A 55950-nucleotide genomic window follows, 5' to 3' on the forward strand; every position below is an offset into this window, starting at 1 on the left:
GGCGTCGAACCGGGCCGCCTCCGCATCGGTCGGATTGGCCTCCAGCGAAATCTCGATCGGTCCTGACGGCGGGAACAGGTCGCGGGCCTGGTCGATGATCCGCGCCACGGCCTCCGGCGCCATCAGCGACGGCGTCCCCCCGCCGAAGAAGACCGAGGCCAGCCGGCGCGGCCCGGTCAGGGCGCGCTGGGCCCGCATGTCGGCCAGGATCGCCTCGACCAGCCGCCCCTGTTCCTCGACCCGCCCCCGGTCGCGCACCACGTTGAAGTCACAATAGGGGCAGATGCGCGCACAATAGGGCCAGTGGACATAGAGTCCGAGGTCCGTTCCGGGATCGACCCAGGTCTGGGCGGGATCAGTCAATCAGGGCGGCTCTCAGCTTGGCGAAGGCGCGGGTGCGGTGGCTGATCGTCTCCTTGGCCTCAGGTTCCATCTCCCCGAAGGTCAGGCCGCTCGCCTCATCCGGAATGAAAATCGGATCATAGCCGAAGCCCCGGTCGCCGCGCGGCGGAAAGCTCAGCCGACCCCGCACCACCCCCTCGACCACCACGCTGGGCCCGTCCGGCCAGGCCACCGCCAGGGCCGAGGTGAACCAGGCGCTCATGTCCGCAGCCTCGATCTCCTCCAGCCGCGCCTCCACCTTCTTCATGGCCACGGCGAAATCCTTGCCCGGACCGGCCCAGCGGGCGGAATAGATGCCCGGCGCCCCGTCCAGGGCCGCGACCGACAGGCCCGAATCGTCGGCCAAGGCGACCTCGCCCGACCGATCGGCCGCATGGCGCGCCTTCAGCAGGGCGTTGCCGGCGAAGGTGGTCTCGGTCTCCTCGGGTTCAGGCAGATTCAGCTGCCCCGCCGTGAGGATCTCGTAATCTTCGCCCAGCAGAGCGGCGATCTCGGGAACCTTGCCTGGATTGTGGGTGGCGAGGACGATACGCATCCCCTTGAAAAGCTTGAGACTCATTGCCGATCACGGTCCTGAAACAGTCTATTGCCAAAGTTTAATATCGTTAAACGATATGTAACGTGATTTTCCGCAGGACACGGCCTATCTATTGATCGTCAGGAACGGGGCCGCAACGTTCAAGACGCCGGGCATAACCGGAAGGATCATGCGGAAAAAACTTAAAATGGGCGATGATCGCCCAACAGGAAAAACGGAGACACATTATGCATACGATGAACCTCTCGCTGCTGCTGGACAAGGTCGGCGCCGCCTTCGTCAACACGGTTCTGATCGCCGCCCTGCCGACCGCCCTGGTCGCCATCCTGGTCCAAGCCTTCTGATCGACCTCAAGTCCAGTCCTTATCGATCACGAGAGCTTTGACGGCCTTGACGAAGATCGCGATGTATAGGGCTGCGTGCGGGTTCGCCGGACCCCGCGCAGCCGCCGCGTCCTTCCTTCCGGCCTGAGCACCGACCGACCATGCGCCTGCCCCTGCCCCATCTGCTGAAGCGAGGCGAGGGGCGCACGCCGCAGCGGTGGGCCCCGATCACCGCCCCGTTTCGCGCCCTGGGACCGGGTTCGGTCTCCAGCGTGCTGAAGGTGGCCCTGGACGTGGCCTATGTCCTGCTCTGGCTGGTCACCGGCCTTCTTCTTCTGCTGCTGATCGCGGCCGTCTTCATCCCGCTGGACAATGTGAACATCACCGTCAGCGGCGAGACCGGCGGCCGCCAACTGCCCCTGACCCGGCTGCTTCTGCTGTTCGGCCTGGGGGCGGCCACCGCCTATTTCGGCGGCTTCATGCTGATTCTGCGCAGCCTGCGCCTCATCTTCCGTACTCTGATCATGGGCGACCCCTTTCATCCGGCCAATGTGCGTCGCCTGCGCCAGATCGGCCTGATCCTGGCCCTGGTCACCGGCGGGGTCTGGCTGGCCCAGGGCTTCGTCGCCGCCCGCCTGGCGCCCGGCGTCATGGACCCGCAAGGGCTGGGCGAACTGCTGACCCCGGTGTTTTCCGTCCTGATCGTCTTCGTCCTTGCGGAGGTCTTTCGCGAGGGCGCGCGGCTGCGCCGCGAATCCGAACTGACGATCTGAACCGTTTCCGCTAGGATTTCCTCATGGCCATCCGCGTCCAGCTTGATCGCGTCCTTGTCGAACGCCGCATGTCGCTGACCGAGCTGGCCGACCGGGTGGGGGTCACGGTGGCCAATCTGTCGGTCCTGAAGACGGGCAAGGCGCGGGCGGTGCGGTTTTCGACCCTGGACGCCCTGTGCCGTGAACTGAACTGCCAGCCGGGCGATCTCCTCGCCCATGAACCCGGTCCCGCCGACCCTATCGAGGACGACGAAGCGGCATGAGGCGCAAGGGTTCCGGCCGGGACGAGAACGGCCTGACGCCCGAGGACCGTCGCATCTGGAACCGCATCACCGGCACGGTCTCGCCGCCCCGAACGCGCAAGGCCGCGCGGGTCACGCCCGGCGCCGAGGCGCCGGCCCATCTGATCGCCCCGATCCCGGACCGCCCTCTGTCGCGCGCGGAAAAGCCGCCGGCCAAGACCGCTCCGGCGCGGTTCGCCCGCACCGAACCGACGTCCGAGCCGCGCCCCCCCGTTCGCCCCACGCCCTCTCGCCTCCGGCCCGCGCCTGAGGATCTGGAGCCCCGCCGCAAACAGCGGCTGTCGCGCGAGCGCGATCCGATCGAGGCCCGGATCGACCTGCACGGCTTCGGCCGGTTCGAGGCCGAGGACCAGCTTCGGGCCTTCCTGACCGGCTGCCAGGCGCGGGGCCTGCGGGCGGTCCTGGTCATCACCGGCCAGGGGCGGCTGGGCGGCGGGGTCATCCGCGCCTCCTTCGCCGAATGGATGCAGTCGCCGGCCCTGCGCGGCGTGGTCTCGGGCTTCACCTCGGCCCATCGGCGCCACGGCGGCGACGGCGCCTTCTACGTCACCCTGAAACGCCGCGACTGAGGCCGATCCTCGCAAGTTCAAAGACAAGGTCCTGACTTTTCAAGGGGCAGGCGCTCACGTGCGGCTTCGACCCGGCGCCTCTCGAAACCGTGTTAGGCTTGCGGCCCGGTCTTTGACATTGTGCGGCTCTGAACGTCTCTCCGCCTCCCGCCCGCCGGACGCCGATCGGACTGTCCGACACGATGCGCCAAAAATCCACTTTTAAAACAAAGGGCGTCGGACACATCGGACACATCGGACAGTCTTTTTCGATGTCCGAAACCCCGATCACGGCGTCGGACCGATGGGACTCATCGGACTGTTTTTTCACGGTCCGATGCGAGGCCCGGCCCCAGACGGACGAAGGCCCGCCGGCGACGGGCGCGGGCGGGCCTGAAGGGCGCTCTGACAAGGTAAAGGCGGCCTATTTGGCCGACAGGGCCCCGGCCAGGATGACGTCGATCTGCTTGCCCATATGGTCCGACAGGGCGGCTGCGTCCCATTCGTCATAGGCGGCGCGGCGATAGTTGGACAGATAGGCGTCCCAGATCAGCTCGACCAACAGGCGCAGATCGGCGTCCTGGCGCAGCTCGCCCTTGGCGACCGCCTCCTGAAGAATATCGCCGATGGTCAGCAGCAGCTTCTTGGTCGCGGCCCGGGCGCGCATCTCGGCCGCCAGGGGCTGGAACCAGGATCGGGCGACGATGGCCTGGAACAGGGGCAGATGCTCCAGCGACGAATGATAGCCGGCGCTCAGCGCGCCCAGCAGACGCTGGCGGACCGGCTCGCCCTCGGGCGCCCCGGCCTCGACCACCTCGGCCAGGCGCGACATGTCCTCGGTCAGGACCGCCTCGAACAGCTCGGCCTTGTCCTGGAAGTTGGCGAAGACCGCGCCGGTCGACATGCCCGCGCCCTTGGCGATGTCGCGGATGGTGGCGGGTTCATAGCCCCGCTCAGCGAACAGGGAGCGGGCGGCGTCCAAAACCTTCTGGCGGGTCCGCACCTTGGCCGCCTGACGACGGTTCAGGCGGGGCGCAGCTTCGGTCGATAGGGCGGATTCGGTCATGAAATCAGGTTGAACTCTACGCGATTTCGGATGCGCCTAGGCGGTCCGAGTTGACTTTGGGTGAAGCGCCTTGAGCTGACGAGAGAGGCGTTGCCGCCCGGACCTCGTCATCGGCGCGATACTGAGGAACGGCTTGCATCACGGAACCATGACGAAAATGGGTCGGCCGATTTTTCTCCTGTGAGGCGAGAAAATATTCAAGGTTAACTTTCAAGCTTGGCTGTATTGATTTGGGACATTCTCAACGCGCGGGTGGTTCTACTGCGTCCTCCTGCGGGCATGGCGGCCTGGAAGGCTTTGCGGAATTGTTCGCGCTTCTCATGGATGGAGACCAGGACGCGGCCCATGGGCACGCCCAGATCGACCAGGGTGTTCTCGGCCAGCTGCAAACTGGCCTCGGTCGTCTCCGGCACGGCGTCCGTAACTCCCAGGGCGTAAAGGCGCGCCGCATGCTGATCGTCGCGCGCTCGGGCGATCAGGATCAGATCCTCGCGCAGGGCGCGGGCCGCCGTCACCACCTCATCGACCTTGCCCGGCGCGTCCATGGTGACGATCAGGGCGCGGGTGGTCTGAACCCCGCAATGGGACAGCATTTCGGGCCGGCCGGCGTCGCCGTAGAAGACGTCGAACCCGTCCCGACGCCCCGCCGCCACGGCCGCAGCGTCCGTGTCCAGGGCGATGAAGGGCTGGTCGTGCGCCTTCAGCAATTCGCCGATCAGGCGGCCGACGCGGCCGAAGCCGACGACGATCACCGCCCCGTCCGCCTGTTCCGGCGGCGCGGCGCCCTCTGGCGTGGTCGGGCGGTCGGGGGCCTTGGCGCGCGACAGCCTCTGGCCCAGCAGGGCCAGAAGCGGGATGGAGAAGATGCTCAGGGTCGCCGACAGGGCCACTGTGCTGGTCAGGGCGGGCGGGGCGATCCCCTCCACCATGCCGGTGGCGAAGACGACGAAGGCGAACTCGCCCGCCGGCGCCAGCACCAGGGCCGTCTCCAGGGCGGGCCGGGCGCCCATGCCCCACAGCCGGGCCAGGGCGAAGATGACGCCGGTCTTGACCACTGTGACGGCCAGGGCCAGGCCGAACAGCAGGACCGGATCGGCCGCCACCGCGCCCAGGTCCAGCCCCAGCCCCACCCCGACGAAGAAGACCCCCAGCAGCAGGCCCTTGAAGGGCTCGATCGACACCTCCACCTCGCGCCGGAACTCGGTTTCGGCCAGCAGCACCCCGGCGACCAGGGCGCCGATGCTCATCGACAGGCCGACCGCCTGGGCCGCCAGGCCGGCGCCCACCACCACCAGCAGGCTGGCGGCGACGAACAGCTCCCCGCCCTGGGCCGCCTTGCGCGCCCGCGCCACCGACCGGAACATGGGCCGCAGCACCACCCGGCCCAGCAGCACCAGAAGGCCCAGGCCCATCGCCGCCGGGACCAGGGTGAACAGGGCGCGGCCCAGGACGGCGGGGTCCAGCGTTCCCCCGCCCTGGGCCAGGGCCGCCATCACGCTGACGGTGATCAGAATGGGGGCCACGGCCAGGTCCTGAGCCAGCAGGACGGCGAAGGTGGATCGGCCGACACTGGTCTTCAACCGTCCGCCCTCGGCCAGAACCGGCATCACCACCGCCGTCGACGACAGGGCCAGGCCCATGCCCAGGACGGCCGCGCTGACCAGGCTTTGGCCGAGCAGCATGAACAGGCCCGCCAGCACCAGGGTGCAGGCCGCCACCTGCATCAGCCCCAGGCCGAACACCAGCCGTCGCAGGGCCCGCAGCCGTTCCCACGACAGCTCCAGCCCGATCATGAACAGCAGGAAGGCGACTCCCAGCTCCGACAGCTGGGCCAGCTGGCCGGGGTCGCTGATGGTGAAATAGGACAGCCAGGGCAGCCGGTCGGCGAAGCGCGCCAGGCCGTCGGGGCCCAGCACCACCCCTGCGGCCAGGAAACCCAGGACGGGGCTGATCTTCAGACGATTGACCAGGGGCACCATGACCCCGGCGGCCGCCAGAAACACCACCAGATCCTTATAGTCGCCGCCGTGCGTCTGCATTCGCCCTCCGAGCTCTGCCGGCATGTGACCCGGAACCGGCGCCTGTGGCGAGAGGTCGCGGCGCTTTCATGAACTTTTTTTAAGGCGACAGGCCCCGCGTCGGGTCTAGGGTCCGCTCCGACCCGCCCGTGGGGGGTGGAACCGAGGATAGAGTGATGAAAAGACTGCTTATCGGGGCCGCGGTCGGCGCCCTTCTGCTGCCGGCCGCCGCCCTGGCCCAGGACGTCGATCACGACCACGCCTGCCTGGACGAAACCTGCTCGATCGTCTCGCTCTTTTCGGGCGAAGAGACGGCCGCCGGCTGGCAGGGGACCGAGGCGCCCCGCTATGGGACCTGGGGCTTTGACATGGCCGGCCGCGACACCTCGGTGAAGCCGGGCGACGACTTCTTCCGCTACGCCAACGGCGCGGCCGTCGACAAACTGGTCATCCCCTCGGACCGCACCAGCTACGGCTCCTTCGCCCTGCTGCGCGAACTGTCCGACAACCGGATGAAGGAACTGGTGCTGGGCCTGGCCGCGCGCACCGATCTGACCCCCGGCTCCGACGAGGCCAAGGTGGCCGACGCCTATCGCTCCTACATCGACGAAGCCCGGATCGAGCAGCTCGACGCCCAGCCGCTGCAACCCTATCTGGCCGCCATCCGCGCCGCCGACAGCCATGAGAAGATGGCCGTCTATATGGGCCAGACGGTCGGCCGTTTCGGCGGCTCCTTCTTCGGCAGCGGCATCACCATCGATGCGAAACAGCCGACCCGCTACGTCGTCTCCACCGGCCAGTCGGGCATCGGCCTGCCGAACCGCGACTATTATCTGGACGCCCGCTACGCCGACAAGAAAGAGAAGTACCAGGCCTATGTCGCCGACATGCTGGGCATGATCGGCTGGGCCAATCCGGCCGAGACCGCCGCCCAGATCGTCGCCCTGGAGACCAAGATCGCCGAGGCCCACTGGAGCCCGGTCGAGAACCGCAACCGCGACCGCACCTACAACGAATACACCATCGCTCGCTTGGCTGAAGACGCGCCGGGCTTCGCCTGGCAGTCCTATTTCGACGCGGCCAAGCTGGGCGGCGTTCCGCGCCTGATCGTGCGTCAGGACACGGCCATGCCGAAGATCGCAGCCATCTACGCCGAGACCCCGGTCGAGCTTCTGCAGGCGTGGGAAGCCTTCCATACCGCCGACGACATGGCGCCCCTGCTGTCCAAGCGGTTCTCGGACGCCCAGTGGGCCTTCCGCGCCCGCGACCTGTCGGGCCAGCCCGAGCAGCGCACCCGCGAGAAGCGGGCCATCTCCTTCGCCGAGGGTTCGCTGGGCGAGGCGACGGGCCGGCTCTATGTCGCCCAGTACTTCCCGGCCGAATCCAAGGCCAAGATGGAAGAGCTGGTCGCAAATCTGCGCACGGCCCTGTCGCACCGGATCGACAACCTGACCTGGATGGGCGACGAGACCAAGGCGGCCGCGCAGGAGAAGCTGCGCAAATTCACCGTCAAGATCGGCTATCCCGACAAATGGCGCGACTATTCGGGTCTCGAGATCCGCGCCGACGACCTGGTCGGCAACGCCGAGCGTCGCGGCCTGTTCGAATGGAACTACGATCTGGCCCGCCTGGACGAGCCGGTCGACAAGTCCGAGTGGGGCATGACCCCCCAGACGGTCAACGCCTACTATAACTCGGCCAATAACGAGATCGTCTTCCCGGCCGCCATCCTGCAGCCGCCCTTCTTCGATCCGAACGGCGATCCGGCGGTCAACTACGGCGGCATCGGCGGGGTGATCGGCCACGAGATCGGCCACGGCTTCGACGACCAGGGCTCCAAGTCCGACGGCGACGGCGTGCTGCGCAACTGGTGGACGGCCGAGGACAAGGCCAATTTCGAAGCCCTGACCGCCCGTCTGGGCGCCCAGTACGCCACCTATGAGCCGATCGCCGGCTATAAGATCAATCCGGGCCTGACAATGGGCGAGAACATCGGCGACGCCTCGGGCGTGGCCGTGGGTCTTGAAGCCTATCACCTGTCGCTGAACGGCCAGCCGGCCCCGGTGCTGGACGGCACAACCGGGGACCAGCGCTTCTTCTACGGCTGGGCCCAGGTCTGGCAGTCGAAATATCGCGACGAGGCCCTGAAGCAGCAGGTCGCCACCGATCCCCACTCGGCCGCCCAGTTCCGGGTCATCGGCCCGCTGCGCAACGTCGACGCCTGGTACGACGCCTTCGACGTCCAGCCGGGGACGAAATACTATCTGACGCCGGAAGAGCGCGTCCGCATCTGGTAGGCCACCTGATCGCAAAACGGGAAAAGGCCGGGGTTCGCCCCGGCCTTTTTTCATGAGCCCTTGGACACATCAGACTGAAAATTGGTCGATGGCCGCGACAGTTTCTCCGAATTTCGATGTCGGCCTGGACTCCAGACGCGAAAAAGCCCGCTGCGGGGGATACATCGCAGCGGGCTTTCGCGCTCTTTAAAGAGCGGACGTTTCCTCCCCGAAACGCCTTCGAGTGCTGCGCGCTTGAGCAACGCTTGCCCTCGAGTGAGTTCATTTGACGCAACCCCGCCGAGGTCGTCAACGGGCTTCTCGGACGGAATCGAACTTTCTTCGACTTATCGTCGATAACTAACCCTGCCCAGAGTTATTTATCGAAGCTTATTCGATAATGGCCCGAAGGGCGCCGACCAGCCCCGTTCGGGCGACACGCATTTGCCCCGGCCGTTGCGCCTTCCAGGCGTCATTGTCGGCGATGGCGGCGGCGGCGGCGCGCCCGGCGTCCAGATCCTTGATCGTGACCTCGCCGGCGGCGATCTCGTCCCCGCCCAGGATGACGACCGCAGGCGATCCGCGGCGGTCGGCGTATTTCATCTGGGCCTTCATCCCGGCCCGTCCCAGATAGAGTTCGGCCGCGATCCCCGCGCCGCGCAGTTCGGCGACGGCCGTCAGATAGTGGGCCATGTCCTCTTCAGAGAAGACGATGACCACGACCGGCCCGCGCACGGCGTCCTCCGCGCCGCGTCCGGCCGCGCGCAGGGCGGAGGCGAGGCGCGAGACACCGAAGGAGAAGCCGGTCGCCGGGGTGCTCTGGCCGGTGAAGCGCGCCACCAGATCGTCATAGCGGCCGCCGCCGCCGATGGAGCCGAACCGCACCGGGCGGCCCTTGTCGTCGGTGGTCTCCAGCAACAGCTCCGCCTCGAAGACGGCGCCGGTGTAATATTCAAGGCCCCGCACGATGGTGGGGTCGAACTTCACGGCGTCCTGGCCCACCGACATGGCGTTCAGCGCCCGGTCGATCGCCGCCAGCTCGTTCAGCGCCGCCTCGCCCGCCGCCCCCAGGTCGCCGGACCGGGCCACCGCCTCCAAGGTCTCTGCCCGGGACAGGCCGGGCGTGTTGGCGGACGCCAGGAAGGCCTCGATTGCGCCCGTCACCTTTGCGGGCAGATTGGCGCCCTTGGTGTAGTCGCCGGACTCGTCCAGTCGCCCTTCGCCCAGCAGCTGGACCACGCCTTCCCAGCCCAGTCGGTCGAACTTGTCGATGGCGCGCAGGGCCGTCAAACGCTGACCCGCGTCGGTCACGCCCCCCGCATCGAACAGGCCGTCGAACAGTTTGCGGTTCGAGACGCGGATCTGGGCCTGGCCCGCGTCCAGACCGGCGGCGCCCAGGCCTTCGCAGGCCATGGCGATGATCTCGGCGTCGGCCTCGGGCCGGTCCGAGCCGACGGTGTCGGCGTCGCACTGCCAGAACTCCCGGAACCGGCCCGGACCCGGCTTTTCGTTGCGCCAGACCGGCCCATAGGCGTAGCGGCGGAACGGCTTGGGCAGGGTCTCCCAGGTCTGGGCGGCGAACCGGGCCAGGGGGGCGGTGTGGTCGTAACGCAGGGCCATCCATTCGCCCGGCTCGTCCGAACCCGCATCGTCCTGCAGGGCGAACACCCCCTCATTGGGCCGGTCGGCGTCAGGCAGGAACTTGCCCAAGGCGTCGGCGTATTCGAAGGCCGGCGTCTCCAGCGGCTCGAAGCCCCAGCGCTCATAGACTTCGGACACGCGCGCCACTAAGCGGCGTTCGGCGGTCAGGTCGCGGCCGCGCTTGTCGGCGAAACCGCGTGGATTGCGGGCGAGGGGGCGAGGAGGGGCGGCGTCGGTCATGCCGGGCGCTTAAGCCAAGGGGCGGCGCGGCGCAAATGGTCCGGCGCCGAGCGGCGGCGCCCTCTTCGCGTCAGTCTGTGCAATGCACTGACCCTAAAGGAAAAACACCCACACAGACGGAACGGGCGTGGGCCGTCGCCGTTTCAGCGCCATGATCCCCCACGCCCTCGTCTTCACGCGGACCTGCAGAACCTCCGACCGGCGAACCATCCGGTGGTATGAGTGCGAACTGATCGACGACCAGGGCGCGCGCCGTCTGCGAAACCGGGCCTTCTTCTCGCTGGACGAGGCCAAGTCCTGGGCCTCGTCCGAAGGCTATCCGGTGGACGACGCCGACATCCAGGACGCGCGATGATCGGCGCCGCCCCCTCGGGTCCGCTCGACGCCTCGGCCTTCGACACCCCGCGCATCCTTCTGGCCGGCGCCGTAGACTACGCCATGTACGACCGGTTCCGCGACCGACTGACCCAGGCGCCCGACAGCGGTCTGGTGGTGATCGAACTGTCCACCCTGGGCGGCGATCCGGAGGTGGCGCGGATGATGGGCGAGGACGTGCGGTTTCAGAGCGACATCAACCCCGCGCGCCGGCTGGTCTTTCTGGGCAAGGCCGCCATCTATTCGGCCGGCGCGACCTTCATGAGCTTTTTTGCGGTGGAAAACCGCTATCTGACGCGCGGCGCTCGGGTGATGATCCATGAGCGAAAGATGGACAAGACGCTCCACATCGCCGGGCCGCTGACCACCTGCATCGCCTCGGTCAAGGCGATGCTGAACGAACTTGAGCACTCCATCGCCATCCAGAACGAAGGGTTCGAGAACCTGGTGCGCGGCAGCGCCGTCACCATGGACGAGGTGCTTCGGCGCGCGCCGGAGAACTGGTACATCGAGGCTCAGGAGGCGAAGGCCCTCGGCCTGGTCGCCGGCGTGCTGTGACCCCGCGGCGTCAGTCCCCCAGGGTCTCCACCGTCAGATTGCCGTTGGTGTAGACGCAGATTTCGGCGGCGATCTTCATGGCCTTGCGGGCGATCGCCTCCGCGTCCAGATCGGTTTCCTCGATCAGGGCGCGGGCCGCCGACAGGGCGTAGTTGCCGCCCGAACCGACGGCCGCGACCCCATGCTCCGGCTCCAGCACGTCGCCCACGCCGGTGACGGTGAAGATCGACGTCTTGTCCGCCACCAGCAGCATGGCCTCCAGCCGCCGCAGATAGCGGTCTGTGCGCCAGTCCTTGGCCAGATCGACGCAGGCGCGGGCCAACTGGTCCGGATACTGCTCCAGCTTGGCCTCCAGGCGTTCGATCAGGGTGAAGGCGTCGGCCGTCGCCCCGGCGAACCCCGCCAGAACCTTGCCGCCGGCCAGGGTCCGCACCTTTCGCGCCGCGCCCTTGACGATGGTCGGTCCCATCGAGACCTGACCGTCGCCGGCGATCACCGTGCGGCCGTTTTTGCGAACCGCCAGTATCGTGGTGCCGTGCCAGTCGGGAAAATTGGATTGGGTCATGGTCCGCAGATGGAGCGGCGGCCCGTCGCGATCAAGCCTCGCTCGCCTGTTGAGGGGTGTGTCACATTTCCTTGGCCTTACCTGGCTACCGCAGAGGTTCCGGCGTCCGTCAGCCTTAACCTAAGCGAGAGCGGCGCCGGCCGCAGTGTGCGATGGGTCGAACCAAGGGGGCTTCGTTAACCCTCTCGCTCCTAGAGCCTTTTTCGTCGGTCGAGTTGTTAAGCGTATGAGTACCCTATGAGTTTGTTTCGCATCTTCTATGTCAGCGACGCCGTGGGCGACGCGGGCGCGGGGCTTCTGCCCTTGATCGACATCATCGGGGCCTCGGATCGGAACAACCGGCGCGACCACGTGACCGGTTTCCTGCTGCGGCATCAGGACCGATTCTTCCAGCTGCTGGAAGGCGGGCGGGTTGATCTGGAGCGGTTGATGGGCCGGCTGGCGGCCGACCGCCGTCATCAGAATATTCGGGTCCTGGTCGATACGCCGGTGGACCGGCGTCTCTTTCCGCAATGGGCCATGGCCCAGATCGACCCCCTGCCCAGTCTTGAACCGATCTTGACCCGTTTGGCCGGGACGCGGCTCCTGTCGGAAGTGACCTTCGAAGTGGATCAGGTGATCGCCGACGCCCGTCTGGCCCTCGACGGGACGCGCTGACGGGGCCGCACGCGCCATTCCACCGCCCTCGCCGACGGTCTAGAGACGGGCATGGCCTTTTCTGACGATGAAGTCGAACGCTACGCCCGCCATCTGGTGCTGGCCGAGGTCGGAGGGCCGGGGCAGCAGGCGCTGAAGCGCGCCCGCGTCCTGGTCGTCGGCGCGGGCGGGGTCGGAGCGCCGGCCGCCCTCTATCTGGCGGCGGCGGGCGTCGGGACGTTGGGCCTGATCGACGACGACGTCGTGGCCCTGTCCAATCTTCAGCGTCAGATCCTTTTCGCCACCGCCGACGCGGGTCGGGCCAAGGTGGAGGCGGCGCGGGACCGATTGGCCGGCCTAAATCCGCATGTCGCGATCCAGACCTTCGCCGAACGTCTGACGCCCGAAAACGCAGCGCGCCTGATCGCCGACTTCGATCTGGTTCTGGACGGGACCGACGACTTCGCCACGCGCCATACGGTCAACGCCGCCTGTGTGGCGGCGGGCAAGCCCCTGGTCTCGGGCGCCCTGGGTCGGTGGAGCGGTCAGGTGGGGGTGTTTGCGGGTCGGCCCTGCTATCAGTGCCTGACGCCCGAGGTTCCGCCGGATGCGGAGACCTGCGCGCGCGTGGGGGTCGTCGGCGCCCTGGCGGGGGTGATCGGTTCGATGGCCGCCCTGGAGACGATCAAATGGATCGCAGGCGCGGGTCAGAGCCTTCAGGGGCGGCTGCTGATCTATGACGGCCTGGCGGGAACGGCCCGAACGGTGCGGATCGCGCCTGATCCCGCATGCCCGGTCTGCGGCGGCTGATCCGCCCGTCTCAGTCTTCGCGGCCTCAGGCGGCGGTTTCGAATCGCACGTCGTCCAGGGCCAACTCGGGCAGGGGAGCGGCGAAGCCCAGGGCAGGATTGCTGAGCACCGTCACCAGCCGCTCGCCGCAATAGAGGCAAAGAGTTTCGAATCCCGGCCAAGTCGCCGCCACATCGGCCAGGGCCCGGTCGGCGGCGCGATCGTCCTCGGCCTTCAGAACGCAGATGTCACGCACCGGAACACCCGGCAGGTTGACGATACAATAGTAGGAGTCCAACGCACGCTTCCCTTACAGGCCGCCGAAACGATCCCTGATCGCGGCGGTTCCTCCAGTGATCGGCGTTTTCGACAGGGGTGTGAGGCCCCCCCGACAGTCCTGTGAAATCGGTCCTAAAGCATCGCCGGAATGACCCGGTCGGGCGGGCGATGGCCGTTCTGGAAGGTCATAACATTGGCGATGACCCGGTCGCCCATGTCCTGGCGCGCCTCCAGCGTCGCCGAACCGAGGTGGGGCAGGAGGACGACGTTGGGATGGCCCATCAGGCCCGGATGGATGGCCGGCTCATGTTCGAACACATCCAGGCCCACGCCGGCGATCGCCCGCGCCGCCACCGCCTGGGCCAGAGCCGCCTCTTCGATCAGTTCGCCGCGCGCGGTGTTGATCAGGATGGCATGGGGCTGCAGCCGCGCCAGGCGTTCGGCCGACAGAAGATGATGGGTCTCCCGTGTGGCTGGACAGTTCAAGGAGACGATGTCCATCCGCGCCAGCATCTGGTCCAGGTCGTCCCAATAGGTGGCGCCCAGCTCCTCGGCGATCAGGTCCGAGACGGGCTTGCGATTGTGGTAATGCACCTGCAGGCCGAAGGCCTTGGCGCGACGGGCCAGGGCCTGGCCGATCCGGCCCATGCCGACGATCCCCAGCCGCTTGCCCCACAGCTTGCGCCCGCACATCCAGGTCGGGGTCCAGCCCTCGAAACGGCCTTCGGCTACCACCTGGGCCCCTTCGACGATGCGGCGGCTGACGGCCAGGATCAGGCTCATGGCCAGGTCGGCCGTATCCTCGGTCAGGACGCCGGGCGTATTGGTGACGATGATGCCGCGCGCCACGGCCGCCTCGACGTCGATATGGTCGACCCCGGCGCCGAAGTTGGCGATCATCTTCAGCTGTTCGCCGGCGCCGTTGATCAGGTCTGCGTCAATGAGGTCGGTGATGGTGGGCGCCAGGACCTCCGCCCGCTGAACCGCCGCCTCCAGCGCCGCCCGGTCCATCGGCTGGTCCTTAAGGTTCAGCTCGGCGTCGAACAGTTCGCGCATCCGCGTTTCGACCGCGTCCGGCAGGCGTCTGGTTAATACGACCTTAAGCTTGCGAACGGACATTGCGGGCCTTGGTTAGCGGGCGATGGTTCAGGATCGAAGCCCGCGCGACGGGTCGTTCCAACTGTGTCTAGCAAAGCCGCCGCCATCTTCCAAAGCCTGCGACGCCGCACCGCCGTCGCCCTGGCCGTTCTGGGCCTGGGGGTGATGGCCGGCGCCGGCGCGACCATGCCCGATGGGCGCCCCACCCCGACGGGGCTGGAGGTGCCGCGCTGGATCTCGCTGAAGTCCTCCCACGTCCGCGCCCGCCAGGGGCCGGGGCTGGATTATCCGATCCTGTGGGAGTATCGCGCCGCCGGCCTGCCGGTCCAGGTGATCGCCGAGACGACCGAATGGCGAAAGATCTGCGATCCGGACGGGGCCGTAGCCTGGATTCACCGCACCGTCTCTTCCGGCCGCCGCTATGTCTTCAACACCTCGGCCGAAGAGGTGATGATCCACGCCGGCAAGTCCCAGGCCTCGGCGGTCCGTGCGCGACTGTCGCCCCGGTCCCTGGTGTCGCTGGACGAATGCGAGGACGGCTGGTGCCGGGTGCGGGCGCGCCGCCTGCGCGGCTGGATCCAGGAAAGGGCCGTCTTCGGCGTCCAGCAACGCGCGCTATGCAACGCCAACCGGCCTGCGGGAACCGGTCGAGGCTGAAGGGTCGATGACCGCCGCTGTTGAGCGAAGCGGCGCGGTCGTGTAACCCGCAGGCAACAGCAGACCTGACGGAATCGCCTTGACCCAGTCCCAATATCCCTCGTCCTTCGATCACGAGGCCCTTCTCGCCTCCGGGCGCGGCGAACTGTTCGGTCCCGGCAACGCCCAACTGCCTGCGCCGCCCATGTTGATGTTCGATCGGATCACCCAGATCACGGCCGACGGCGGCGCCCACGGCAAGGGCTATGTGGAGGCCGAGCTGGATATCCATCCCGACCTCTGGTTTTTCCAGTGTCACTTCATCGGCGATCCGGTCATGCCCGGCTGCCTGGGTCTGGACGCCATGTGGCAGCTGGTCGGCTTCTATCTGGGCTGGATCGGCGGGCCCGGCCGCGGCCGAGCGCTCGGCGTCGGCGAAGTCAAGTTCACCGGCCAGGTGACGCCGGACATCAAGAAGGTCGTGTACAAGATCGACCTGAAACGGGTGATCAATCGCAAACTGGTCATGGGCATAGCCGACGGCGTGCTGGAGGCCGACGGCGAGGTCATCTACACCTGCAATGACATGCGGGTGGGACTCTTCGGCGCCGCCAAGGACGAGCAGGCGGGCGCCTGAACACCTATATAACCGCGGACAGCGCGGAAGACCCCCAGGGTCGAGAAGCTAGAGTAAGGAAACACCATGCGTCGTGTCGTCGTCACCGGCCTGGGCATCGTCTCTTCCATCGGCCACGGCGCCGAAGAGGTGACCCAGTCCCTGCGCGAAGCCCGTTCGGGCGTCGTCCATGCGCCTGATCACGCCAAATACGGCTTCCGCAGCCAGGTCTGGGCCCCGCCCAAGATCGGCCCGTGGGAGGAACTGGTGGACCGCCGCGCCGCCCGCTTCCTGGCCAACGGCACGGCCTGGGCCCACATCGCCTTCGAAGAAGCGCTGAAATCTTCGGGCATGACGGCCGACGAGATCAAGGACGACCGCATCGGCCTGATCGTCGGCGAGGGCGGCCCCTCGACCCAGGTCATTCTTCAGGCCGCCGCCACCACCATCGAAAAGACCTCGCCCAAGCGCATCGGGCCGTTCGCGGTGCCGAAGGCCATGGCGTCCGGCCCCTCGGCCGTGCTGTCGACCTGGTTCCAGATGCGCGGCGTCAACTATTCGATCAGCTCAGCCTGCGCGACCTCCGCCCACTGCATCGGCGCCGGGGTCGAACAGATCCAGTGGGGCAAGCAGGACGTGGTCTTCGCCGGCGGCTGCGAGGACATCGACTGGTCCATGTCGAACATGTTCGACGCCATGGGCGCCATGTCGTCGAACTTCAACGACACCCCCTCGGTCGCCTCGCGCGCCTATGACGTCAACCGCGACGGCTTCGTCATCGCCGGCGGCGCCGGCATAGTGGTGCTGGAGGAATACGAGCGGGCCAAGGCGCGCGGCGCGACCATCTATGCCGAGGTCACCGGCTATGGCGCCAATTCCGACGGCTATGACATGGTCGCCCCCTCGGGCGAGGGCGCCCAGCGCTGCATGAGGATCGCGCTGGAACAGGCCGGCAACCCGAAGATCGACTATCTGAACCCGCACGGCACCTCGACCCCGGTCGGGGATTCGAAGGAAATGGAGGCCGTGCGCGCCGTCTTCGGCGATCAGATGCCGATGATCTCCTCGACCAAGTCCCTGACGGGCCACTCGCTCGGCGCGGCGGGCGCTCAAGAGGCCATCTACTGCCTCTTGATGATGCAGAACGGTTTCGCCGCCGAGAGCGCCCATATCGAGACCCTTGATCCGGCCTTCGAGGGCATGCCGATCCTGCGTCAGCGCCACGAGGGCGAGCTGACCCACGTCATGTCCAACAGCTTCGGCTTCGGCGGCACCAACGGGACCCTGATCCTGTCGAAGGTGTGAGACGCGCAGGGGCGACCCTCCGACCCTAGGTAGTGTCCCTCGGCCCGGCGAAAGCCGCGGTTAGGGAATCCCGTGCATGCTGCAGGCCGGGAGAAACACAAGAATGCACGCGCGTTACGCACGGATCGCCGAGGCCAGGCAACGCGAGATTAAGGTCAGGGTCGGCTTCGCCGTCTTCATCGCCTGCACCGTCTGGGCGCTAGCGCCGTCGAAATGGCCGGCGATCTGGCTGGCGCTGGTCTTCGCCGGACAGTCGGCCGACTGGATCGTCTTCGGCGCCATCCGCAGGCTGGGAGGGGGAACGCCCTCGCGGGGGCTCAGGATCGCCGCCTGCATCAGCCTGTTCGTAAACAGCATCTTCTATTCCGCCATCGCCGCCTATCTGTGGGCGGACGGGGGTGGGTCCCAGATGGTGTTCGGCAGCATCCTAATCGCAGGGGCGCTGCTTCATGTGACCATACACCTCTATCATGAGCGTGAAATCCTCATCAGCGCCGCCACGCCGCCCGTCGTCTACTTTCTGGCCCTGCCCGTCATCCACGGCTATGTCCTGGGCCAGCCGACCGATCTTCTCGTGGCCGTGGGTTGCGTCCTGTACATGACCCATCTGCTGGTCGCGGTGCGGCAGAGTTCACAGACCAACCGCGCCATTCAGATCGCCAACGACCGAGCTCAGGAGGAGCGCCGCAGGGCCGAGGTGGCCAGCGCCGCCAAATCCGACTTCCTCGCCGTGGTCAGCCACGAAATCCGCACCCCCATGAATGCGGTGGTCACTTCGGCCAATCTGTTGGAACGGTCCCAGCTCGATCCGGCGCAGAAAGAGCACGTGGTGATGCTCAAGGACGCCAGCGAGGTTCTGATCGGCCTGTTGAACGACGTTCTCGACTTTTCGAAGATCGAGGCCGGAAAGATGGAGCTGGAAGAGGCGCCCGTCGATCTGGCGGACAAGCTGAAGGCTCTCGAACGGATGTGGGCGCCCAAGGCGCAGGCCGCCGGCGTCGCCTTTGAGGTCTCCCTGCCTGACGACCTGCCGCGCCACGTGCGGACCGATCCGCTGCGGCTGCAACAGATTCTGTTCAATCTCGTCTCGAACGCCGTCAAGTTCACGGCGACGGGACGGATCGAGGTCCGGGCCCGCTGGAACGCCGCCCTGGGCCGGTTGACCGTCGCGGTGACCGATACCGGATGCGGTATTCCCGACGACCGCCTGCCCTATGTCTTCGACGTGTTCGAACAGGTCGATGCGGGGGTGACGCGCCGGCACGGGGGCTCAGGCCTCGGCCTGGCCATCACCTGCAAACTGGCCCAGCTGATGGGCGGGTCCGTGTCGGTCGAAAGTCGATTGGGAGAAGGCTCTATCTTCACGGTCGATCTGCCGATGGGGATCGCCGCCGCCCCCTCGGCGACCCTGGCGGTCAGCGCACCCTCGACCTTCGCACACGGGCTGGACATTCTGGCGGTGGACGATCACCCCGTGAATCGTCGGATCGTGGCCCTGCTGCTCGAGCCCATGGGGTGTGTCCTGACCTTCGCCGAAAACGGTCAGGAGGCTGTGGAGGCGGCGGCCCTGCGCCGGTTCGACGCCATTCTGATGGACATGCAGATGCCGGTTATGGACGGATTGACGGCGACGCGGGCCATTCGCTCGGACGGGCCCAATGCCGGCACGCCGGTCATCGCCCTGACGGCCAACGCCCTGGAGACCCATCGCGCGGCCTGGGCGACGGTGGGGGTGGACGACTTCGTCACCAAGCCGATCGACCCGGCGCGCCTCGCCTCGGCGCTGGAGGCGGCCGTGCGAGGCGAGGCCGCCTTGGCCGCGACGGCCTGAGCGGCGCGCAATCGGATCAGCGCGCCGGGGCGGCGCCGTCTCCGACAAGGCCGGCCTGAGGCCGTGGTCCCGCCTTCAGGTGAGCCCTACCGCCCCGTCGATCCGAACCCCCCCGCGCCCCGCGCGGTGTCGTCCAGGGTCTCGACTTCGATCCAGTCCGCCCGTTCGTGTTTGGCGATCACCAGCTGGGCGATGCGTTCGCCCCGGCGAATGACGAAGTCTTCATCGCCGATATTGGCCAGGATGACGCCGCACTCGCCGCGATAGTCGCTGTCGATCGTGCCCGGCGCATTGGGGCAGATGATCCCGTGCTTCAGGGCCAGGCCCGAGCGGGCGCGGACCTGGGCCTCATAGCCCAAAGGCAGGGCGATCTTCAGCCCCGTGGGCACCAGGGCGCGCCGGCCCGGCGCCAGGGTCAGGGGCTGATCCTCGGGCACGGCGGCGCGCAGGTCCATGCCCGCCGACCCGGCCGTCTCATAGGCGGGCAGGGGCAGGCCCTCTGCGTGGGGCAGGCGCAGGATCTGAACGGAGACGGCGTCGGTCATTGGGCGCTCTTGAAGTGGTCGGCGATACGGTCGGCCAGGGCGGCGGCGACGGCGGTCTTGGATTGGCGGGGCCAGGCCTCGGCGCCCTTGGCCGTGACCAGCAGAACGGCGTTGCCGTCGGATCCGAACACCTCGTCCGAGACGTCGTTACCGACGATCCAGTCGCAGCCCTTCCTCGACAATTTGGCGCGGGCGTTGGCCTCGAGATCGGTGGTCTCGGCGGCGAAGCCGATCACCAGGGCGGGCCGGTTCGGTCCCGGCGCGGCGACCCCGGCCAGAATGTCCGGGTTCTCGATCAGGGCCAGGGTCGGCGGTCCGCCCGGCCCCTTCTTGATCTTGCCCCCGGCGACGGTGTCCACCCGCCAGTCGGCGACGGCGGCGGACAGGACGGCGATGTCGGCCGGCAGGGCGGCTTGCGTCGCCGCCTGCATCTCCAGGGCGCTTTCGACGTCGATCCGGGTGACGCCGGGCGGAGCGGACAGGGCCGTGGGGCCGGACACCAGCGTCACCTCCGCCCCCCGCTGGGCCAGGGCGACGGCGACGGCGTAGCCCTGTTTGCCGCTGGAGCGATTGGTCAGGCCGCGCACCGGGTCGATCGGCTCGAAGGTGGGGCCGGCCGTGACCACCGCCCTTCGTCCGGCCAAAGGTCTGGGGCCCGTCAGCAGGTTCTGGATCGCCTCCACTATGGCCGCCGGCTCAGCCATTCGGCCGGGTCCGTACTCGCCGCAGGCCATCTCGCCCTCATCCGGTCCGACCACGGCCGCGCCGTGGAAGCCGGGGAAGCTTTTCAGCCGTTCCATATTGGCCTGGACCGCCGGATGCTCCCACATCCGCACATTCATGGCCGGCGCCAGCAGCACCCGCTTGTCCGTGGCGATCAATGTGGTGGAGGCCAGGTCGTCGGCGATCCCATTGGCCGCCTTGGCGATCAGCCCGGCCGTCGCCGGCGCCACGACCACCAGATCGGCCCAGCGCGACAGCTCGATATGGCCCATGCTGGTCTCGTCGTCCGGATGGAACAGGCCGGACCGCACCGGATGGCCGCTGAGCGCCGCCAGGGACAAAGGCGTGACGAACTCGGCCCCCGCTTCGGTCAGGATCACCCGGGTTTCGCCGCCCGCCTTGGCGATCAGACGCACCAGCTCCAGCGCCTTATAGGCCGCTATGCCGCCGCCGACGATCAGCAGCACCTTTCGGTCGGTAAGCGCGCGCATGTCCATGGCCCCGCTCTAGCGGTCTCAGGCGACGGCGTCGAGGCGATCAAAAAGAACATTGTGCGAACAATAGAGTTGTGCTTACGTCGCCTTAAGCGAGTGTCGGAGGGGAAGATGATCGCGCTGAGGATAAGAGGGGCCGTTCCGGTCTCGTTTGGCTTGATGCTGTGCGGCCTCATGGGTCTGGCGGCTTGCGACAACAGTTCGGCGGTGCAGACGCGCGATCGGACGGCGTCGGCGCCCGTCGGGGCCGGCGACCCGTCCTCCGCGCCGGTCGAGGCGACTGCGGCGGAAACGGCCAAGCCGGTTTTGACCGCCAGCCGGCGGGAAACGGTGGGCGCCAAGATCGCCCGCCTCTATGCGCGCAACGGCGCCGATTTCGGCGCGGCCTCGGCCGAAGCCTATCTGGACAAGGTGACCGCCTTCACCACCCGGCCGCCCGGCGACGCCGAGACGGTGAAACGGCCGAACGGCGACACCCTGATCTATCAGGCCTCGACCAACACCTTCGCCGTGGTGGCCAAGGACGGCACGCCCCGCACCATGTTCAAACCGACCACCGGGGCCGACTATTGGGCCGAGCAGAAGGCGGCGGCCCCGACCTTCGGCCAGAGGCGGAGATCGACGCAGGAGGCCGGCTGATATAGAGGGCGGGGTTCCCTGCCGCTCTTCCGGACCTCGCCCATGGCCGACGCCCCCTCTGCCGCGCCCCCGCTCAAGACCGCCCTGATCTATGATTTCGACGGCACCCTGGCGCGCGGCAACATGCAGGAGGTCAGCTTCATCCCTTCGGTGGGCATGGACGTCGGCGCCTTCTGGGGCGAGGCCGAGGCCCTGACCAAGGACGCCGACGGCGACGGCATACTGATGTACATGCAGCTGATGTTGCACCATGCGCGCCAGAACGGCGCCCCTGTGACGCGCGAGACCCTGCGTCGCCACGGCGAGGCGGTGGCCCTGTTCGAAGGTCTGAAGGACCTCAGCTGGTTCGACCGGATGAACGCCTTCGGCGCCCGATACGGGCTGGAGATCGAACACTATATCGTCTCGGCCGGGCTGGAGGAGATGATCGACGGCACGCCGATCCGGCCCGCCCTGACACACGTCTTCGCCTCCCACTATGTCTATGACGAAAAGGGCGAGGCGGCCTGGCCGGCGGTCGGCGTCAACTACACCACCAAGACCCAGTATCTGTTCCGCATCAACAAGGGGGTGAAGAACCACTGGGAGCACGAGCGGATCAACCACTTCATCCCCGACGACCAGCGGCCGGTGCCCTTCGACCGGATGATCTTCATCGGCGACGGCGACACGGACGTGCCGACCATGAAGATGATGCACACCAAGGGCGGCTTTTCGATCGCCGTCTATGACCCGCGCTCGAACGAGAAGGACCAGAAGAAGGTCTATTCCCTGATCTCGGAGGATCGGGTCAATTTCGTCGCCGCTGCCGACTATCGCGAGGGCTCGGCTCTGGACCTGATCGTCAAGGGGCTGATCGGCCGGATCGCCATCAACGCCGGGGCCATGCCGGCGGGGATGTAGGCCTAGCGGCCCCCGGCCCTCACCCAGGCGTCGCGCGCCCCGGCCAGCCGGGCGGGCGCCAGGCCGCGCAGGGATTTGGCGCCCGTCTGTTTCAGACCCGCCTCCTGCCCCTTTTGCCAGACCAGGGTCGCCTCATAGGCCAGGCCCTCGGCCACATCGATCACCACCACCTGGGCCGGCAGGGCCGCGCTGCGGTCCAGCCTCAGCCGCATTCCCGTGTCCGACAGATCGACGATGACGCAGACCGTCTCCAGCCCCGCCGCGCTGACCACGCCGCGCGCATTGACGGTGCGACGAGCCTCGCCGCGTCGATCGGCGGGCAGGGCGGGCTTGGATCCGAACAGACGCATGGGGAAACTCGGCCTTGGAAACACTGCCGTCCTGCAACGCGCACCGACGACAAAGGCGCCGGGCGGCCTGACCTCAGTACGGGGTCTTGGGGCGGGTTCTTAGGGCGGGTTCTCAGTGCTGGTTCTGCGGCAAGCGCACGACCAGGCCGTCCAGCGCCTCCGACACCCGGATCTGGCACGACAGCCGGCTGTTGGGCTCGACCTCCTCGGCGAAGTCCAGCATCGACTCCTCCATGGCCGAGGGTTTGCCCGTCGCCTCGCGCCAGGCCTCATCGACATAGACATGGCAGGTGGCGCAGGCGCAGGCCCCGCCGCAATCCGCATCGATCCCCGGCACATTGTTCCGGATCGCGCCCTCCATGACGGACAGTCCCGGTTTCACGTCGACCACGTGCTCGGTTCCGTCATGCTCGATATAGGTGATGCTGGCCATGCGCCGCTCATATCAAGCCGGGGGGATGGTGCAAGGGCGGATGGGAGGCGGGGGGTGGTTGATGCGTGGTGTAGGGGCCTAAGGCTGAAGCTGACTCATATTAGGACGTTGGGAAGGTCTGCTTTCAGGTGTCTAAATCTTTAGCGTCGCCTTTAAATTTTGATTAGAGAATACTTGTATGACAATTTCTAAGAGAAGGGGTTCTGCAAAATTCACAATGAATTCCTCGTCGCTGTCGAGAAATAAAAATTCGCCAACCTTGCTGTGCGCGATAGAGCTACGAATGCGATAAATGAAATAAGCACTTAGATTTGTCGCAAGTTTGTCACGACTTCCTTGATCTGTTGCTAGCCTCTCATGTTTCAACTTAGCTTCAGTCAACTGCTCTTCTGCGCAGAGTTTCATGAATTTCTGCCACGACGGCTCGTCCGGCAAGGGATTGCCACTTTTCGAATATACGCGAAAGATTTCTGCCGACTTTTCCTCATGACAAGACAAAGGGTAAAATCTTGGGAAAATTGCGAGCTTGTCGTCGCAATAGTTTGCAATCAAATGCTTTAGTCTCTCTATTTCATTTACGCCATACAAGCTAATTATTCTGCCGAACCCTGCCAGATCATCCCCAACAGCCTTCATTTGTTTTAGTATAACGTAATCGAATAGCAGTTCCAGGCAGTGGTACAGTTTAAGAAATCTTTCGAATGCGCTCCTCGCCTGTACGTACCGGCTGAATGCCTGCCGATGGTGCGCGGTGGGCAGCGTGATTGACGAGTGTCCGATTACGACGTCGCTCGGCGGCTGCATCGCCAGAGGGGGCGTCGGGACGTGACTAAACTTGCCCCAAAGTGGAGCGCTGTCCATGTACCGGGCCGCGTAGTCCGCGAGATACGGCTCATCCAGCACTAGGTAGTCGCTCTGAAATGTATATGGCTGATCCAGAGCTCCCGGCGACACATCGGCGAGATACGCGACGTATTGCCAGCGCGTCAGCGTGGACGGATCAACCTCGATTAGCCGCCGGGAGAAGCAGATGGTCCCGAGCTGCGCTCCGCCCTCGTCACGGAACTCAAGATCTTCCTCCGTCCGCACCGATGCATTCACGTGCGTGATGGGGATCGCCACCAACCCGCTGACGGCGAGATACTCGCCGGCGCTGGCGGCGGTAGAGGGGTCGACCCCTTCCACGACCGGAAGGACGTCGCTAGCCGCGCGGACATTCTCGGGAGACATTGGTCAGTCCGCCGCGATGGGCCAGCATTGCTCTAATGGGATTTCGCCGGATTCTCGAAAAAATTCCTTGAAGCCGTTGGTTAGCAGGCGGCGTGTCGCCAGACCAACGTTAATGCGGCGGGGGTTGGTGCCGACGCGCAACTTCTCAAAAATCTCCAGTCCTAGAGGGTCGTCTCCCTCGCCTGCATCCGTCAGCATCTGAAGCAACACGTTTAAGGCCTGTTGAACCCTGTCTTTCTTCTTCGGATCCGAGCCGCCGTATTGAGCCACGGCAGCGAAGAATGCCATGATGACATTTTCCGTCGCGAGCCAGTTTGCGTACGCGCCGCCGTGGATGCGGGGGGCCTTCGTGGGTTCTGCGTCTTCTGGCGGCACATCCTCCAATGGGACGTTTGCGGACTTGTAGACGCGCGTCACACACTCATCGAGACCTGCATAGCTTGTGAGCCAGCGCGTGAACTCCTCGAACTGACTAGTAATCTCCTCCTCGGTGGCGTCGAGGGCGTTTGCTTCCAGCAGCTGGTTGGCGATTACGTTGCCTTTCTGCAGCTCCGCTGAGCCTGTGATGAAGGCCTGGTAGGCAGATACAATAGCGGCCAACGCGAACTTCTTCGCTTTTGTTCTTCTGGAGTTATCGCGCTCTGTATATATGTCTAGGTCTGGAATCTGCTTCTCTATAGATGTCTTCAATGACATAAATAGGAGTTCTATTTGATGTCGAATGGACATCGGCTTTTGGCCAGCATTAAGGATAATTATCCTGTAAATAAGCTTATCTATATCTGCTTCAAGCCAAAACTCGACATGAATGTTCTGACCTTTGACGAAATCGACCCCCTCTTTCTTAAGGTCGGTGATTATATACGTGCGTTGAAGGCCATCCAAAATATCCACCTGCCCATGTGTGGACAGCGCCGTCGCTAGTTTTTCATATAGAGAGCGATCCGCTTCAGCCTCTTCGAACAGCGGAATAATCGTGCTGACCTTGTCCGGCTTAACCGCCAACGTAATAGACGGCAGCAAGGCTCCACCAGCGATATCCACCTTTAGGCGCTGATATGCCTTGTGGTTTTCGCGACGACGCTGAATCGTGAAGTTCTCAAACTCATCGCCGACAACTTCGAGGTAATCCTCGATAGGCAACTGCGCGTATACAACTGGAGTATTTGTACGCAGGTCCCGCGCCAATCCAAGAACCCGAATGTCCATTGCCCACCTTCTGAAAAACGGCTCGCTACCGTGGCCTCTGGAGCCAACTTTTACAAGTTGGCCGTAGCTTCAGAGGTTTGCCGCGGAAACGGCCTATTGTTGCTGGCCGGGTAGGGTGTGGCTATGGCGCGGACGAGATGCTGCCTTTGTCGCTTCCCCGAACGGCCAGCTTCTGGAGATGAGCCAGGGTCAATAATTGGCGCTGTGCCGACAAGACCCTCGGACCCAAAGCGACCGAACAAGCAGCAAGCGTCTCGGCAACCACCCTTGGAATCATGAGGCCGGGTCCGGCACTTCAGGTAACGCCTCGCCGCCGGTCTCTGGCAGGTTCCCAAGCTCCTCTTCCCAGAACACGTCCTTAAACATCAGCCAGCCTGGCTCGCTTATTGCGGTCGCGTTGATCTCGGCGATGTCTTCGGCGTCGAGCCGCGATCGCCGGAGCTTAAACGTCTCTTCTTTGGGGCTAATGGTGTAGAGCTTGATCTGGGGCTGGTCGTTCAACAGCCGCACCATGCTGCTGATCACCGCATGGTCGCAGCGTAGCCCGAAGTGGATCGCGCTAATTCGAAACGGAAGCTCCTTGACGCCATTGTCTTCACGAACGTCGCGCCACTCCCTCTCGTACTTCCACTCCGAGGACTTCGCATAGAAATAGGTCTGGAGAACACGATCCCTGGCAGCAGCGTCGTCTGAGCCTTTCCACCGCGCAAGATCGCTCGCTTTGACGGCCCGAGGCGCGCGATAGCTGACGGGCCCTAGGTTCGGATGCTCTTGGTCAGTCGTGTCGTACTCGACGCAGATCCCGCGATGCTCGTCGGCGTAGTGGCTCCACATTAATGCGGAGGACCAGGTGGCGGACAACGATAGGACACCATGCTGCGAGAATTCGTCGTCGAGCTCGTCCTTGATGTCGCGCGCGAGCATCCGAACGAGGTAAGCCTCAACATCCTTGTCTGTCTCGAAGTCCCCGTACTCCGTCGACATATAGCGAAGGTAGCCCACTCGGTCGGCGGCCTGCTTCTTCTCCAGCCGCCGCAAGAGCATTCTGTAAAGAAGCTTCTCCAGCGTCGCCCGACCTACATCCACGTCAAAAGTCGGGTCGCAATCCAAAGGGTCGTTGAAAGTCCTCGGCCGAGAGTAGTGGACTTCGGCCTCAGTCACGCTGCGTAGAGCTCGAACGCCGAAAGCGCGATATTTATAGAGCTTGTTTGGCATCATGCTCCCCCGGGGCCAGATTGCCGACTTCAGTCTGAAGGGCAATGCCGGCGGCGCACGGGGGCGTGCTCATGGGCGGCGAATGCACCACTCGCTCCTTTTGCGAATGTCGCCTTCCTTGAACGGGGCCGATGGCAGCTTCTGGCGCAAGCCAGGCCCTCACCCCTCCGCCGCCACATACACCCACGCCCCCACGCCCGCCTCCGTCGTCACGCGCACCCGGCGATAGGCCTCGCCCTCATAGGCGTCGGCGGCGGTCAGGTCGGCGGGGGTCACAGGATAGAGGCGGCCGGGGACGGGCGGGGCGGCGTCCGGCGTCGGGATCAGGATCGGATAGTGGGTCAGGCCGGTCTCGGCCGTGATCTGGGGGTCGTCGATGGCGGGATCTTCGACGGGGATGTGCGACAGGCGAAAACCGCTCAGTCGGTCGGGGGCGCCGGGCCCCAGGTCGCGGCCGAAGACGGCCGTCTGGACCGCCGGGTCCTGCAGCGTGCCATAGGCGAACAGCAGGCTCCCGGCGGTCATTGAGGCGTCAGGCCCAGGCGGCGGTCAGGCCGCCTGTTTCTTGCGGCCGGGGGCGACCATCAGCTTCTTGGTTTCGGCGATGGCCTTGGCCGGGTTCAGGCCCTTGGGGCAGACCTGGGCGCAGTTCATGATGGTGTGGCAGCGGTACAGTTTGAACGGGTCTTCCAGGTCGTCCAGACGTTTCTGGGTGGCGTCGTCGCGGCTGTCGGCGATCCAGCGATAGGATTGCAGCAGGGCCGCCGGGCCCAGATATTCCTCCTGGTTCCACCAGTAGCTGGGGCAGGAGGTGGAGCAGCAGGCGCACAGGATGCACTCGTACAGGCCGTCCAGTTTTTCGCGCTCGGCCGGGGTCTGGAGCCGTTCCTTCTCCGGGTCGGGCTCGTCCGACTGGAGATAGGGCTGGATGGAGTCGTACTGGGCGTAGAACAGGCTCAGGTCCGTCACCAGGTCCTTGACCACCGGCTGGTGCGGCAGGGGGGAGATGGTGATGTTGTGCGAGGCGCACTCGTCCCAGCCCTTGGTGCAGGCCAGGGCGTTGCGCCCGTCGATGTTCATCGAGCAGGAGCCGCAGATGCCTTCGCGGCACGAGCGCCGGAACGACAGGGTCGGGTCGATTGTGTTCTTGATGTGGATCAGGGCGTCCAGCAGCATCGGCCCGTGATCGTCGGACGAGACCTCATAGACGTCCCAGCGCGGGTCGGCGTCGACCTCGGGGTCGTAGCGGTAGACCTTGTAGGTCTTGACGTTCTTGGCGCCGGCCGGGGCCTTGTGGACCTTGCCCTTCGTGGGCTTGGAGCCGCGGGGGAGGGAGAGTTGAACCATCTGCGTTCGACCTCAGTAAACCCGAGCCTTGGGCTCGATGTACGCGATGTCGTCGGACATCGTGTAATTGTGCACGGGGCGGTAGTCGATCTGGACCTGTTCGCCCGGGCGCTTCCACGCCAGGGTGTGTTTCATCCAGTTCGCATCGTCCCGGTCCGGATAGTCCTCGCGGGCGTGGGCGCCGCGCGATTCCGTGCGGTTCAGGGCGCTCTCGATGGTGACGACGGCCTGGGCGATCAGATTGTCGTACTCCAGCGTCTCCATCAGATCCGTGTTCCAGATCAGTCCGCGGTCCGTGGTCTTGATGTCGGAACCGGCGGCGTCGATGGCGCGCAGCTTGTCCGTGCCCTGTTGCAGGGTGTCGCCGGTGCGGAACACCGCCGCATCGGCCTGCATCGCCTTCTGCATCGCCAGGCGCAGCTCAGCCGTCGGGGTGGAGCCGTCAGCGTTGCGGAAGCGGTCCAGCCGGGCCAGGTGGGCGTCGGTCTGGGCCTTGGAGGCGGACGGCACGGCCGAGGCCTTGTCCACCACCTCGCCGCAGCGCAGGCCGACGGCGCGGCCGAACACCACCAGGTCGGTCAGGGAGTTGGACCCCAGGCGGTTGGCGCCGTGCACCGAGACGCAGGCCGCCTCGCCCACGGCCATCAGGCCGGGCACGACGCTGTCGGGGTTTCCATCACGAAGGGTCAGCACCTCGCCGTGATAGTTCGTGGGAATGCCGCCCATATTGTAGTGGACGGTCGGCAGGACCGGGATCGGCGCCTTGGTGACGTCCACGCCGGCGAAGATCTTGGCGCTTTCGGAAATGCCCGGCAGGCGCTGGTGCAGGATCTTGGGATCCAGGTGGTCCAGGTGCAGGAAGATGTGGTCCTTGTTCGGGCCCACGCCGCGGCCTTCACGGATTTCGATGGTCATGGAGCGCGAAACCATGTCGCGCGGGGCCAGGTCCTTCACGGTCGGGGCGTAACGCTCCATGAAGCGCTCGCCTTCCGAGTTGGTCAGATAACCGCCCTCGCCGCGCGCGCCCTCGGTGATCAGGCAGCCCGCGCCGTAGATGCCGGTCGGGTGGAACTGGACGAACTCCATGTCCTGCAGCGGCAGGCCGGCGCGCAGCACCATCGCATTGCCGTCGCCGGTGCAGGTGTGGGCCGAGGTGGCGCTGAAATAGGCCCGGCCGTATCCACCGGTCGCCAGAACCACCATCTTGGCGCGGAACTGGTGAAGCTGACCGTTGTCCAGTTGCAGCGCCGTCACGCCGGTGCAGGCGCCGTCCTGCATGATCAGGTCCAGCGCGAAATATTCGATGAAGAACTTCACCTCGCGGCGCACCGACTGGCCGTACAGGGTGTGCAGGATGGCGTGGCCGGTCCGGTCGGCGGCGGCGCAGGTGCGCTGCACCGGGCCTTCGCCGAAGTTGCGGGTCATGCCGCCGAAGGCGCGCTGATAGATCTTGCCTTCCTCGGTGCGCGAGAAGGGCACGCCCCAGTGTTCCAGCTCATAGACGGCCTTGGGCGCGTTGCGGACCAGATATTCGATCGAGTCCTGGTCGCCCAGCCAGTCCGACCCCTTGACGGTGTCGTACATGTGCCACTGCCAGCTGTCCTCGCCCATATTGCCGAGCGAGGCGGAGATGCCGCCCTGGGCCGCCACGGTGTGGGAGCGGGTCGGGAAGACCTTGGTGACGCAGGCGACCTTCAGCCCCTGCTGGGCGGCGCCGAGGGCCGCGCGAAGGCCCGAGCCCCCGGCGCCGACGACGACGACGTCATATTCGTGATCGATCAGTTCGTAAGCGGCCATCTGGGGATCAGGCTCCGAAACCGGCGGGCAGGGGCGCAGAACCCAGCGCCAGCCGCACGATGAAGAAGACGCTGGCGGCCGCCAGCACGAGAAGGACCAGGTTCAGCAGGCCCGTCAGGGCCTTGCGGGCGCCGACCTGGGGCACATAGTCCTCGAGGATGACCTTCCAGGCCAGGCTGAGGTAGCCGAACAGCAGCACCGCCGTGACCGCCGTCAGGCCGGCGTTCAGCGGCCTGGCGAACCAGGTCATGACGGCGTCATAAGAGGCGCCCGCCAGGGTGAAGCCGGTCGAGGCGACCCAGACGCCCAGCGGCAGCAGCGCCGTCAGCAGCACCCGCTCGGCCAGCCATTCGCCGGCGCCGTGGCGCTCGGAAATCTTGACGTTGTTCTTGAACTTGGCGGCGCCGCTCACAGCGAAACCCTCCCGACAGCGAACAGGACGACCCAGAACAGGATCGCCAGGGGAACGGGCGCCCAGACCGCGATGTTCGACAGCGCAGTCGCCGACTTGATGGTCAGACCGTTGCCCGTGTCGTTGATCGTGTGGCGGGCGCCGTTCAGGATGAAGGAGAACAGGACCACCGTCAGGCCGAAGCCGACGAACAGGCCCAGCGGCGAGCCCGCCAAGGCCAGGGCCGTCTCATAGGCCTCGGGCCCGAACGCCAAGGCGCCCAGCCAGGCGACGACGAAGACCAGGCCGACGGTGCCGGCGATCAGGGTCGCGCGGAACAGGATCGAGGCGGCCATGGTCACGTGCCAGCGCCAGATTCCCATATGGGGCGAGAGCGGGGTCAGATGGCCGTTGGGCTGGATGACGAAACGACCGGTTCGGTCGCCCGATGCAACCCCCGGGTTCGGCTTGGGCTGAGTCATGCGAATGCTTCTCAAAAGCGAATGAATTCAATCGCCGTGTGCGGTTGCGAAGGCTTTTGTGATCCTAGAGGGACGGTGTCAACGGACCGTTGATCACTTAGCGGATTCTAGCGTCGCTCAGGCCGATGCGTGTCGAAATCGCGATATTCAAGGCATGATCGATCCACGCTCCGCCTGAGATGCAGGTTTTACGCGGCGCCCTGGGTTTTGGATCGCGGCGCGCCGCCAAGCTCGCCAAAGCCGCGCCTGCCCCTATATGGGGCCCATGACCGAGACCACGCCCCGCCCCGTTCTTCGGCTGCATCCGGCCCACCGCGACGACATCGGCGACCTGACCACGCGTCGGCCGGTGCCCGGTCCGGGCCTGGATCAGGTCGATCCCTTCCTGTTCCTGAACCATCACGGCCCCCAGACCTATCCGCCGAACAACGCCGGCCTGCCCTTCGGCCCCCACCCGCACCGGGGGTTCGAGACCGTCACCTTCATTCTGGACGGCGAGCTGGCCCACAACGACTCCGGCGGCGGCGAGAGCATCATCAAGGCGGGCGGGATCCAGTGGATGACCGCCGGCTCGGGCCTGATCCACGCCGAACTGTCGCCGGCCGACTTCAAGCGCGACGGCGGGCCGATGGAGATCCTGCAGCTGTGGGTGAACCTGCCGTCCCGGCTGAAGATGACCCGGCCCGCCTATGTGGGGCTTCAGGCCGCCGACATCCCCACCTTCACCACCGAGGGCGGCGTGGTGGTCGAGCCGGTCTCCGGCGAATGGCTGGGGGTCAAGGCGCCGATCCAGTCGCTGATCGACATCCATCTGGCCATCGTCCGCCTGCCCGCCGGCGCCCGGTTCGAAGTCCCGGTCGCGCCCGGCCGCACCGTCTTCTTCTATGCGATCAAGGGCCAGGTGTCGGTCGCCGGAACCCCCGTGCCCGAATGGAGCCTGGCCGCCCTGGGCGACGGCGACGCGGTCGAGATCACGGCCAGCAGGGACGCCGTCGTCCTGCTGGGCCACGCCGAACCGATCAAGGAGCCGGTCTTCAGCCACGGCCCCTTCGTCATGACCACCCGCGAAGAAATCATCCAGGCCATTGAGGACTACCAGTCCGGAAAGTTCGGCCCGCCGCCGCGGGGGTGAGGCGCATGAAACAGGGGCGGTTCACCGAACCGCCCCTTGCCGATCAGTAAGGCCAGTCGGGCGGCAGATACGGGCCCATGCCAGAGCACACAAAGGCAGGTGTCTCATCGTAATAGGGCGTCGGAATATAGGGCTTAAGCACATACACGTTGCCGCCGCCTTCGCCGCACGTATCCCAAGCGTAGCCAAGCACTTCCGTCTTTGCTGCGTCAGCATAGTAGACATAGGAATAGGCTACGAGGCTGGGATCCCAGGATTCCCGAACCAAGGCTTCGGCGGGGCCGAACGCCACCGTGGTCGCCCCGACGGCAGCGATGGCGATTGCGAGGTTTTGAACGCGTTTCATTTCAGTCCTCTCCAGAGGCGCGAAATTGCGCACGCTAAATATGCGTACAGATCAACCTCTAGTTCAATCTGTATATTGCCGCCGAAGCATCCCTTTCGGAGCCGCCACACAGCGCGCGGATGATGCGTTCCCCGACAAAACCCTATATGACGCCGGTTCCTTAGCGACCGCCGAGCCGAAGACACGCCCAAATGCCCAGCCTGAACGAGATCCGCGCCACCTATCTGAACTTCTTCGCGGCCGACGGTCACGAGAAGGTTCACTCGGCGCCGCTGGTGCCGCAGAACGATCCGTCCCTGCTGTTCGTCAATGCGGGCATGGTGCCGTTCAAGGACTATTTCACCGGCGCGTCCAAGCCGCCCTATCCGCGCGCCACCAGTTCGCAGAAATGCGTGCGCGCCGGGGGCAAGCACAATGACCTGGACAATGTCGGCTACACCGCCCGCCACCTGACCTTCTTTGAAATGCTGGGGAACTTCTCCTTCGGCGACTATTTCAAGGAACACGCCATCGACCGGGCGTGGAAACTGGTGACCCAGGACTTCGATCTGGATCCCAAGCGCCTCCTGGTCACCGTCTATATCGACGACGACGAGGCCGCCGCCATCTGGAAGAAGGTCACGGGCTTCTCCGACGACAAGATCATCCGCATCGCCGGCTCGGACAATTTCTGGGCCATGGGCGACTCAGGGCCTTGCGGTCCCTGCACCGAAATCTTCTGGGACCACGGCGACAAGGTCGCCGGCGGCCCTCCCGGCTCGCCGGATGAGGACGGCGACCGCTTCGTGGAGATCTGGAACAACGTCTTCATGCAGTTCGAGAAGGAGAACGACCAGATCGTTCGCAGCCTTCCCAAGCCCAGCGTCGACACCGGCATGGGTCTGGAGCGGATGACCACCGTGCTCCAGGGCGTGCATTCGGTGTTCGAGACCGACCTGTTCAAAACCCTGATCGCGGCGTCGGAAGACGCCACCTCGACCAAGGCCGCCGGCGACCAGGCCGCCAGCCACCGGGTCATCGCCGACCATCTGCGCTCCTCCTCCTTCCTGATCGCCGACGGCGTGACCCCGTCGAACGAAGGCCGGGGCTATGTGCTGCGCCGGATCATGCGGCGCGCCATGCGCCACGCCCACCTGCTGGGCGCCGCCGACCCGCTGATGCACCGTCTGGTCCCGACCCTGGTCGATCAGATGGGCGACGCCTATCCCGAACTGGCCCGCGCCCAGGCCTTCATCGAGGACACGCTGAAACAGGAAGAGGTCCGCTTCCGCACCACTCTGGGCCGAGGCATGGCCCTGTTCGACACGGCGGTTCAGGGCTTCAAGCCGGGCGACATGCTGGACGGCCAGACCGCCTTCACCCTGTCCGACACCTACGGCTTCCCGCTGGACCTGACCCAGGACGAGGCGCGTCGTCGCGGCTTCTCGGTCAATGTCGACGGGTTCGAGGCCGCCATGGCCGAACAGCGCCAGCGCTCGCGCGAGAACTGGAAGGGCTCGGGCCAGTCGGCCAACGCCGGCGAATGGCTGGCCGTGCGCGACCGCATGGGGCCGACCGTCTTCACCGGCTATGACTCCATCGACGGCTCGGGCGAAGTCCTGGCCCTCATGAACGGCGGCGCGCCGGTCGAGGCGGCCGAGGCGGGCGAGATCGTCGAGGTCTTGTTCGACACGACCCCCTTCTACGCCGAAAGCGGGGGTCAGACCGGCGACCAGGGCACGCTGGAATGGCCGGGCGGGGAGGCCGAGGTGCTGGACGTCAAGAAGCACGCCGGCGACCTGCACGTCCTGTCTGTCCAGATCACGGCCGGCCGGCTGGAGACGGGCGCCCGTGTCGCCCAACAGGTGGACGCCGACAAGCGTATGACCACCCGCGCCAACCACTCGGCCGCCCACCTGCTGCACACGGCGCTGAAGAATGTGCTCGGCGCGGCGGTCGCCCAGAAGGGCCAGCTGGTCGATTCTGAGCGCGCCCGCTTCGACTTCAGCCACGGCGCCCCCGTGACCGAGGACGAGCTGGCCGCCATCGAGGCCGAGGTCAACGCCGTCATCCGCCAGAACGTCCCGGCGGAGACGAAGCTGATGGCCCCCGCTGAGGCCATCGCCGCCGGCGCCATCGCCCTGTTCGGCGAGAAATACGGCGACGAGGTCCGGGTGCTGACGCTGGGCCGGTCGCTGACCAGCGACAATGCTCCCTACTCAGTCGAACTGTGCGGCGGCACCCATGTGGCTCGCACCGGCGACATCGGCCTGTTCAAGATCGTTCAGGAGACCGGCGTCGCCGCCGGCGTCCGCCGTATCGAGGCCCTGACCGGCGAGGCGGCCCGCCTCTATCTGGAAGGTCAGGCCGGCGTGACCCGCAAGCTGGCCCGCGACTTCAAGATTCAGACCCCCGACGTGCTCCCTCGGGTCGAGGCCCTGCAAGGCTCGGTCAAGGCGCTGGAGAAACAGGTCGCCGAGCTGAAGAAGCAGCTGGCCCTGGGCGGCGGCTCGGGCGCGGCGTCTGCGCCGGAAGAGATCGGCGGGATCAAGCTGATGGCCCGCGTCCTGGACGGGGTGGACGCCAAGGGGCTGCGCGGCGTGGCCGAGGACTTCAGGAAACAGGTCGGAACCGGCGTCGTCGCCCTGATCGGCGTGACCGAGGGCAAGGCCGCCGTCACCGTCGCCGTGACCTCGGACCTGACGGACCGCGTCAACGCCGCCGCCCTGGCCCGCGCCGCCGTCCTCGCCATGGGCGGCCAGGGCGCCGGCGGCAAGCCCGACTTCGCCCAGGGCGGCGCTCCCGACGGCTCCAAGGCCGAAGACGGCCTGGCCGCCGTCCGCGAGGCGCTGAAGGGCTGAGCACACCCCGACCCTCTCCCGCCTGCGGGAGAGGTGTTGCGTCGATCGCGAAGCGATCCAGCGACGGAGAGGGAAGTTCTCAGGAAATGAGACTTCCCCCATCGTCAGCCGTCTTGCTCCGCGCGAGCGATCGCCGCGCCTAGCCCATCGGGTCCGGCGTCAGATCCACCCCCGCCAGTTTCCAGCTCAACGGCCCCCGCCGCTCCATGATCAGCACCAGGGGGTCGTCGGGTCGGTCGTCGCGGGTCAGGGTGACGGCGAACCGGTTGACGCCGCGATAGGCCCAGGATTGGTGAATCCGCTCCTTCGGCGTCGCCGGCGTGTCGGCCGACGGGACCGGTTTCTCGGGCCGGGGCTTGTCGCCCGACCGGACCATGGCGGCTACGCCCTCCGGCGTGACCAAGCCGTCCACGGCGCCCTCGACCAGGGACGGGGCCAGCATCATGCCCAGGGCGGCCAGGGCCCGGTTCTCGCCGGTCCGGTCGCGAATCTCCATCGCCGCCCGGGCGTTCAGCTCGGCCTTCAGACTGGCCCTGAAGGCCGGGAAGTCCACCGTCTGCTCCAGGCCGGCCACATCCCCCATCCGCGCAGCCCGGATCAGCCTTTGGGCCGCCACGAAGGGCGAGATGAAACAGGCGACCAGGGCCAGTCCCAGAACGGCCGCGACCAGACCAATGGCGATCTTCTTCATGGGTGCTCCTTCAGTCGAAACGTCGAGACGGGCGGGATGTTGCGTCTAGGGTTTCGACGAGGGCTCGGCCGGCCTGGGCGCGGCGGGCGCCGCCCCGTCGGGCAGGCCGATCTGGACCAACACCCATTCGAACGGCCCCCGCCGTTCAAAGGTGAAGACGGTGCGCGATCCGCCCTGGTCCTGAACCGCCATCCGCGCCCGGTTAACGCTCCAGAACACCGGCTGAGGCCAGGGCTTGGGTGTGTCCGCCGCCGCCGGGTGCGCAACCGCTCCGGACCAGTGGCTGGCGTAGCGCCCCTCGCCCCGCGTCAGGGCCGACAGGGCCGGGGGCGTCAGATAGGCGTCCACGTCTGGGGCGTTCAGCACCGGGGTCCGTTCCATCTGGCGCCTTACCGCCCCGATCGGGTCTTCGAGGAAGGAGGGCGCCGGCGCCTGAACCCCGCCGCTCAGCTGCGGCCGCAACGAGTGGCGAACGGCCTGGAAGTCGATCAGCCGGGTCAGGCCCTGGACGTCGCCCGCCTCCGCCGCCGACCGGATGGCGAAAAAGCCCACGGCCGGCGCCGCAAAAAAGGCCGCGACCGCCGTCACGAGCGCCAGAACCACCAGATTGCCGAACAGCCGTTTCACGTCGCTTCCCCCACCCTGGGCCCGATCATGCACGGCCCACCGGAGGACGCAACGAAAAGCCCCGCCGGACGGATCCGGCGGGGCTGTCTCTCTCTCTCTCTCTCTCTCTTGGTGTCCTACCGCGCTTCGCTCTGCTTGAGGACGGCTGTTGTCCTGCCGCGCTTTGCGCGGCTTCAGGATGCTCGCTGTCCTGCCGCGCTGACGGCTTGAGGACGGGCTCAGCCGACGTCCGGCAGGGCGGCCTTCAGGTTTTCGGCGACCTTGTCGAGGAAGCCCTCGGTGGTCAGCCAGCCCTGTTGATCGCCGACCAGCAGGGCCAGGTCCTTGGTCATGTCGCCCGACTCCACGGTCTCGACGACCACCTTCTCCAGGGTGTCGGCGAAGACGCCCAGGGCCTCGTTGCCGTCCAGCTTGGCGCGGTGTTTGAAGCCGCGGGTCCAGGCGAAGATCGAGGCGATCGAGTTGGTCGAGGTGGCCTCGCCCTTCTGGTGCTGGCGATAGTGACGGGTCACGGTGCCGTGGGCGGCTTCCGTCTCCAGCACCTTGCCGTCCGGCGTCATCAGGACCGAGGTCATCAGGCCCAGCGAGCCGAAGCCCTGGGCCACGACGTCCGATTGGACGTCGCCGTCGTAGTTCTTGCACGCCCAGACGAAGCCGCCCGACCACTTGATCGCGGCCGCGACCATGTCGTCGATCAGGCGGTGCTCATAGGTCAGGCCGCGCTTCTTGAACTCCTCGGCGTATTCGGCGTCGAACACCTCCTGGAAGATGTCCTTGAAGCGGCCGTCATAGGCTTTCAGGATCGTGTTCTTGGTCGACAGATAGACCGGATAGTTGCGCGCCAGGCCGTAGGCGAAGGAGGCGTGGGCGAAGTCGCGGATCGAGGCGTCCAGGTTGTACATGCCCATGGCGACGCCGGCGCCCGGCGACTTGAACACCTCATGCTCGATCACCTGGCCGTCGTCGCCGACGAACTTGATCGACAGGGTGCCGGCGCCCGGCATCAGGAAGTCGGTGGCCTTGTACTGGTCGCCGAAGGCGTGACGGCCGACGACGATGGGCTGGGTCCAGCCCGGCACCAGGCGGGGCACGTTCGAGCAGATGATCGGCTCGCGGAAGACCACGCCGCCCAGGATGTTGCGGATGGTGCCGTTCGGCGACTTCCACATCTTCTTCAGGCCGAACTCCTTCACCCGGGCCTCGTCCGGGGTGATGGTGGCGCACTTCACGCCGACGCCGTGCTTCTGGATCGCGTGGGCGGCGTCGATCGTCACCTGATCGTCGGTGGCGTCGCGGTTCTCCATGCCCAGGTCGTAATAGTCCAGCTCGAGATCCAGGAACGGGAAGACCAGCTTGTCCTTGATCATCTGCCAGATGATGCGGGTCATTTCGTCGCCGTCGATGTCGACGATGGGGTTTTCGACCTTGATCTTGGCCATGCGTGCGGTCCGCCTGTGACTGTGGGGAAGGGAATGTCGTGGCGGCGGTATAGCGAGGCCAAGCGCCCGCGCAAACCCCGCCGCCCATCGTGGCCGCGCGGAATAACGCAGATCCCGCCTGAACCCTTTGGCGCGCCCGGACTTCTCTTTGGCTCAGCAACAGACACGGACGTCAGGATGACGGAGGAAGAGCGCCGACTGGTGGATCAGTGGATCGTCACCTTCTGCGAGGCGCCGCCGGTGGTCGATGCGGAACTGATGCGCAGGCTGATTGCTGAGCAGGAAACGACGCAGCAGGAAGCGAAACCATGTCGGACAAGACATTCAAGGCCGGCGACAAGGTGAAATGGGACCACAGCCAGGGCGTGACGGCCGGCAAGGTGGTCAAGAAGGTGACCTCCGAAACAAGGGTCAAGGGCCACAAGGTTGCGGCCTCCGAGGACAATCCGGAGTATATCGTCGAAAGCGCCAAGACCGGCGCACGCGCGGCGCACAGGCCGTCGGAGTTGAAGAAGGCATGAAGCTGAACGCACTGTCGCGCGGCGTCCCCCTGTCCTCTCTTGTTCTGGCTGCGTTCGCCGTCGCCGGATGCGGCGATAAGGATGCGGCCGAGACCCCTGCTGCGCCTAAGGCCGCCAGTACGGCGGCGCCCGCCGTCGCCGCGCCGGTGCTGCAAATTCGCCCCGAGACCAAGACCTTCCGCGACTGGCGCGCCACCTGCGGCAATGACGGAACCTGCTGGGCCTTCGGCTTCGCGCCCGACTTCGCCGCCGGCTGGGTCCGTATCGCCCTGGCGCCCGGACCGGACGCCCAGCCGCAAATCCTGTTTGGCTACTGGCCCGACGGCGACGCCAAGGGCGCCAACCCCCTCGGCTTGACCATCGACGGCCGCGCTTATCCGGCCGCGCTCAGCGAGGCGAGCAACGCTGACGCGCCCATCGGCGAAATCCGCACTGGGGTCCGCGGCGCCCTTGACGCCCTTGCCCAGGGAAAGGTCATGACCATTCGCGGGGCTTCCACCCAGGAAGTCTCGCTGCACGGCGCCGCCGCCGCCCTGTTGTGGATCGACGAGAAACAGGGCCGTCTGGACACGCCCACCGCCCTGATCCGACGCGGCTCCCGTCCGGCCGCCCTCGTTCCGGTCGCGCCGCCGCTGCCGACCGTCACCCCCGCTCCGGCCGTGGACCAGTCGGGGTTCGGTGATCAGAACCAGCGCGTGCCCGCCGCGCTGCGCGCTCGCACCGAGGTCGGAAACTGCCTGAAGGCGTCCGCCATGCCCGCCGTCAGCGACATGGTCATGTCCGCCCGACTGGACGCGCGGACCGAGCTGTGGGGCGTGCCCTGCGGCGCAGGCGCCTATAACGTCACTCACAACTGGTATCTGACGGGGCCGGGCGGTCGCGATCCTCGTCCTGCGATCCTCGCCGGAACGGAAGGCCCAGGCTCCGATCCGGTCATGCCCGACAATGCGACCGTCAACGGCGCCTATGATCCCAAGACCCGCACCCTGTCGGCCTTCGCCAAGGGGCGCGGCATCGGCGACTGCGGCGCGGCCCAGACCTGGGCCTGGACGGGGCAGGGCTTCACACTGACGCAGGAAAGCGTCATGGGCGAATGCGCTGGCGTGCCGTCCGATCTGTGGCCCGTCGCCTGGCGCACGCGGTGAACGACCCGGAGGTTCTGATCATCGGCGCCGGTCCGGCCGGCCTGACGGCGGCGACCTATCTGGGCCGGTTTCGCCGGCGGACCCTGGTGGCGGACGGCGGCGCGCCTCGCGCCAGCTGGATTCCGCTCAGCCACAATATGCCGGGCTTTCCGGCGGGCGTCACTGGCGCGGGTATTCTGAAGCGGATGCGCGAACAGGCTGAAGAATACGGCGCCGTCATCACGCCGGGTCTTATCGATCGCCTGACCCTCGACGGCGAGCGTTTCATCGCAGAGAGGGATGGCCGATCTGTTCGCGCCCGCGCCGTTCTTCTGGCGACGGGAGTCGTCGATCATCATCCTGACTTGCCGGGCGTCGAAGCGGCGGTGCGCAGGGCGCTGGTCCGCATCTGTCCGATCTGCGACGGCTATGAGGCCGTCGGCAAGGCCGTCGCGATCATCGGCCAAAGCGACAAGGGCGCCCGTGAAGCCGCCTTCATGCGCACCTATTCCGATCGGGTGACACTGATCCACATCGGGCCGCCTCACGCGCTCAGCCGTCCTGACGAGCTGGAACGGCTCGGCGTCGAACTGATCCTGGCGCCGTTGGACTCGATCGACATCGAAAACGACCGGGTGACGGCCCTGAGCTATGGCGGCCAGAGCCGCGCCTTCGACCTCGTCTACTCCGCCTTGGGCGCGTCGCCCAACGCCGATCTGGCGAGGGGGCTCGGCGCCCGGCTGGCCGCCGACGGCCGGCTGGAAGTCGATCTGCATCAGGCCGCCAGCGTGCCCGGCCTCTACGCCGCCGGCGACGTGGTGCGCGGCCTCAACCAGATCGCCGTGGCCACGGCGGAGGCGGCCGTCGCCGCCACCGACATCCACAACCGCCTGCGTCGGCTCGACGGACAGACCGTCTCCGACGGTTAGGGCCCAACACTAGGCTTGGGTGGCGATCCAGCCGTCCACGATCCGCTCCAGCACCGACAGGGGCACGCCCCCGGCGGCCAAGGCCGTGTCGTGGAAGCCCTTCAGGTCGAACTTGGCGCCGAGGCTGGTCCTGGCCTTTTCGCGCAACCGCACCCATTCGTTATGGCCGACCTTGTAGGCGCAGGCCTGGCCCGGCCAGCCGCAATAGCGCTCGACCTCGGACACGGCGGCCCCTTCCTGATCGCCGTAGGACTCCATCATGTACTGGATGCCCTGTTCGCGGCTCCAGCCCTTGGAATGGATGCCGGTGTCCACCACCAGACGGGCGGAGCGGAACATCAGCGACTGGATATAGCCGATCTGGCCCACCGGATCGTTCTCATAGGCGCCCAGTTCGTCGGCCAGCTGTTCGGCGTACAGACCCCAGCCTTCCACATAGCTGGAGAAGCCCAGCAGGTTCATATATTTGGGCGCCGCCTCGCTCTCCTGCTGCAGACTGATCTGCAGATGGTGGCCCGGCGCGGCCTCGTGATAGGTAAGGGTCGGCAGGGTCCAGGACGGCCATTCCGCCGTGTCCTTCAGATTGATCCAGTAGATGCCCGGCCGCGACCCATCCAGACTCGGCGAGTTGTAGTAGCCCATGGGCGCGCCAGCCTCGACCGCAGGCGGGACGCGCTTGATCTGGACCGAAGCCTTGGGCAGGCGGCCGAAGGCGCCGGGCAGACGGGCCTGCATGTCGGCCATCTGGGCGTTCAGCTTCTCGATCAGCTCGGCCTTTCCGGCGTCGGTGTTCGGATAGACGTATTTCGGGTCCTGGCCGAGCGCGCGGATCCGTTCCGCCACGGCGCCCTGGGTCAGCCCCTGGGCCTTCAGCAGGGTGTCCGCGCGGGCGGTCAGCTCGGCCATCTGGGCGCGGCCGGTGCGATGAATCTCGTCCGCCGTCAGCCGGGTGGTGGTGATGAAGCGCAGGCTGTTGGCGTAATACTGCTGGCCCTGCGGCAGGCGGCGGACCGAGGCCTCGTGCCCGGCGCGCGGCAGGGCGGCCTTCAGCAGGGCGTTCTGGGCCGACAGGGCGGGATAGACCTTTTGGGTCAGCAGGGCCTCGACCTGGGCGCCCCAGTCCCCCGACAGGCCCTTGGCCCGCGTGCGGTCCACGACCGAGGCGACCATGGGCGAGGCGGCGGCGGCGGTGGCCAGAATCCCGTCCTGCTGGGCGATGGCCTTGGCCAGGATGAAGTCCGGCGGGATCACGCCCAGGGCGTAGTCCTCGCGCAGACGTTCGGTCTCGGCGGTCAGGACGTCGGCGAAGGCGGCGACGCGGGCCACATAGGCGTCGGCGTCCTCGGCCGTCTGGATCGTATGCTGGTTGGCCAGGAAGTCCGGCGTCGACTGATAGGCCCCGCCCTGCTGGCTGACGCGGTAGGGGTTGGGCCATCCGCCCTGGCCGTAGGGGATGGCGAAGGTGGCGATCACCCCGTCCAGATTGTCGGCGATGGTGTCGTAAGAGATGCCGTCCTGGGCGTCCATGGACGACCGATCCAGAGCGCCGAGCGCGGTCCGCTGGGCTCTGGTGAAGGCGCGGAACTTCTCCTCGTTCTCGGCAGTCGGAACGGTCAACTGCGACTTGGCGGCCGCGCGCGCGCCGGCGTCCAGGCCGAAGGCGGTCACGGTTTCGGGACTGAGGTCCAGGGTCTTTTCGAACGCCTGGTCCATGAAGGCGGCCAGGGCGGCCTTGGACTGGGCGGCGTCGCCGGCCGGGGCGTTCAGCGCAAACGCCTGGCCGTGGGCGGCGGCGAGACCCGCGCCCGCAGCGGCGGACAGAAGAAGGCGGCGACGGTCGATCATGGAAGGCCCCAGCGAGTATGTCTGACCCCAATGGAGCGCCGGTCGTCTCGACCCGCAAGTGAAATCGCGGACAGGCGCAGACCACCTTCCCCCGCTTGCGGGGGAAGTGTCAGCTCGTAGAGAGCAGCGAGACGGCTGACGATGGGGGAAGTTCCGCCTCTTAAAGAAAGAAGACTTCCCCCTCCGACCCTGGTTCGCTTCGCGAACGCCGGGCCTCCTCCCCCGCAAGCGGGAGAGGGTCTTGAAAGTCACCCCGCCGCCTTCACCGCCGCCGAAACCTCCGACACCACCCGTTTGACCAGGGCCGCATCGTCGCCTTCCGCCATGACCCGGATCAGCTTCTCCGTGCCCGAGGGCCGCACCAGCAGCCGCCCCGAGCCGTTCAGCGCCGCCTCGGCCTCGGCGATGGCCGCCTTGACCTTTTCGTTCTCAAGCGGTTTCGCGGCGGTGAAGCGGACATTCTCCAGCTTCTGCGGCACCGGGTCGAACTGGCGGGCCAGTTCGCTCATCGGCTTGCCGGACTCGACCAGGACCGCCAGCACCTGCAGCGCCGCCATCAGGCCGTCGCCGGTGGTGGCGTGGTCGTGCAGGATGATGTGCCCCGACTGTTCGCCGCCGATGTTGAAACCACCCTCGCGCATCCGCTCCATCACATAGCGGTCGCCGACCTTGGTCCGCTCCAGCGTCAGGCCTTGCGACTTCAGTTTGCGCTCCAGCCCCAGGTTCGACATGACGGTGGCGACCACCCCGCCGCCCGCCAGCCGGCCGCGCCGGGCCCAGTCCAGGCCGACCAGGGCCATGATCTGGTCGCCGTCCACCACCTGGCCCTTCTCGTCGCAGATGATGACCCGGTCGGCGTCCCCGTCCAGGGCGATGCCGATGTCGGCGCGGTAGCGTTTGACCGCCTCGACCAGGGTTTGCGGGTGGGTGGAGCCGCATTCGGCGTTGATATTGGTCCCGTTCGGGGCCACCCCCACGGGGAAGACCTCGGCCCCCAGTTCGAACAGGGTGGTGGGCGCGACCTTGTAGCCGGCGCCGTTGGCGCAATCGACGGCGATCCGCAGCCCCTGCAGGCTCAGCCGCTTGGGGAAGGCCTGTTTGGCGATCTCGATGTAACGGGCCTGGGCGTCGTCGATCCGCTTGACCCGACCCAGCTTGTTCGACGGCGCCAGCCCCTGGTCCAGACCGTCGTCCATCAGGGCTTCGATCTTCAGCTCGATCTCGTCCGACAGCTTGTAGCCGTCCGGCCCGAACAGCTTGATCCCGTTATCGGCATAGTCATTGTGCGAGGCTGAGATCATCACCCCCAGGTCGGCGCGCATCGACCGGGTCAGCATGGCCACCCCCGGCGTCGGCACCGGGCCGAAGGTGCGCACGTCCATGCCCACTGAGGCGAAACCGGCGACCAGGGCCGGCTCGATCGTATAACCCGACAGGCGCGTGTCCTTGCCGATCACCACCAGATGGCGACGGTCGTCGCCGGTGCGGAACAGTTTCCCGGCGGCCAGCCCCACGCGCAGCGCGACCTCGGCCGTCATCGGATAGGTGTTGGCGCGCCCGCGAATGCCGTCGGTGCCGAAATATTTCCTGTCGCCCAAGGCGTCGTCCTTCGTTTCGGGTAACGTTCCGAAACCCCATTTTTGATGCAGTCCGCCTTAAGATTGCCTAGACGGCCGGTGGGGCTCGATGCGTGGCTTAGCCCCGGATCGCCGCCAGTGCAAAGCGGCGCCCTTCTGTTTCCTTCCTCTTCGGAGTTCCCAGCGCATGTGCGGCATCATCGGCGTCACCGGCAATGGACCCGTCGTTCCCCGGCTGATCGACAGCCTGAAACGGCTGGAATACCGAGGCTATGACTCCGCCGGAGTCGCCGCCGTTGTGGACGGCGCGGTCGAGCGCCGGCGCGCCCAGGGCAAGATCCGCAATCTGGAAGCCGTCCTGGCCGAAGCGCCGCTGAAGGCCACGGTCGGCATCGGCCACACCCGCTGGGCCACCCACGGCGCGCCCACCACCGCCAACGCCCACCCGCACAAGGCCGGCCGCGTCACCCTGGTCCACAACGGCATCATCGAGAACTTCGCCGAGCTGAAGGCGGAACTGGCCGCAGAGGGCCATGTCTTCGAAAGCCAGACCGACACCGAGGTCATCGCCCACCTGCTGGACGCCGAGCTCAACACTGGTCGTAGCCCCCTGGAGGCGTTCAAGATCACTCTGGACCGTCTGACCGGCGCCTACGCCCTCGCGGTGCTGATCGACGGCGAGGACGATCTGATCCTGGGCGCCCGCCGCGGCAGCCCCCTGGTCGTCGGCTGGGGCGAGGATGAAATGTATCTGGGCTCTGACGCCCTGGCCGTGGGGCCCTTCACCCAGAAGATCTCCTACCTGGAAGAGGGCGACTATGTCGCCGTCACCCGAACCGGCGCCCAGATGTTCGACGTCGCCGGCAAGCCGGTCGAACGCGCCGTCGTCCAGGTCTCGGCCTCCTCGGCCATGGTCGAGAAGGGCGAATACCGCCACTTCATGGAGAAGGAAATCCATGAACAGCCCGACAGCGTCCAGCACACCCTGTCGGAATACCTCGATCTGGTGACCGGAAAGGCCAAGACGAACGCCATCGACTTCGCCGCCGTCGAGCGGATTCAGATCGTGGCCTGCGGCACCGCCTTCTACGCCGGCCAGATCGGTCGCTATGCCTTTGAAAGGCTGGCGGGCCTGCCCTGCGACGTCGAGATCGCCTCCGAGTTCCGCTACCGCTCGCCGGCGGTGTCGCCCAAGACCTTGGCCGTCGCCGTCAGCCAGTCGGGGGAGACCGCCGACACCCTGGCCAGCCTGACCTGGTGCAAGGCCCAGGGACTGAAGACGGCCGCGGTGGTCAACGTCCACTCCTCCTCCATGGCGCGTGAGGCCGAGGTGCTGTGGCCCACCCATGCCGGGCCGGAGATCGGCGTCGCCTCGACCAAGGCCTTCACCGCCCAGGTCGCGGCCCTGCTGGCCCTGGCCGTCGCGGCCGGCGTGGCGCGTGGTCGGATCGACGCGGCCCAGGAGGCGGAACTGGTCAAGGCCCTGTTCGAAAGCCCTCGCCTGATCGCCGAAGCCCTGCGCATGGACGCCAGCATCCGCTCCGTGGTCCAGGATCTGGCCAAGGCCGACGACATCCTGTTCCTGGGCCGGGGCGCCATGTTCCCCCTGGCCATGGAGGGCGCTCTGAAGCTGAAGGAGATCAGCTATATCCACGCTGAGGGTTACGCCGCCGGCGAGCTGAAGCACGGCCCGATCGCCCTGATCGACGAGGAAACCCCGACCATCGCCCTGGCCCCCCTGGACGATGTGTTCGAAAAGACCGCCTCAAACCTGCAGGAAGTCGCCGCGCGCGGCGGCCCCGTAATCATGATCGCCCCGGAAAACGCCCCCGACCCGCACGGCGCCGGCATTCGCCGTATCCACGCCCCGGACTGCCACCCCCTGATCGCGCCCTTGGTTTACGCCGTGCCGATGCAGCTTCTGGCCTACTACACGGCCGTTCAGAAAGGCACGGACGTCGATCAGCCCCGCAATCTGGCCAAGTCCGTCACGGTGGAGTGACGCGCGGGTGATCAAAAAGCATACTTAGAATTAAACTATAGGTCGCGATTCAGCCTGAAATATCGTCAAGGGCTCGGCGGCAATCGGGATTGCATCCTTATTGATGAGTGCCCATCCGGCAAATTTATTGCATGGGCAGCTCGTTAAATTTCGCGGCTCAGGGCTAGTTTTCTATTTGATCGACAGCGGCGTTAGCTCGCCACGCAAAGTGTGACCGAGGTAAGCGCTGCCTCCTTTACCACGAAACAAGGCGCTCTGTGAAACGTCCTCAGCTCGCCAGTAATGAACGACCAAGCTATTACGGGTTCGGGCGAAGTCTTTGATCGGCGATCCGCCGTGGATTAGTTGACCGTGCCAGATTAGAACATCTCCCGGCTGCCCCTTGTAAAGCGTAACTTCGAGATTTCGCTTTTCGATTTCTCCTCGAATGTAATCGTGGCAGGCTGCCATCTCTGCTTCGATCGCGTTCAGTCGTCCATCCGAAAAACGGTATGGTGGAATTTGATGGCTTCCCGGGTAGAAGAAGATCGGGCCATTTTGGTCGTCAACTGGATCTAAGGTGATGCTTGCCGCCACCATGCCTTCGTCTTTCGGAGGGGGCATGTACCAGCTGTCTATGTGTGCATCCTGTTGGCTGCCCCGTTCGAAATTGAGAGAGTTGCATATCATGGGTTCGCCATTGAGCAGCTCAGCTAGGACAGGCTTAAGTCTCCTTGACAGCGCAACATTGCGGATTTGTTCGCTGTAAAGGAATAGATTGTTCAGCTTGTAGGCTTCGGATCTCACTGACGGCGGGGCCTCATTCATCGAAAAGCAGCGACCCGCGTGCGGTCCAGTGATGACATCTACTTGGTGTGGGTTGCCCATGGGGTTCGCCCACTGCCAATCAACAGCCTTTCTTACGGCCGCCATCTCCGTCGGGCTTATGGCCTTCTTGAGATGCAGATAACCCTGATCTTTCCATATTTTCTGCTGTGCTGCAGAAAGCGATCGAAACGCGTTGAACATTGAGTGGCTCCCGAGAAGGCATATTAACGAGCGCGGGATTTCCGTTCAACCGTATCTGCAGCAGTTGTCTCATGCCGCAAGGCATCTAAAAGGGATGAGCAATGACAGGGACCCGTAGACAGGTGTTGAGTTACAAAATCGCTGGCGGGTGGGCCAAGGCACTGGAGAGGCTCAGGAAGTCCAACAATACCGTTCATCGTGACGAGGGGGTGGCTGCTTTGAGGGCGGGGCGTCCTCTGGAAGCTATAGATGCGCTTCGCAGGCATCTCGCTGTGCGCCCTCATGATGGTCACAGTTGGGTGCGCTTGGGAAATGCGCTGAAGGACACCGGCCGCTACGACGAGGCGGAGGCAGCCTATGAAAGAGGCTGCAAGCTCAAGCCGCGCTCGTCCAATGCTTGGCTGAGGCGCGCTTATCTCGCAAAATTTTCCGGCCACAATGAACGAGCTGCGGCTTTCTTCCGTCGGAGCTTCGAGCTTGACGGCAATTCGGAAGCTGGGCGGGAGCTTCTTAGAATGGGTGAGCACGGCGCGTCAGTCCGAGATGCGCCGGATATCGTCGGGTGCATCGACGGTCTCGTCGCGAATTCGATTTTCGGCTGGTGTGTGGACCCCGATGGGCCCGAAGGTCCGGCCGAGTTGGAATTTCTCCAAAACGGCTTGGTTGTCGGGGAGGGCAGGACATCGTTGCCGCGGCCAGACGTGGTGGCCGCCGGCTTTAGCAACACTCATGCTGGGTTTAGGATCGCGCTCAGCTCTGACTACCGAGCGGAGGCTGGCGCGGTGGTGGCTAGGTTGGCGCGCAGCAAACGGACCTTGGTAAACTCGCCGTACCAGCCTTCTGCAGACGATCATGTAGCCATATGGCTCAAGCGGTGGGACGGCTTGGCCAGCCATGAGCTAGAAGAGCTTTGCGATTCAATGGATCGTGAAACAGCTGGAAGTTTATTGTCCATTGTAATGCCCGTCTACAATACGCCCGTTGATTGGCTCAGACGGGCAATAAACAGCGTAATTTCACAGTTCTGTAGCAGGTGGGAGCTGCTGTGTGTAGATGATGCCTCCACAGAACCTCTGGTGCAACAAGTGTTGACTGAGTTTTCTGCTGTTGATTCCAGGATTAAGGTGATAAGAAGAGAGAAGAATGGCGGTGTGTCTGCGGCTGTGAATGATGGCATTCGACATGCGCGAGGAAAATATGTCGCCTTTCTCGACCATGATGATGCCCTAGAGCCGGAGGCTGTGTATAGGGTACTGAAAGAATCACTGTCAGGTCACGATATTATATATACTGACGAAGTCATATGTGGTGAGGACATAGATGTTATATCTCAAGTTGTAGCTCGCCCCAGTTTTTCCTACGATTACTACATATCGCATCCATATTTTGTTCACTTTGTTTCTGTAAAAAGATCATTAGCTAAGAAGGTGGGCGGGTATGATCTAAAAATGAACATCTCTATGGACGTTGATTTTGTCCTGCGCATCTTGGAAAATTCGAAATCCGTGTCGCACATTCCTGTTCCGCTTTATCGGTGGAGGACGCACGATGGCAGTGCTGGTCATGAGAAAATCGACGCCGTAATGGACGCAACGCGACGTTCTTTAGAGCGACATCATGCCCGAACAAATAGTAGGGCTGAAGTGTCGAATGGACTAACGTTCAATACATTCCGCCATGATTTTCCTTCTAGCGCCAAATCTCTGATCATAATTCCGACAAAGAATCGCGTTGACCTGCTGAAGCCCTGCGTAGATTCTTTGTTGCTAACGACAGAATCTGACGTATTGATCGTCGATCATGATTCGAACGATCAGTCGACTTTGGATTACATGTCTCAACTTCCGAATCGTGTAAAAGTAATAAGGTATTCCGGACCGTTCAATTTTTCTGCAATGAATAACAGGGCAGTCGAAGAGGCGGGGAGTGGTTATGATCTCTACTTGTTTGCCAATAATGACGTCGAAGCGATCGAAGCTGGTTGGATTGAGCACATGCAGGGGCTTTGCCTTCGTGAGGATGTTGGGGCTGTAGGAGCGCTTCTCCTCTATTCTGATGGATCCGTTCAGCACGGCGGCGTTGTGCTGAATGTGGGTGGGCCTGCAGAGCACGTGTACAAGAATGCGCCCTCGAACCTTGGTGAAAGAAGGAACCCAGGGTATATAAGCGGCTTGGTTTCCGTGCGTGATTTTTCGGCTGTTACCGGTGCCTGTATGATGGTGCGCGCCGACATATTTAAGACGGTGGGCGGTTTTGATCCTCTCCTCGCAGTTGGATTTAATGACATAGATTTATGTCTGAGGATAAGAGAGGCGGGGTATAAGGTTCTCTTTGATGGTCATGCCGTGCTATACCATCATGAGTCTGCAACACGTATGACATCCAAGCAGCTGAGTCATCCTAAAGACACCAGCTTAATGAGCGCGAGGTGGTCAGATCTAATGGGTAGGCATGATCCGTACTTTAGTCCGCTGTTTAGTGACGAGGCTCCAGCACTCCACGAAGTCAGGAAGACTATAGACCCGTTTCGCCCTGCGCATGTGAGCTACCTGCGTAGGAAGCCCTCGGTCAGGCGGGGCAGCAGCAAGATTCCGCCCTCTATAGTAGTGAATTGAGTGCTATGCGGGTCACACCGGTTCTCGCTGCAGACGCAGATAGGCGGGATCGAATTCCGCGATCGCGGCCAGACGCGGCCAATCCAGGATTTCGACTTGGCCGCCGGTCCAGTTGACCAGGCCCTGGGCGCGCAACTCGGCGACCAGACGATTGATATGGACCGTCGACAGGCCCAGCATATCGCCTAGTACGGATTGCGTCAGTGGAAGCCTGAAGCTTCGGTCTTCCGCCTGTCCCACGACCTCAAGGCGCAAATAGAGTTCGCACAACAGATGGGCCAGGCCGCCGAGGCCGCTGCGGCGGCCGATGACGGCCAGCCACTGCCGGTGGATCGCCGCGTCGATCAAGGTGTCCAGCCACAGCAGTCGGGCCAGATGCGGGTGATTTTCCGTAAGGGCGATCAGTTCCGCGTGCGGCGCCTGGGCGATGACGCAGTCCGTCAGGGCCTGCACGCCGTGATCCATCTGCTTCATCAGCAGGCTGTGCAGATCGACGAAGTCGCCATCGACATTGATCTCGGTGATCTGCCGGCCGCCGTCGGCGAGGGACACATGGCGCGCTGCGAACCCGCTGATCAGAAGGGTGCTGTGGGTCGGATGGCCGTGGCGCTGGACGAAGTCCGCCCCGCTGCGGACCTCCTTCGGCGGACCGAGCACCTTGTCCAGGGCGGCGATCTCCTCGGGCGACAGCCGGTCGCGAAGCGCCAGCTTATCGACCAGGGTTCTTATGGTCGGATCGGTTGGGACGGCGTTCATTCGTCGGCGTCCGCCAAGGCCCAACCCTGGGGGGCCTCTTGGGACGCCTTGGCCGTAACGCTGACCACCGTCACGCCCTCTGCATCGGTGACGATGACGCTGAAGACGCCCGTGTCCCAAAATCCGGCGCTGCGATAGCGCAGAATTTCCCCCAGGATCGTGACCGCCTCCTCTCGTGCGGCGTCGACGTTCGGCAGGTCCTCGCCCTGGTCGTCGCGAATGCGGTCCCCATTCTGGGTATGAAAGAAATAGCGCGGCAACCCCACCTCCAGCAGCAGACCTGCAAGAAGCGACGATCGGCCGGATTGGTTCAGCCTTTTTAGATTTCCTGATTAAAGGCGCCGATCTCGGAATAGGCGGCCAGGCGCGGCTTGATCTCCTTGCGGAACAGGTCGCGCATGTCGTCTTCTGAGCGCATGCTCTCGACCACCACGACCAGCTCCGGCTTGTTGGACGAGGCGCGGACCAGGACCCAGGAGCCGTCCTCCAGGTGCACCCGCACCCCGTTGACGGTGATGGCCTCGACGATCTTGCGCCCCAGGATCTCGCCGCCCGCTGCGGCCAGATCGGCGTATTCCTTCACGATCCGCTCCAGCACCCCGTACTTCAGCTCGTCGTCGCAATGGGGCGACATGGTCAGGCTGGTCCAGGCGTCGGGCAGGGCGGCCTTCAGCTCGCTGAGCTTCTTGCCGGGATTGCGGTCCAGCATGGCCAGGACTGCGCCTGCCGCCACCAGGCCGTCGTCATAGCCGTAGCCCAGGTCGCCGGCCATGAAGAAGTGGCCCGACTTCTCGAACCCGGCCAGGGCGCCCAGTTCGGCCGTCTTGCGCTTGATGTAGGAATGGCCGGTCTTCCAATAGACCACCTCGGCGCGGTTGGCCTTGAGGATCTCGTCGGTCTTGTAGAGGCCGGTCGACTTCACATCGACGACGAAGGTGCTGTTCGGGTGGACCTTGGACAGGTCGCGCGCCAGCATCAGGCCGATCTTGTCGGCGAAGATCTCCTCGCCCGTGTCATCGACCACGCCGCAGCGATCCCCGTCGCCGTCGAAGCCCAGGGCCAGGTCGGCGCCGGTCTCCTTCACCCGCTCAGCCATCTGCACCAGCATGGCGTGGTCTTCCGGGTTCGGATTGTATTTGGGGAAGGTGTAGTCGAGGTCTGTGTCCATCTCGATCACCTCGACGCCCATCCGGCGCAGGGCGTCGGGCGCGAAGGCGCCGGCCGTGCCGTTGCCGCAGGCGCACACCACCTTCAGCGGCCGCTTGATCTGAACCTTGGAGGCCACGTCGGCCACATAGGTCTCCCGGAAGTCCTCGACCCGGACCAGCTTCCCGCCCGGCCGCGCCACGCCCTCGCCGTTCAGCACGATCTCCTTCAGCCGGCCCATCTCCTCGGGGCCGAAGGTCAGAGGCTTGTTCGCCCCCATCTTGACCCCGGTCCAGCCGTTCTCGTTGTGGCTGGCGGTGACCATGGCCACGCAGGGCGCGTCCAGTTCGAACTGACCGAAATAGGCCATGGGCGACAGGGCCAGGCCGACGTCTAGCACCTCCATCCCGCCTTCCAGAAGGCCCAGGATCAGAGCCTGTTTGACGCTGAGGCTGTAGCCGCGAAAGTCGTGGCCGACGACGATCTTCGGCGCCACGCCGATCTCATGGACATAGGTCGCCAGCCCCAGCCCCAGGGCCTGAACGCCCAGGAGGTTGATTTCTTTTTCCAAGATCCAGCGCGCGTCATATTCGCGAAACCCCGTCGGCTTGACCAGGGGCTCTGTCTCATAGGCGGCCGTGTTCGGCTTCAGGTCCTGGCGGGGCTTGAGCATGGCGGATCCTTGAAGGCGGTCGGCGGTGGGCGGGAGAGGAACCGGCAGCGGCGACGGCGCTAGGCGGCCGCGCGTTTGCGGATGCGGGCGATGCGACGCAGGCGTCGCCAGAAGCGGCCCCGTTCAGGCTCGGGATAGGGCTGCAGATTCTCCACGAACTGCTCGGCCGACGCCCGCCAGCTGAACTTCTCCGCATAGGCCCGGACCGTCCCCCGATCCAGATCGAGGCATTTCAGGCAGGCGGTCTTCAGATCGTCGTCGATCACCCCGGCGCCGGATCCCGGGATGATGTCGATCGGTCCGTGGGCGGGATAGGCGGCCACCGGCGTGCCCGCCGCCATGGCCTCAAGGATCACCAGGCCGAAGGTGTCGGTCCAGCTGGGGAAGACGAAGACGTCGGCGTCCCGGAAGCACCGAGCCAGTTCGCCGCCGAAGCGCGCGCCCAGGAATTTGGCCTCGGAGTATTTTTCCTGAAGTTCCGCCCGCGCGGGGCCGTCGCCGACGATGATCTTGGTGCCGGGCAGATCCAGCTCCAGGAAGGCCTCGATATTTTTCTCCACCGCGACCCGGCCGACGTTCAGGAAGAAGGGACGGGGCCAGTCCTTGGCGCCCATCTCGTCATAGATGGGCTCGAGATCGGGCCGGAACACTTCGGTGTCCACGCCGCGCGACCAGGGGGAGACGTTCTTGAAGCCGTGTTCGACCAGTTCGTCCCGCAGGGTCGGGGTCGCCACCATCAGCCGGCCGGACGGCTTGTGGAACCACTTCATATAGGCGTAGCCGACCTGGACAGGGATCGGGAAACGCGCCGAGACATATTCCGGGAATTTGGTGTGATAGCTGGTGGTGAAGGGCAGTTTCCATTCCACGCAGATGCGCCGCGTGGCGATGCCGATCGGCCCCTCGGTGGCGATGTGGACGGCCTCCGGCTCGAAGGCCCGCAGCATTTCGCGAATCTCTTCCTCGGCCCCCAGCGCCAGCCGAATCTCCGGATAGGTGGGGCAGGGGATGGTCTTGAACAGGCTGGGCTCGATGACCTCCACCTCATGGCCCATGTCGCGGCATTCCGCGACCGTGCGGGTCAGGGTGCGGACGACGCCATTGACCTGAGGTTCCCAGGCGTCGGTGGCCAGAACGATGCGCATGGAGGCGGGCGGACCCTGAGCCGTTGAGTAAGAGCGGAACTTCTAGACGCTTCGAATGACGATGGCGAGATGGATATGGAGGAACCTCATGCCAGCTCCAGAGCCCAGCTGATGTCGGGCCGAAGCGCGCCGAGGGTGGCCCTCGTCTGAACGAAAGCCGCCATGATATGGTAAAAGGAACTGGCGGGCGCCGGCTCGTCAATAAAGTCCCCGCTTTCCAGCATCTGGTCTCGCCAGAGACCGACAGGGATGAGGTATCGCCACAAGGCTCTTTGCGCTCTCGCGGCCTGCATCAGGCAAAGATCGCGCCGTCCGTCGTCGGTCAGAGACGCCAGAAGCAGCGCCGCCTTCAACCATTCCGTCTGGGGCCACAAACGCGCGCGGGCGCTGCGGATCGAGCCGTCCAAATTCATTGCGTCGATCGCCACGCCCCGCCCTCGATCGACCCCTTTTAACCCGGCTTCGAAAAGATTCCAGGCGACCTCCACCCCCTCGGCGTCGGCACGACGCTTCGCATGATGAGCGAGAAGCCATGCCCATTCGAACTGATGCCCAGGTTCCACGAGCGTCCCATCCGGCCCCTCGGCCGGGGACCAGTCGGGCGAAAAGAACTCTCTGAGCATTCCTGTCTTGGGGTCGATGAAACGGCTGCGTGCCAGGACGACGATCCGATCCGCTAATTCCGCCCAAGATGGGTCGCCCTCAGCCTCCTCCCAAGCCAAGGCGGCCTCGAGCAGATGCATATGCGCATTGGCCTGATATGGATGCGCCCCAGCCTCCACCAAACCGCCGCCCTTGTCCATCGCAGTCATCAACTGATCCCGCAGGTTGGCGGCCTGGAACTGATGTGCAGCTTCAGGATCCAAACGCGAGACGGAGGCAAGGGCGAACAGAAGGAAGGCTTGGTCGTAAAGGGTGGTCGTATCGTCTTCAGGCGCGCCGCCTGTGGTTATGCGTGTCCGCAGACGTCCGCCGCCCGTCATCAAGCGCTGATTCATCCAGTCCAAACCGGCCGCGACCGCTGGGCGCCAAGGGCCGGGCCATCCAAGGTGTCCGGCCTGGGCGTAAACTTGAATCTGGCGCGCTTGGACGACGGCGCGGCGAGACGCATGAAGTCTGCGACCGTCCTGGGTCAGTAATTCTTCAAAGCCGCCCTGGGCGTTCTGTCCCAGGGTGCACCAGGTCGGCAGGGCCGACTGGCGCATCCAGGCCGCAAACCGTACAGCGCCTTCATCCAGTGTTTCCTGCACGGGCTGCGGGAAATCCAGATGACGCGGCGACAGGCTCTGTAGCCGTTTGACGATTTTCCGCACGTCCTGGCTCTTCGCCAAATCTGCGACCAGAACGGCGTCCTGCTCCACCACGATGGCGAGATTGGATACCCCCACAGCGGCGACCATCACGCCGTCGCAGGCTCGCACCAGACAGTTTTCCGCATCTTCCAAGATGTGCAGACCGACGTCGCCCTCACCGGACTTCTGGACGGCGTCCCACGCGCCCAGATCGGACCAGTCGAAAGCGACAGGAAGCACTGAGGCCCGCTCCGTCTTCTCCAGCACAGCATAGTCGATTGATATGCGAGGCGCATCGCTGAAGCGGCGCCCCAACAGGATCACGCCGCCATCGACGACGGCGGCCTCCATGGAGTCCGTCACCGCCTCGACCAGACCTGCGGTGACTTGACCTAGCTCGGCCTTCAGTATGTCGGCGCGCACGACGAAGTTGCCGCTGTTCCACAGATAACCGTCGGCGATGTAGCGTTCGGCCGTGGCCAGGTCCGGCTTTTCGACGAACGCCCGAACCTCGGCTAAGCCTTCGCCGCGCGGCGCTATGTAGCCATAGGCCGACGACGGGCCGGAGGGTATGACGCCGAACGTCACGATTCGGCCTGCCAAGGCGGCGTCGCTGGCCGATGCCACGGCCTTGCGGAACGCCGCGCCATCCGGAATGTGGTGGTCGGACGCGACGAACAGATTCACGGCGTCCGGGTTCTGCCGTTCGGTCCAGATCGCCGCTGCGGCCATGGCGGCCGCCGAATCCCGCGCTGTTGGTTCAAGTAGGACGACGGCGTCCCGCTCCAACTCCTTCAGCTGGTCGCAGATCGCTTGCCGGTGCGACACGCCGCCTATGATGATCAATCGACCGTGCTCCCCTGCAAGGTCGGCGACACGCTCAACCGTATCCTGAAACAGGGACCGATTGCCGGCTAGCGGAATGAACTGCTTAGGCCGAGAGGGGCGGGACGCAGGCCAAAGCCGCGTGCCCGAGCCGCCGCACATGATGACAGGAAAGATGACCGGCATCGGCGCGGCGTTGACCCTCATTGTTTGGGCTTCAGGCTTAGGCGAATTGGGAGCGCGCGTCATCCCATGCCGTAACCAAGGGGCGACGGCGGCGAGACCAGAAGCTGCACCGATCCGCTCAAATCGGCAGTACGGTTGTCGACTTCACCTCTTCCAGCACCGCATAGGTCCGGGTTTCGCGGACCCCCGGCATGCGCACCAGCACGTCTCCTAGAAAGGCGCGATAGGCATCCATGTCGCCGACGCGGGCCTTGATCAGATAGTCGAAGCCGCCGGCGACCATATGGCATTCCAGCACCTCGGGCTGTGTGCGCACCGCAGCGGCGAAGGCTTCGAAGACGTCGCCGGTGGTTCGGTCCAACAGGACCTCGACGAAGATCAAGAGGTCGCGGCCGACCTGGGCGGGATCGACCATGGCGGCGTAGCCGGTGATGACCTGCCGGTCGCGCAACCGCTTGACCCGCTCGAAACAGGCGGCGGGCGAGAGGTGGCATCGGCGCGCCAGTTCGGCGTTGGAGATGCGACCGTCGGCCTGCAGCACGCGCAGGATGCGCCGGTCTACCGGATCCAAATCCGTCATTGGAAATCACGCCTTTTCACGAACGATCTTCGGCTTTGGCGCATATCATACGAAGCACCTTCAACGAACTCCGGCATA

At 65.4% G+C, this 55950-nt stretch carries 54 protein-coding genes (1 of these 54 running past the window's edge); 21 read left to right on the forward strand and 33 right to left on the reverse strand.

The genetic code is table 11. The features are described 5' to 3' along the window. Window positions 1-363: the beginning of a radical SAM family heme chaperone HemW gene (gene hemW, locus JMT67_RS11790; protein WP_201463562.1), read on the reverse strand. It extends 810 nt beyond the left edge of the window; only the first 363 of its 1173 coding nucleotides appear in the window; the start codon lies at window positions 361-363; the stop codon falls past the left edge of the window. Then, entirely contained in the window at window positions 356-961 is a 606-nt protein-coding gene (gene rdgB, locus JMT67_RS11795) for an RdgB/HAM1 family non-canonical purine NTP pyrophosphatase (protein WP_201463563.1), read from the reverse strand. The genes hemW and rdgB overlap by 8 nt, the downstream gene beginning before the upstream one ends. Before the next feature lie 463 nt (window positions 962-1424). Between rdgB and JMT67_RS11800 the strand changes: the two genes are divergently transcribed. Genes JMT67_RS11800 through JMT67_RS11810 form a run of 3 tightly spaced genes read left to right on the forward strand, consistent with a single transcriptional unit; the run spans window position 1425 to window position 2907 of the window. Further along, window positions 1425-2036 carry a DUF2975 domain-containing protein gene (locus JMT67_RS11800; RefSeq protein ID WP_183216183.1) on the forward strand — a complete coding sequence of 204 codons (612 nt, stop codon included), beginning with the start codon at window positions 1425-1427 and terminating at the stop codon, window positions 2034-2036. 23 nt (window positions 2037-2059) lie between these two features. Continuing rightward, window positions 2060-2299, forward strand: a complete 240-nt coding sequence (locus JMT67_RS11805; RefSeq protein ID WP_152949355.1) for a helix-turn-helix domain-containing protein — start codon at window positions 2060-2062, stop codon at window positions 2297-2299. Continuing rightward, on the forward strand, window positions 2296-2907 hold the full coding sequence (locus JMT67_RS11810) for a Smr/MutS family protein (RefSeq protein WP_183216179.1): 612 nt from the start codon (window positions 2296-2298) through the stop codon (window positions 2905-2907). Before JMT67_RS11805 ends, JMT67_RS11810 begins: the two co-directional genes overlap by 4 nt. 403 nt (window positions 2908-3310) lie before the next feature. Here the strand turns inward: JMT67_RS11810 and JMT67_RS11815 are convergent, their stop codons facing one another. Beyond that, window positions 3311-3952, reverse strand: coding sequence for a TetR/AcrR family transcriptional regulator (locus JMT67_RS11815; RefSeq protein WP_054764542.1), 642 nt, complete (start codon window positions 3950-3952; stop codon window positions 3311-3313). Between the two features lie 203 nt (window positions 3953-4155). Then, window positions 4156-5991 (reverse strand): cation:proton antiporter domain-containing protein, encoded by a 1836-nt coding sequence (locus JMT67_RS11820; protein WP_054764543.1) that lies wholly within the window; start codon window positions 5989-5991, stop codon window positions 4156-4158. 155 nt (window positions 5992-6146) lie between these two features. On the opposite strand from JMT67_RS11820, the gene JMT67_RS11825 reads away from it, so the two are divergent. Continuing rightward, window positions 6147-8267, forward strand: coding sequence for a M13 family metallopeptidase (locus JMT67_RS11825; RefSeq protein WP_201463564.1), 2121 nt, complete (start codon window positions 6147-6149; stop codon window positions 8265-8267). A 369-nt stretch (window positions 8268-8636) separates the two neighbouring features. On the opposite strand, the gene hisS is transcribed toward JMT67_RS11825, so the two are convergent. After that, a complete protein-coding gene (gene hisS / locus JMT67_RS11830; protein ID WP_201463565.1) occupies window positions 8637-10127 on the reverse strand; it encodes a histidine--tRNA ligase in 1491 nt (496 codons plus the stop codon). A 127-nt stretch (window positions 10128-10254) separates the two neighbouring features. Between hisS and JMT67_RS11835 the strand changes: the two genes are divergently transcribed. Next, window positions 10255-10482: a hypothetical protein gene (locus tag JMT67_RS11835; RefSeq protein WP_224761157.1), complete on the forward strand. Its 228-nt coding sequence runs from the start codon at window positions 10255-10257 to the stop codon at window positions 10480-10482. Beyond that, window positions 10479-11060, forward strand: a complete 582-nt coding sequence (locus JMT67_RS11840) for a peptidase S14 (protein ID WP_152949359.1) — start codon at window positions 10479-10481, stop codon at window positions 11058-11060. The genes JMT67_RS11835 and JMT67_RS11840 overlap by 4 nt, the downstream gene beginning before the upstream one ends. 10 nt (window positions 11061-11070) lie before the next feature. On the opposite strand, the gene hslV is transcribed toward JMT67_RS11840, so the two are convergent. Beyond that, window positions 11071-11625 carry an ATP-dependent protease subunit HslV gene (gene hslV, locus JMT67_RS11845; protein WP_152949360.1) on the reverse strand — a complete coding sequence of 185 codons (555 nt, stop codon included), beginning with the start codon at window positions 11623-11625 and terminating at the stop codon, window positions 11071-11073. A 237-nt stretch (window positions 11626-11862) separates the two neighbouring features. Between hslV and JMT67_RS11850 the strand changes: the two genes are divergently transcribed. Beyond that, window positions 11863-12282: a BLUF domain-containing protein gene (locus JMT67_RS11850; RefSeq protein WP_152949361.1), complete on the forward strand. Its 420-nt coding sequence runs from the start codon at window positions 11863-11865 to the stop codon at window positions 12280-12282. Between the two features lie 51 nt (window positions 12283-12333). Beyond that, entirely contained in the window at window positions 12334-13071 is a 738-nt protein-coding gene (locus tag JMT67_RS11855; RefSeq protein ID WP_201463566.1) for a HesA/MoeB/ThiF family protein, read from the forward strand. Between the two features lie 25 nt (window positions 13072-13096). Here the strand turns inward: JMT67_RS11855 and JMT67_RS11860 are convergent, their stop codons facing one another. Together JMT67_RS11860 and JMT67_RS11865 are read right to left on the reverse strand one after the other, a co-directional pair. Next, a complete protein-coding gene (locus JMT67_RS11860; RefSeq protein WP_054764550.1) occupies window positions 13097-13348 on the reverse strand; it encodes a hypothetical protein in 252 nt (83 codons plus the stop codon). A 113-nt stretch (window positions 13349-13461) separates the two neighbouring features. Further along, window positions 13462-14448, reverse strand: coding sequence for a 2-hydroxyacid dehydrogenase (locus tag JMT67_RS11865; protein WP_054764551.1), 987 nt, complete (start codon window positions 14446-14448; stop codon window positions 13462-13464). A 63-nt stretch (window positions 14449-14511) separates the two neighbouring features. Here JMT67_RS11865 and JMT67_RS11870 point away from each other — a divergent pair, with 63 nt between their 5' ends. The 4 genes from JMT67_RS11870 to JMT67_RS11885 all read left to right on the forward strand — a co-directional run bounded on the left by JMT67_RS11870 (window position 14512) and on the right by JMT67_RS11885 (window position 18815). Next, on the forward strand, window positions 14512-15084 hold the full coding sequence (locus JMT67_RS11870) for an SH3 domain-containing protein (protein WP_224761158.1): 573 nt from the start codon (window positions 14512-14514) through the stop codon (window positions 15082-15084). 79 nt (window positions 15085-15163) lie between these two features. Further along, window positions 15164-15700: a 3-hydroxyacyl-[acyl-carrier-protein] dehydratase FabA gene (fabA, locus tag JMT67_RS11875; RefSeq protein WP_152949363.1), complete on the forward strand. Its 537-nt coding sequence runs from the start codon at window positions 15164-15166 to the stop codon at window positions 15698-15700. Window positions 15701-15766: 66 nt separating this feature from the next. Further along, on the forward strand, window positions 15767-16984 hold the full coding sequence (fabB, locus tag JMT67_RS11880; protein WP_183216167.1) for a beta-ketoacyl-ACP synthase I: 1218 nt from the start codon (window positions 15767-15769) through the stop codon (window positions 16982-16984). 103 nt (window positions 16985-17087) lie between these two features. Continuing rightward, a complete protein-coding gene (locus JMT67_RS11885) occupies window positions 17088-18815 on the forward strand; it encodes an ATP-binding protein (RefSeq protein ID WP_201463567.1) in 1728 nt (575 codons plus the stop codon). Window positions 18816-18901: 86 nt separating this feature from the next. Here the strand turns inward: JMT67_RS11885 and dut are convergent, their stop codons facing one another. Together dut and coaBC are read right to left on the reverse strand one after the other, a co-directional pair. Then, a complete protein-coding gene (gene dut, locus JMT67_RS11890; protein WP_152949366.1) occupies window positions 18902-19360 on the reverse strand; it encodes a dUTP diphosphatase in 459 nt (152 codons plus the stop codon). Next, the gene (gene coaBC / locus JMT67_RS11895) at window positions 19357-20580 is read right to left on the reverse strand and encodes a bifunctional phosphopantothenoylcysteine decarboxylase/phosphopantothenate--cysteine ligase CoaBC (RefSeq protein WP_201463568.1); all 1224 of its coding nucleotides are present in this window, start codon (window positions 20578-20580) and stop codon (window positions 19357-19359) included. Before coaBC ends, dut begins: the two co-directional genes overlap by 4 nt. Before the next feature lie 108 nt (window positions 20581-20688). Here coaBC and JMT67_RS11900 point away from each other — a divergent pair, with 108 nt between their 5' ends. Then, window positions 20689-21216, forward strand: a complete 528-nt coding sequence (locus tag JMT67_RS11900) for an S-type pyocin family protein (protein ID WP_233455871.1) — start codon at window positions 20689-20691, stop codon at window positions 21214-21216. A gap of 42 nt (window positions 21217-21258) precedes the next feature. Continuing rightward, window positions 21259-22119 (forward strand): haloacid dehalogenase-like hydrolase, encoded by an 861-nt coding sequence (locus JMT67_RS11905; protein WP_054764558.1) that lies wholly within the window; start codon window positions 21259-21261, stop codon window positions 22117-22119. Between the two features lie 2 nt (window positions 22120-22121). Here the strand turns inward: JMT67_RS11905 and JMT67_RS11910 are convergent, their stop codons facing one another. The 10 genes from JMT67_RS11910 to sdhC form a co-directional block, all read right to left on the reverse strand. Next, window positions 22122-22469, reverse strand: coding sequence for a PilZ domain-containing protein (locus tag JMT67_RS11910; RefSeq protein WP_152949368.1), 348 nt, complete (start codon window positions 22467-22469; stop codon window positions 22122-22124). Between the two features lie 112 nt (window positions 22470-22581). Next, on the reverse strand, window positions 22582-22902 hold the full coding sequence (locus JMT67_RS11915) for a 2Fe-2S iron-sulfur cluster-binding protein (RefSeq protein WP_054764560.1): 321 nt from the start codon (window positions 22900-22902) through the stop codon (window positions 22582-22584). Window positions 22903-23034: 132 nt separating this feature from the next. Further along, on the reverse strand, window positions 23035-24132 hold the full coding sequence (locus JMT67_RS11920; protein WP_201463569.1) for a hypothetical protein: 1098 nt from the start codon (window positions 24130-24132) through the stop codon (window positions 23035-23037). 3 nt (window positions 24133-24135) lie between these two features. Further along, window positions 24136-25341 carry a hypothetical protein gene (locus JMT67_RS11925; protein WP_201463570.1) on the reverse strand — a complete coding sequence of 402 codons (1206 nt, stop codon included), beginning with the start codon at window positions 25339-25341 and terminating at the stop codon, window positions 24136-24138. A 273-nt stretch (window positions 25342-25614) separates the two neighbouring features. Beyond that, window positions 25615-26556: a DUF2971 domain-containing protein gene (locus JMT67_RS11930; RefSeq protein WP_201463571.1), complete on the reverse strand. Its 942-nt coding sequence runs from the start codon at window positions 26554-26556 to the stop codon at window positions 25615-25617. A gap of 159 nt (window positions 26557-26715) precedes the next feature. Further along, the gene (locus JMT67_RS11935; RefSeq protein WP_201463572.1) at window positions 26716-27081 is read right to left on the reverse strand and encodes a gamma-glutamylcyclotransferase family protein; all 366 of its coding nucleotides are present in this window, start codon (window positions 27079-27081) and stop codon (window positions 26716-26718) included. A gap of 24 nt (window positions 27082-27105) precedes the next feature. Then, window positions 27106-27903, reverse strand: a complete 798-nt coding sequence (locus JMT67_RS11940) for a succinate dehydrogenase iron-sulfur subunit (RefSeq protein WP_054764563.1) — start codon at window positions 27901-27903, stop codon at window positions 27106-27108. 12 nt (window positions 27904-27915) lie between these two features. Then, entirely contained in the window at window positions 27916-29700 is a 1785-nt protein-coding gene (gene sdhA, locus JMT67_RS11945; RefSeq protein ID WP_054764564.1) for a succinate dehydrogenase flavoprotein subunit, read from the reverse strand. A 7-nt stretch (window positions 29701-29707) separates the two neighbouring features. Beyond that, window positions 29708-30112 (reverse strand): succinate dehydrogenase, hydrophobic membrane anchor protein, encoded by a 405-nt coding sequence (gene sdhD / locus JMT67_RS11950; protein ID WP_201463573.1) that lies wholly within the window; start codon window positions 30110-30112, stop codon window positions 29708-29710. Then, entirely contained in the window at window positions 30109-30573 is a 465-nt protein-coding gene (sdhC, locus tag JMT67_RS11955) for a succinate dehydrogenase, cytochrome b556 subunit (RefSeq protein ID WP_191557860.1), read from the reverse strand. Before sdhC ends, sdhD begins: the two co-directional genes overlap by 4 nt. A gap of 265 nt (window positions 30574-30838) precedes the next feature. Between sdhC and JMT67_RS11960 the strand changes: the two genes are divergently transcribed. Beyond that, window positions 30839-31705, forward strand: a complete 867-nt coding sequence (locus JMT67_RS11960) for a pirin family protein (protein WP_201463574.1) — start codon at window positions 30839-30841, stop codon at window positions 31703-31705. Window positions 31706-31748: 43 nt separating this feature from the next. Here JMT67_RS11960 and JMT67_RS11965 read toward each other — a convergent pair whose 3' ends face one another. Beyond that, window positions 31749-32051 (reverse strand): hypothetical protein, encoded by a 303-nt coding sequence (locus JMT67_RS11965; RefSeq protein ID WP_152949374.1) that lies wholly within the window; start codon window positions 32049-32051, stop codon window positions 31749-31751. 191 nt (window positions 32052-32242) lie between these two features. Here JMT67_RS11965 and alaS point away from each other — a divergent pair, with 191 nt between their 5' ends. Next, a complete protein-coding gene (alaS, locus tag JMT67_RS11970; protein ID WP_201463575.1) occupies window positions 32243-34891 on the forward strand; it encodes an alanine--tRNA ligase in 2649 nt (882 codons plus the stop codon). 139 nt (window positions 34892-35030) lie between these two features. Here the strand turns inward: alaS and JMT67_RS11975 are convergent, their stop codons facing one another. The 3 genes from JMT67_RS11975 to JMT67_RS11985 all read right to left on the reverse strand — a co-directional run bounded on the left by JMT67_RS11975 (window position 35031) and on the right by JMT67_RS11985 (window position 37648). Further along, window positions 35031-35582: a DUF2939 domain-containing protein gene (locus tag JMT67_RS11975; RefSeq protein ID WP_183216138.1), complete on the reverse strand. Its 552-nt coding sequence runs from the start codon at window positions 35580-35582 to the stop codon at window positions 35031-35033. Window positions 35583-35627: 45 nt separating this feature from the next. Further along, window positions 35628-36209, reverse strand: coding sequence for a DUF2939 domain-containing protein (locus JMT67_RS11980; RefSeq protein ID WP_201463576.1), 582 nt, complete (start codon window positions 36207-36209; stop codon window positions 35628-35630). Window positions 36210-36427: 218 nt separating this feature from the next. Next, window positions 36428-37648: an NADP-dependent isocitrate dehydrogenase gene (locus JMT67_RS11985; RefSeq protein ID WP_152949378.1), complete on the reverse strand. Its 1221-nt coding sequence runs from the start codon at window positions 37646-37648 to the stop codon at window positions 36428-36430. Between the two features lie 308 nt (window positions 37649-37956). Between JMT67_RS11985 and JMT67_RS11990 the strand changes: the two genes are divergently transcribed. From JMT67_RS11990 to JMT67_RS12000, 3 genes are read left to right on the forward strand one after another with little or no spacing between them, the layout of a single operon-like run. After that, a complete protein-coding gene (locus JMT67_RS11990) occupies window positions 37957-38169 on the forward strand; it encodes a hypervirulence associated TUDOR domain-containing protein (protein ID WP_201463577.1) in 213 nt (70 codons plus the stop codon). Continuing rightward, entirely contained in the window at window positions 38166-39314 is a 1149-nt protein-coding gene (locus JMT67_RS11995) for a DUF1176 domain-containing protein (RefSeq protein WP_201463578.1), read from the forward strand. The genes JMT67_RS11990 and JMT67_RS11995 overlap by 4 nt, the downstream gene beginning before the upstream one ends. Then, on the forward strand, window positions 39311-40222 hold the full coding sequence (locus tag JMT67_RS12000; protein ID WP_233455872.1) for an NAD(P)/FAD-dependent oxidoreductase: 912 nt from the start codon (window positions 39311-39313) through the stop codon (window positions 40220-40222). The genes JMT67_RS11995 and JMT67_RS12000 overlap by 4 nt, the downstream gene beginning before the upstream one ends. A 9-nt stretch (window positions 40223-40231) precedes the next feature. Here JMT67_RS12000 and JMT67_RS12005 read toward each other — a convergent pair whose 3' ends face one another. Further along, window positions 40232-42067 carry a DUF885 domain-containing protein gene (locus JMT67_RS12005; protein WP_183216126.1) on the reverse strand — a complete coding sequence of 612 codons (1836 nt, stop codon included), beginning with the start codon at window positions 42065-42067 and terminating at the stop codon, window positions 40232-40234. 248 nt (window positions 42068-42315) lie between these two features. Further along, window positions 42316-43665 carry a phosphoglucosamine mutase gene (gene glmM, locus JMT67_RS12010; RefSeq protein ID WP_183216123.1) on the reverse strand — a complete coding sequence of 450 codons (1350 nt, stop codon included), beginning with the start codon at window positions 43663-43665 and terminating at the stop codon, window positions 42316-42318. 166 nt (window positions 43666-43831) lie between these two features. Between glmM and glmS the strand changes: the two genes are divergently transcribed. Beyond that, window positions 43832-45646, forward strand: coding sequence for a glutamine--fructose-6-phosphate transaminase (isomerizing) (gene glmS, locus JMT67_RS12015; protein WP_183216121.1), 1815 nt, complete (start codon window positions 43832-43834; stop codon window positions 45644-45646). Between the two features lie 171 nt (window positions 45647-45817). On the opposite strand, the gene JMT67_RS12020 is transcribed toward glmS, so the two are convergent. Beyond that, the gene (locus JMT67_RS12020; RefSeq protein ID WP_182713351.1) at window positions 45818-46654 is read right to left on the reverse strand and encodes a phytanoyl-CoA dioxygenase family protein; all 837 of its coding nucleotides are present in this window, start codon (window positions 46652-46654) and stop codon (window positions 45818-45820) included. A 125-nt stretch (window positions 46655-46779) separates the two neighbouring features. On the opposite strand from JMT67_RS12020, the gene JMT67_RS12025 reads away from it, so the two are divergent. Continuing rightward, entirely contained in the window at window positions 46780-49269 is a 2490-nt protein-coding gene (locus JMT67_RS12025) for a glycosyltransferase (protein WP_201463580.1), read from the forward strand. 12 nt (window positions 49270-49281) lie between these two features. Here the strand turns inward: JMT67_RS12025 and JMT67_RS12030 are convergent, their stop codons facing one another. The 6 genes from JMT67_RS12030 to JMT67_RS12055 all read right to left on the reverse strand — a co-directional run bounded on the left by JMT67_RS12030 (window position 49282) and on the right by JMT67_RS12055 (window position 55872). Beyond that, window positions 49282-50025, reverse strand: coding sequence for a Crp/Fnr family transcriptional regulator (locus JMT67_RS12030; RefSeq protein ID WP_201463581.1), 744 nt, complete (start codon window positions 50023-50025; stop codon window positions 49282-49284). Further along, complete coding sequence (locus tag JMT67_RS12035; RefSeq protein ID WP_054764577.1) at window positions 50022-50285, reverse strand: DUF6894 family protein; 264 nt, start codon at window positions 50283-50285, stop codon at window positions 50022-50024. The genes JMT67_RS12030 and JMT67_RS12035 overlap by 4 nt, the downstream gene beginning before the upstream one ends. 59 nt (window positions 50286-50344) lie before the next feature. Further along, window positions 50345-51844: a phosphomannomutase/phosphoglucomutase gene (locus tag JMT67_RS12040; RefSeq protein WP_183217446.1), complete on the reverse strand. Its 1500-nt coding sequence runs from the start codon at window positions 51842-51844 to the stop codon at window positions 50345-50347. A gap of 59 nt (window positions 51845-51903) precedes the next feature. Continuing rightward, window positions 51904-52989, reverse strand: a complete 1086-nt coding sequence (locus tag JMT67_RS12045) for a glycosyltransferase family 4 protein (protein WP_183217448.1) — start codon at window positions 52987-52989, stop codon at window positions 51904-51906. Between the two features lie 86 nt (window positions 52990-53075). Next, window positions 53076-55313, reverse strand: a complete 2238-nt coding sequence (locus JMT67_RS12050; RefSeq protein WP_311734610.1) for an AGE family epimerase/isomerase — start codon at window positions 55311-55313, stop codon at window positions 53076-53078. Window positions 55314-55410: 97 nt separating this feature from the next. Next, window positions 55411-55872, reverse strand: a complete 462-nt coding sequence (locus JMT67_RS12055) for an Lrp/AsnC ligand binding domain-containing protein (protein WP_182713356.1) — start codon at window positions 55870-55872, stop codon at window positions 55411-55413. Window positions 55873-55950 lie beyond the last annotated feature (78 nt).

Source organism: Brevundimonas aurantiaca, from assembly GCF_904830995.1.
GTDB classification, from domain to species: domain Bacteria; phylum Pseudomonadota; class Alphaproteobacteria; order Caulobacterales; family Caulobacteraceae; genus Brevundimonas; species Brevundimonas aurantiaca.

What these genes read in the sequence shown, in the direction of transcription:
- JMT67_RS11985 (WP_152949378.1), bottom strand. Translation starts at nt 37,648, where the DNA reads ATGGCCAAGATCAAGGTCGAAAACCCCATCGTCGACATCGACGGCGAC.
- JMT67_RS11940 (WP_054764563.1), bottom strand. Translation starts at nt 27,903, where the DNA reads ATGGTTCAACTCTCCCTCCCCCGCGGCTCCAAGCCCACGAAGGGCAAG.
- JMT67_RS11900 (WP_233455871.1), top strand. Translation starts at nt 20,689, where the DNA reads ATGATCGCGCTGAGGATAAGAGGGGCCGTTCCGGTCTCGTTTGGCTTG.
- JMT67_RS11965 (WP_152949374.1), bottom strand. Translation starts at nt 32,051, where the DNA reads ATGAAACGCGTTCAAAACCTCGCAATCGCCATCGCTGCCGTCGGGGCG.
- JMT67_RS12045 (WP_183217448.1), bottom strand. Translation starts at nt 52,989, where the DNA reads ATGCGCATCGTTCTGGCCACCGACGCCTGGGAACCTCAGGTCAATGGC.
- JMT67_RS11960 (WP_201463574.1), top strand. Translation starts at nt 30,839, where the DNA reads ATGACCGAGACCACGCCCCGCCCCGTTCTTCGGCTGCATCCGGCCCAC.
- JMT67_RS11910 (WP_152949368.1), bottom strand. Translation starts at nt 22,469, where the DNA reads ATGCGTCTGTTCGGATCCAAGCCCGCCCTGCCCGCCGATCGACGCGGC.
- JMT67_RS12050 (WP_311734610.1), bottom strand. Translation starts at nt 55,313, where the DNA reads ATGAGGGTCAACGCCGCGCCGATGCCGGTCATCTTTCCTGTCATCATG.
- JMT67_RS12020 (WP_182713351.1), bottom strand. Translation starts at nt 46,654, where the DNA reads ATGTTCAACGCGTTTCGATCGCTTTCTGCAGCACAGCAGAAAATATGG.
- glmS (WP_183216121.1), top strand. Translation starts at nt 43,832, where the DNA reads ATGTGCGGCATCATCGGCGTCACCGGCAATGGACCCGTCGTTCCCCGG.
- JMT67_RS11805 (WP_152949355.1), top strand. Translation starts at nt 2,060, where the DNA reads ATGGCCATCCGCGTCCAGCTTGATCGCGTCCTTGTCGAACGCCGCATG.
- JMT67_RS11930 (WP_201463571.1), bottom strand. Translation starts at nt 26,556, where the DNA reads ATGCCAAACAAGCTCTATAAATATCGCGCTTTCGGCGTTCGAGCTCTA.
- coaBC (WP_201463568.1), bottom strand. Translation starts at nt 20,580, where the DNA reads ATGGACATGCGCGCGCTTACCGACCGAAAGGTGCTGCTGATCGTCGGC.
- JMT67_RS12030 (WP_201463581.1), bottom strand. Translation starts at nt 50,025, where the DNA reads ATGAACGCCGTCCCAACCGATCCGACCATAAGAACCCTGGTCGATAAG.
- hslV (WP_152949360.1), bottom strand. Translation starts at nt 11,625, where the DNA reads ATGACCCAATCCAATTTTCCCGACTGGCACGGCACCACGATACTGGCG.
- fabB (WP_183216167.1), top strand. Translation starts at nt 15,767, where the DNA reads ATGCGTCGTGTCGTCGTCACCGGCCTGGGCATCGTCTCTTCCATCGGC.
- JMT67_RS11865 (WP_054764551.1), bottom strand. Translation starts at nt 14,448, where the DNA reads ATGTCCGTTCGCAAGCTTAAGGTCGTATTAACCAGACGCCTGCCGGAC.
- JMT67_RS11995 (WP_201463578.1), top strand. Translation starts at nt 38,166, where the DNA reads ATGAAGCTGAACGCACTGTCGCGCGGCGTCCCCCTGTCCTCTCTTGTT.
- sdhA (WP_054764564.1), bottom strand. Translation starts at nt 29,700, where the DNA reads ATGGCCGCTTACGAACTGATCGATCACGAATATGACGTCGTCGTCGTC.
- JMT67_RS12005 (WP_183216126.1), bottom strand. Translation starts at nt 42,067, where the DNA reads ATGATCGACCGTCGCCGCCTTCTTCTGTCCGCCGCTGCGGGCGCGGGT.
- JMT67_RS11825 (WP_201463564.1), top strand. Translation starts at nt 6,147, where the DNA reads ATGAAAAGACTGCTTATCGGGGCCGCGGTCGGCGCCCTTCTGCTGCCG.
- alaS (WP_201463575.1), top strand. Translation starts at nt 32,243, where the DNA reads ATGCCCAGCCTGAACGAGATCCGCGCCACCTATCTGAACTTCTTCGCG.
- JMT67_RS11810 (WP_183216179.1), top strand. Translation starts at nt 2,296, where the DNA reads ATGAGGCGCAAGGGTTCCGGCCGGGACGAGAACGGCCTGACGCCCGAG.
- JMT67_RS11990 (WP_201463577.1), top strand. Translation starts at nt 37,957, where the DNA reads ATGTCGGACAAGACATTCAAGGCCGGCGACAAGGTGAAATGGGACCAC.
- JMT67_RS11850 (WP_152949361.1), top strand. Translation starts at nt 11,863, where the DNA reads ATGAGTTTGTTTCGCATCTTCTATGTCAGCGACGCCGTGGGCGACGCG.
- JMT67_RS12040 (WP_183217446.1), bottom strand. Translation starts at nt 51,844, where the DNA reads ATGCTCAAGCCCCGCCAGGACCTGAAGCCGAACACGGCCGCCTATGAG.
- hisS (WP_201463565.1), bottom strand. Translation starts at nt 10,127, where the DNA reads ATGACCGACGCCGCCCCTCCTCGCCCCCTCGCCCGCAATCCACGCGGT.
- rdgB (WP_201463563.1), bottom strand. Translation starts at nt 961, where the DNA reads ATGAGTCTCAAGCTTTTCAAGGGGATGCGTATCGTCCTCGCCACCCAC.
- JMT67_RS11925 (WP_201463570.1), bottom strand. Translation starts at nt 25,341, where the DNA reads ATGGACATTCGGGTTCTTGGATTGGCGCGGGACCTGCGTACAAATACT.
- JMT67_RS11885 (WP_201463567.1), top strand. Translation starts at nt 17,088, where the DNA reads ATGCACGCGCGTTACGCACGGATCGCCGAGGCCAGGCAACGCGAGATT.
- JMT67_RS11915 (WP_054764560.1), bottom strand. Translation starts at nt 22,902, where the DNA reads ATGGCCAGCATCACCTATATCGAGCATGACGGAACCGAGCACGTGGTC.
- JMT67_RS12055 (WP_182713356.1), bottom strand. Translation starts at nt 55,872, where the DNA reads ATGACGGATTTGGATCCGGTAGACCGGCGCATCCTGCGCGTGCTGCAG.
- JMT67_RS11800 (WP_183216183.1), top strand. Translation starts at nt 1,425, where the DNA reads ATGCGCCTGCCCCTGCCCCATCTGCTGAAGCGAGGCGAGGGGCGCACG.
- JMT67_RS11815 (WP_054764542.1), bottom strand. Translation starts at nt 3,952, where the DNA reads ATGACCGAATCCGCCCTATCGACCGAAGCTGCGCCCCGCCTGAACCGT.
- sdhC (WP_191557860.1), bottom strand. Translation starts at nt 30,573, where the DNA reads ATGACTCAGCCCAAGCCGAACCCGGGGGTTGCATCGGGCGACCGAACC.
- JMT67_RS11920 (WP_201463569.1), bottom strand. Translation starts at nt 24,132, where the DNA reads ATGTCTCCCGAGAATGTCCGCGCGGCTAGCGACGTCCTTCCGGTCGTG.
- dut (WP_152949366.1), bottom strand. Translation starts at nt 19,360, where the DNA reads ATGACCGACGCCGTCTCCGTTCAGATCCTGCGCCTGCCCCACGCAGAG.
- JMT67_RS11975 (WP_183216138.1), bottom strand. Translation starts at nt 35,582, where the DNA reads ATGAAGAAGATCGCCATTGGTCTGGTCGCGGCCGTTCTGGGACTGGCC.
- JMT67_RS11935 (WP_201463572.1), bottom strand. Translation starts at nt 27,081, where the DNA reads ATGACCGCCGGGAGCCTGCTGTTCGCCTATGGCACGCTGCAGGACCCG.
- JMT67_RS11820 (WP_054764543.1), bottom strand. Translation starts at nt 5,991, where the DNA reads ATGCAGACGCACGGCGGCGACTATAAGGATCTGGTGGTGTTTCTGGCG.
- JMT67_RS11905 (WP_054764558.1), top strand. Translation starts at nt 21,259, where the DNA reads ATGGCCGACGCCCCCTCTGCCGCGCCCCCGCTCAAGACCGCCCTGATC.
- JMT67_RS11855 (WP_201463566.1), top strand. Translation starts at nt 12,334, where the DNA reads ATGGCCTTTTCTGACGATGAAGTCGAACGCTACGCCCGCCATCTGGTG.
- JMT67_RS11840 (WP_152949359.1), top strand. Translation starts at nt 10,479, where the DNA reads ATGATCGGCGCCGCCCCCTCGGGTCCGCTCGACGCCTCGGCCTTCGAC.